At 40.8% G+C, this 57671-nt stretch carries 49 protein-coding genes, 1 tRNA gene, 1 rRNA gene and 1 pseudogene (1 of these 52 running past the window's edge); 30 read left to right on the top strand and 22 right to left on the bottom strand.

Features of this window, described 5'->3' with window-relative positions:
- Positions 1–1065, top strand: the 3' portion of a protein-coding gene (locus IQ244_RS13895) for a TniQ family protein (RefSeq protein ID WP_193894928.1). The gene continues 6 nt to the left of window position 1, outside the view; 1065 of the gene's 1071 nt are visible here — the last part of the coding sequence; the start codon falls outside the window, past its left edge; it ends in the stop codon at positions 1063–1065.
- 206 nt (positions 1066–1271) lie between these two features.
- Here the strand turns inward: IQ244_RS13895 and IQ244_RS13890 are convergent.
- From IQ244_RS13890 to hisF, 3 genes are all read right to left on the bottom strand, one after another.
- Positions 1272–1344, bottom strand: a tRNA-Ala gene (locus IQ244_RS13890).
- 95 nt (positions 1345–1439) lie between these two features.
- Positions 1440–1631, bottom strand: a complete 192-nt coding sequence (locus IQ244_RS13885) for a hypothetical protein (RefSeq protein ID WP_015113328.1) — start codon at positions 1629–1631, stop codon at positions 1440–1442.
- Between the two features lie 104 nt (positions 1632–1735).
- Entirely contained in the window at positions 1736–2509 is a 774-nt protein-coding gene (gene hisF / locus IQ244_RS13880; protein WP_193894926.1) for an imidazole glycerol phosphate synthase subunit HisF, read from the bottom strand.
- Positions 2510–2666: 157 nt separating this feature from the next.
- Between hisF and ruvB the strand changes: the two genes are divergently transcribed.
- Complete coding sequence (gene ruvB / locus IQ244_RS13875) at positions 2667–3767, top strand: Holliday junction branch migration DNA helicase RuvB (RefSeq protein ID WP_193894925.1); 1101 nt, start codon at positions 2667–2669, stop codon at positions 3765–3767.
- Between the two features lie 174 nt (positions 3768–3941).
- On the top strand, positions 3942–4751 hold the full coding sequence (locus IQ244_RS13870; RefSeq protein WP_193894923.1) for a tetratricopeptide repeat protein: 810 nt from the start codon (positions 3942–3944) through the stop codon (positions 4749–4751).
- 216 nt (positions 4752–4967) lie between these two features.
- Here IQ244_RS13870 and IQ244_RS13865 read toward each other — a convergent pair whose 3' ends face one another.
- Positions 4968–5756 (bottom strand): TIGR01548 family HAD-type hydrolase, encoded by a 789-nt coding sequence (locus tag IQ244_RS13865; protein ID WP_193894921.1) that lies wholly within the window; start codon positions 5754–5756, stop codon positions 4968–4970.
- A 209-nt stretch (positions 5757–5965) separates the two neighbouring features.
- Between IQ244_RS13865 and IQ244_RS13860 the strand changes: the two genes are divergently transcribed.
- Both IQ244_RS13860 and IQ244_RS13855 read left to right on the top strand, forming a co-directional pair.
- Entirely contained in the window at positions 5966–6265 is a 300-nt protein-coding gene (locus IQ244_RS13860) for a 30S ribosomal protein PSRP-3 (protein WP_015113334.1), read from the top strand.
- A 397-nt stretch (positions 6266–6662) separates the two neighbouring features.
- A complete protein-coding gene (locus IQ244_RS13855) occupies positions 6663–7451 on the top strand; it encodes a hypothetical protein (RefSeq protein WP_193894919.1) in 789 nt (262 codons plus the stop codon).
- A gap of 142 nt (positions 7452–7593) precedes the next feature.
- On the opposite strand, the gene psb29 is transcribed toward IQ244_RS13855, so the two are convergent.
- On the bottom strand, positions 7594–8301 hold the full coding sequence (gene psb29 / locus IQ244_RS13850; RefSeq protein ID WP_193894917.1) for a photosystem II biogenesis protein Psp29: 708 nt from the start codon (positions 8299–8301) through the stop codon (positions 7594–7596).
- 335 nt (positions 8302–8636) lie between these two features.
- Here psb29 and IQ244_RS13845 point away from each other — a divergent pair, with 335 nt between their 5' ends.
- The gene (locus IQ244_RS13845) at positions 8637–9254 is read left to right on the top strand and encodes a chromophore lyase CpcT/CpeT (protein WP_193894995.1); all 618 of its coding nucleotides are present in this window, start codon (positions 8637–8639) and stop codon (positions 9252–9254) included.
- A gap of 84 nt (positions 9255–9338) precedes the next feature.
- On the opposite strand, the gene IQ244_RS13840 is transcribed toward IQ244_RS13845, so the two are convergent.
- Positions 9339–9707, bottom strand: a complete 369-nt coding sequence (locus IQ244_RS13840) for an STAS domain-containing protein (protein WP_193894915.1) — start codon at positions 9705–9707, stop codon at positions 9339–9341.
- 401 nt (positions 9708–10108) lie between these two features.
- Positions 10109–11152, bottom strand: coding sequence for an oxygen-dependent coproporphyrinogen oxidase (gene hemF, locus IQ244_RS13835; protein WP_193894913.1), 1044 nt, complete (start codon positions 11150–11152; stop codon positions 10109–10111).
- Between the two features lie 440 nt (positions 11153–11592).
- Here hemF and IQ244_RS13830 point away from each other — a divergent pair, with 440 nt between their 5' ends.
- From IQ244_RS13830 to IQ244_RS13795, 8 genes are all read left to right on the top strand, one after another.
- Complete coding sequence (locus tag IQ244_RS13830; RefSeq protein ID WP_193894911.1) at positions 11593–12117, top strand: SRPBCC family protein; 525 nt, start codon at positions 11593–11595, stop codon at positions 12115–12117.
- Between the two features lie 189 nt (positions 12118–12306).
- A complete protein-coding gene (locus tag IQ244_RS13825; protein WP_193894909.1) occupies positions 12307–13380 on the top strand; it encodes an Mrp/NBP35 family ATP-binding protein in 1074 nt (357 codons plus the stop codon).
- A gap of 235 nt (positions 13381–13615) precedes the next feature.
- The gene (rodA, locus tag IQ244_RS13820) at positions 13616–14962 is read left to right on the top strand and encodes a rod shape-determining protein RodA (RefSeq protein WP_193894907.1); all 1347 of its coding nucleotides are present in this window, start codon (positions 13616–13618) and stop codon (positions 14960–14962) included.
- Between the two features lie 120 nt (positions 14963–15082).
- Entirely contained in the window at positions 15083–15280 is a 198-nt protein-coding gene (locus IQ244_RS13815) for an NAD(P)H dehydrogenase subunit NdhS (RefSeq protein WP_190591931.1), read from the top strand.
- Positions 15281–15350: 70 nt separating this feature from the next.
- Complete coding sequence (locus tag IQ244_RS13810) at positions 15351–16007, top strand: HAS-barrel domain-containing protein (protein ID WP_193894906.1); 657 nt, start codon at positions 15351–15353, stop codon at positions 16005–16007.
- 146 nt (positions 16008–16153) lie between these two features.
- Positions 16154–18289: a cation:proton antiporter gene (locus tag IQ244_RS13805; RefSeq protein ID WP_193894904.1), complete on the top strand. Its 2136-nt coding sequence runs from the start codon at positions 16154–16156 to the stop codon at positions 18287–18289.
- A gap of 351 nt (positions 18290–18640) precedes the next feature.
- Positions 18641–19582 (top strand): UDP-glucuronic acid decarboxylase family protein, encoded by a 942-nt coding sequence (locus tag IQ244_RS13800; RefSeq protein ID WP_193894903.1) that lies wholly within the window; start codon positions 18641–18643, stop codon positions 19580–19582.
- Positions 19583–19739: 157 nt separating this feature from the next.
- Positions 19740–21131, top strand: coding sequence for a UDP-glucose dehydrogenase family protein (locus tag IQ244_RS13795; protein ID WP_193894901.1), 1392 nt, complete (start codon positions 19740–19742; stop codon positions 21129–21131).
- A 298-nt stretch (positions 21132–21429) separates the two neighbouring features.
- Here IQ244_RS13795 and IQ244_RS13790 read toward each other — a convergent pair whose 3' ends face one another.
- On the bottom strand, positions 21430–23124 hold the full coding sequence (locus tag IQ244_RS13790) for a fasciclin domain-containing protein (RefSeq protein ID WP_193894899.1): 1695 nt from the start codon (positions 23122–23124) through the stop codon (positions 21430–21432).
- 602 nt (positions 23125–23726) lie between these two features.
- Here IQ244_RS13790 and IQ244_RS13785 point away from each other — a divergent pair.
- From IQ244_RS13785 to IQ244_RS13770, 4 genes are all read left to right on the top strand, one after another.
- A complete protein-coding gene (locus IQ244_RS13785) occupies positions 23727–24500 on the top strand; it encodes an MlaE family ABC transporter permease (protein WP_193894897.1) in 774 nt (257 codons plus the stop codon).
- A 155-nt stretch (positions 24501–24655) separates the two neighbouring features.
- Positions 24656–25387, top strand: coding sequence for a hypothetical protein (locus IQ244_RS13780; RefSeq protein ID WP_193894895.1), 732 nt, complete (start codon positions 24656–24658; stop codon positions 25385–25387).
- Between the two features lie 319 nt (positions 25388–25706).
- The gene (locus tag IQ244_RS13775; protein WP_193894893.1) at positions 25707–26474 is read left to right on the top strand and encodes a DUF1350 family protein; all 768 of its coding nucleotides are present in this window, start codon (positions 25707–25709) and stop codon (positions 26472–26474) included.
- 46 nt (positions 26475–26520) lie between these two features.
- Positions 26521–27657, top strand: a complete 1137-nt coding sequence (locus tag IQ244_RS13770; protein WP_193894891.1) for a PP2C family protein-serine/threonine phosphatase — start codon at positions 26521–26523, stop codon at positions 27655–27657.
- Here IQ244_RS13770 and IQ244_RS13765 read toward each other — a convergent pair whose 3' ends face one another.
- The 4 genes from IQ244_RS13765 to IQ244_RS13750 all read right to left on the bottom strand — a co-directional run bounded on the left by IQ244_RS13765 (position 27658) and on the right by IQ244_RS13750 (position 30090).
- Positions 27658–27984: an STAS domain-containing protein gene (locus tag IQ244_RS13765; protein WP_193894889.1), complete on the bottom strand. Its 327-nt coding sequence runs from the start codon at positions 27982–27984 to the stop codon at positions 27658–27660.
- 506 nt (positions 27985–28490) lie between these two features.
- Complete coding sequence (grpE, locus tag IQ244_RS13760) at positions 28491–29153, bottom strand: nucleotide exchange factor GrpE (protein ID WP_193894887.1); 663 nt, start codon at positions 29151–29153, stop codon at positions 28491–28493.
- Between the two features lie 80 nt (positions 29154–29233).
- Positions 29234–29725: a Dps family protein gene (locus tag IQ244_RS13755; RefSeq protein ID WP_015113357.1), complete on the bottom strand. Its 492-nt coding sequence runs from the start codon at positions 29723–29725 to the stop codon at positions 29234–29236.
- Positions 29726–29826: 101 nt separating this feature from the next.
- Positions 29827–30090 (bottom strand): ParB N-terminal domain-containing protein, encoded by a 264-nt coding sequence (locus IQ244_RS13750; RefSeq protein ID WP_193894885.1) that lies wholly within the window; start codon positions 30088–30090, stop codon positions 29827–29829.
- A gap of 116 nt (positions 30091–30206) precedes the next feature.
- On the opposite strand from IQ244_RS13750, the gene IQ244_RS13745 reads away from it, so the two are divergent.
- Positions 30207–31874: a SpoIID/LytB domain-containing protein gene (locus tag IQ244_RS13745; protein ID WP_193894883.1), complete on the top strand. Its 1668-nt coding sequence runs from the start codon at positions 30207–30209 to the stop codon at positions 31872–31874.
- Positions 31875–32082: 208 nt separating this feature from the next.
- Here IQ244_RS13745 and IQ244_RS13740 read toward each other — a convergent pair whose 3' ends face one another.
- On the bottom strand, positions 32083–32382 hold the full coding sequence (locus tag IQ244_RS13740; RefSeq protein ID WP_193894881.1) for a ferredoxin: 300 nt from the start codon (positions 32380–32382) through the stop codon (positions 32083–32085).
- A gap of 344 nt (positions 32383–32726) precedes the next feature.
- Entirely contained in the window at positions 32727–33026 is a 300-nt protein-coding gene (locus IQ244_RS13735; RefSeq protein ID WP_193894879.1) for a ferredoxin, read from the bottom strand.
- A 294-nt stretch (positions 33027–33320) separates the two neighbouring features.
- Between IQ244_RS13735 and IQ244_RS13730 the strand changes: the two genes are divergently transcribed.
- Positions 33321–34304, top strand: a complete 984-nt coding sequence (locus IQ244_RS13730; RefSeq protein ID WP_193894877.1) for a Gfo/Idh/MocA family protein — start codon at positions 33321–33323, stop codon at positions 34302–34304.
- Complete coding sequence (gene map / locus IQ244_RS13725) at positions 34301–35071, top strand: type I methionyl aminopeptidase (protein ID WP_193894875.1); 771 nt, start codon at positions 34301–34303, stop codon at positions 35069–35071. Before IQ244_RS13730 ends, map begins: the two co-directional genes overlap by 4 nt.
- Positions 35072–35451: 380 nt before the next feature.
- On the opposite strand, the gene IQ244_RS13715 is transcribed toward map, so the two are convergent.
- Positions 35452–36924 (bottom strand): adenylate/guanylate cyclase domain-containing protein, encoded by a 1473-nt coding sequence (locus IQ244_RS13715; RefSeq protein ID WP_193894993.1) that lies wholly within the window; start codon positions 36922–36924, stop codon positions 35452–35454.
- Positions 36921–37928, bottom strand: a complete 1008-nt coding sequence (locus IQ244_RS13710) for a molybdopterin-dependent oxidoreductase (protein ID WP_193894873.1) — start codon at positions 37926–37928, stop codon at positions 36921–36923. Before IQ244_RS13710 ends, IQ244_RS13715 begins: the two co-directional genes overlap by 4 nt.
- A 215-nt stretch (positions 37929–38143) precedes the next feature.
- Here IQ244_RS13710 and pruA point away from each other — a divergent pair, with 215 nt between their 5' ends.
- The 3 genes from pruA (at position 38144) to IQ244_RS13695 (ending at position 45560) form a co-directional block, all read left to right on the top strand.
- Entirely contained in the window at positions 38144–41128 is a 2985-nt protein-coding gene (gene pruA, locus IQ244_RS13705) for an L-glutamate gamma-semialdehyde dehydrogenase (RefSeq protein WP_193894871.1), read from the top strand.
- A 383-nt stretch (positions 41129–41511) separates the two neighbouring features.
- Entirely contained in the window at positions 41512–41961 is a 450-nt protein-coding gene (locus IQ244_RS13700) for a hypothetical protein (RefSeq protein WP_193894869.1), read from the top strand.
- A 32-nt stretch (positions 41962–41993) separates the two neighbouring features.
- Complete coding sequence (locus IQ244_RS13695; protein WP_322746064.1) at positions 41994–45560, top strand: NB-ARC domain-containing protein; 3567 nt, start codon at positions 41994–41996, stop codon at positions 45558–45560.
- Positions 45561–45578: 18 nt separating this feature from the next.
- Here IQ244_RS13695 and IQ244_RS13690 read toward each other — a convergent pair whose 3' ends face one another.
- Entirely contained in the window at positions 45579–45977 is a 399-nt protein-coding gene (locus IQ244_RS13690) for a DUF433 domain-containing protein (protein ID WP_193894867.1), read from the bottom strand.
- A gap of 513 nt (positions 45978–46490) precedes the next feature.
- On the opposite strand from IQ244_RS13690, the gene IQ244_RS13685 reads away from it, so the two are divergent.
- Positions 46491–46880: a hypothetical protein gene (locus IQ244_RS13685; protein WP_193894865.1), complete on the top strand. Its 390-nt coding sequence runs from the start codon at positions 46491–46493 to the stop codon at positions 46878–46880.
- A 231-nt stretch (positions 46881–47111) separates the two neighbouring features.
- Positions 47112–47368 (top strand): annotated as a pseudogene (locus IQ244_RS13680) (IS701 family transposase); the annotation flags it as partial.
- Positions 47369–47547: 179 nt separating this feature from the next.
- On the opposite strand, the gene IQ244_RS13675 reads toward IQ244_RS13680, so the two are convergent.
- On the bottom strand, positions 47548–48330 hold the full coding sequence (locus IQ244_RS13675) for an ABC transporter permease (protein ID WP_193894863.1): 783 nt from the start codon (positions 48328–48330) through the stop codon (positions 47548–47550).
- Positions 48331–48619: 289 nt separating this feature from the next.
- On the opposite strand from IQ244_RS13675, the gene IQ244_RS13670 reads away from it, so the two are divergent.
- Together IQ244_RS13670 and IQ244_RS13665 are read left to right on the top strand one after the other, a co-directional pair.
- Positions 48620–49222, top strand: a complete 603-nt coding sequence (locus IQ244_RS13670; protein ID WP_193894861.1) for a DedA family protein — start codon at positions 48620–48622, stop codon at positions 49220–49222.
- Between the two features lie 1139 nt (positions 49223–50361).
- Positions 50362–51339, top strand: coding sequence for a sucrase ferredoxin (locus IQ244_RS13665; protein WP_193894859.1), 978 nt, complete (start codon positions 50362–50364; stop codon positions 51337–51339).
- A gap of 140 nt (positions 51340–51479) precedes the next feature.
- On the opposite strand, the gene IQ244_RS13660 is transcribed toward IQ244_RS13665, so the two are convergent.
- On the bottom strand, positions 51480–53360 hold the full coding sequence (locus IQ244_RS13660; protein WP_193894857.1) for an ABC transporter ATP-binding protein: 1881 nt from the start codon (positions 53358–53360) through the stop codon (positions 51480–51482).
- An 82-nt stretch (positions 53361–53442) separates the two neighbouring features.
- Between IQ244_RS13660 and IQ244_RS13655 the strand changes: the two genes are divergently transcribed.
- Entirely contained in the window at positions 53443–53931 is a 489-nt protein-coding gene (locus IQ244_RS13655) for a GNAT family N-acetyltransferase (protein WP_193894855.1), read from the top strand.
- 107 nt (positions 53932–54038) lie between these two features.
- Here IQ244_RS13655 and gorA read toward each other — a convergent pair whose 3' ends face one another.
- The 3 genes from gorA to nadC all read right to left on the bottom strand — a co-directional run bounded on the left by gorA (position 54039) and on the right by nadC (position 57246).
- Positions 54039–55391 carry a glutathione-disulfide reductase gene (gene gorA / locus IQ244_RS13650; RefSeq protein ID WP_193894853.1) on the bottom strand — a complete coding sequence of 451 codons (1353 nt, stop codon included), beginning with the start codon at positions 55389–55391 and terminating at the stop codon, positions 54039–54041.
- 94 nt (positions 55392–55485) lie between these two features.
- Positions 55486–56034 (bottom strand): peroxiredoxin, encoded by a 549-nt coding sequence (locus IQ244_RS13645; protein WP_193894851.1) that lies wholly within the window; start codon positions 56032–56034, stop codon positions 55486–55488.
- Between the two features lie 345 nt (positions 56035–56379).
- Positions 56380–57246: a carboxylating nicotinate-nucleotide diphosphorylase gene (gene nadC / locus IQ244_RS13640; RefSeq protein WP_193894849.1), complete on the bottom strand. Its 867-nt coding sequence runs from the start codon at positions 57244–57246 to the stop codon at positions 56380–56382.
- A gap of 299 nt (positions 57247–57545) precedes the next feature.
- On the opposite strand from nadC, the gene IQ244_RS13635 reads away from it, so the two are divergent.
- Positions 57546–57671, top strand: a 16S ribosomal RNA gene (locus IQ244_RS13635); the annotation flags it as partial.

Genomic DNA, 57671 nt, shown 5'->3' with positions numbered 1-57671 from the left:
AAGTTGACTCTTAATAACAATCTTCAGTTTCTAACATTACTAACTTGGTCTGAAGTCTTCCCGTCTATGAATTTGGTTTCTTCTACTCGTGCTTGGTGTCCTTATTGTTATCAGGAGCAGCTTACAAGGAACCACATAGTTTATGAGTCTTTAGCTTGGTCACTTGATATAATAAAAGTTTGTTCATATCACAAGCAGAGGTTACACCATAATTGCCACCATTGCCATCAGACAAATTATGCTTTAGCTTGGCGATCGCGTCCTGGCTACTGTTCAAAATGCTTAAAGTGGCTTGGTTTGCCTTTTGAAGCTCAACCAAGTGAGAGTAAGAGTTCAACTGAGGATGAGTTAAAGTTCGAGATTTGGACTGCTATAACTGTAGGAGACTTGCTTGCTAAATCTCCATATTTAACATTTGAGCCATTCAAAGAAAATATGGCCAAATCGCTGTGTGCTTATGTAAACAAAGTTGCTGATGGAAATATTGCTGCATTTGCTCGACAGCTTCAAATACCAAGAAATACAGTATGGCTTTGGTGCAAAGGACGGAATTTACCTTCAATCAAAGCACTTTTGCACATTTGTTACTGTCTTAAAGTATCACTACTCAATTTTTTAACGCTTGAAGAGGATTTGGTAAATTCGCCTCCAACCTTGCGAATACCTGTACCCCAAATCAAATCCAGCCGTCAAAAATCTATCAAACGCTTTGATGCTGATAAAGTAAAACAAAATATAGAAGCAATACTTGAAAGCGATGAGTATCCTGCACCATCAATGGAAGAGGTAGCTCGGCGTTTGAAATGTGATAGAAGAACGATTTTTAGGTACTTTCCAGATTTATGCCATGCAATCTCGGCTCGATACCTCAAAGGCAGAAAAGCAAGATTTGAGCATAACATAGAGCAGTCTTGTGAGGAAATTCGACAGATTACTCAGAAACTCTGGAATCAAGGAATATATCCTTCGGAAAAACGTGTATCAGAACAAATGACTATGCCAGGAAACTTGAGATATCCAAAAGTTCGTTTGGCATTGCAAGAAGTACAATGCCAATTTAAGTAAGTAGAACGCTAACTTTGTTTAAGTAAAAGTATCTACTTTACTTATAGCTATCTTTGATTCTTATTTCCCTTTTACTAGCTGACCTTTGTGTGCAAAAATTGACAAGCATAAGTTGACCATTGGAAATGACAAGCATAAAGTGACCATTTTGGACAACTAATGGTTGTTGTCGCATTAAAACTTACAATAAATATTTAATGTACAAATGGAGCTAAGCGGGTTCGAACCGCTGACCTCTGCAATGCCATTGCAGCGCTCTACCAACTGAGCTATAACCCCAAAAAGCCATTTTAAATTATGCCGTACTAATTTCTTACTTGTCAAGTTTTCTCTGTGTAATTAATTTAAATACTTAGTTTATTACACAGAACTGTCTATGAAACTTGTAACAAGTAGGTCATACAGTGACCCATGAGAAAGTAAACTACTAACATAGCAGCAGCAGCGAGAGCTACCAATGTCCCTGCCAACATGAGAGAAAATTCTTTGTTCTCGTAGGCCTTTTCCATAAGATGCAGTGACCAAGCCACCAGCGCTACATCAAATAATAAAATAGGGATCAACATATTTCTTAATATTTATTAATACTTGTAAAATAATATTAACATCGTTTTCGATAACTGGGTTCAATTTGGCTGGTAGTCAGGGGGATTTAATAATGTCTTTCGGCTTAAGGATACAAACGTACTGGGATATATCGATCGCGCAAATAATTCTTAATTTCTGAGACGCTTAATTGCCCGTAGTGCAGTAATGATGCTAATAATGCAGCTTCTGCTTTACCTTCAGTTACAGCTTCGTAGATATGTTCACAATTACCTGCACCCCCAGAAGCAATTACGGGGATTTGGACTGATTGGGCGATCGCTTTGGTTAACTCTAAGTCATACCCGGCTTGAGTTCCATCAGCGTCCATACTTGTAACTAACAGTTCTCCTGCTCCTCGTTGTTCAACTTCAGCAGCCCACTTGAGAGCATCTAAACCTGTGTTTTCCCTTCCTCCACGCACGTACACATCCCAGCCAGGATTTTCAGTATCTAATCTGCGTCTGGCATCAATCGCAACAACTATGCACTGATTCCCAAAGCGATCGCTCGCCCGATTTATCAAGTCTGGATCACGTACTGCCGCAGAGTTAATACTAACCTTGTCTGCTCCAGCCCGTAACAAAGCTTTAACATTTTCTAAGGTTTGGATACCACCGCCCACAGTCAACGGAATAAAGACCTGCTCTGCCGTGCGGTAAACCACATCGAGAATTGTATCTCGGTCTTCATGAGTAGCTGTAATATCCAGAAACACTAACTCATCAGCCCCAGCATCGTTGTAAACCTTTGCCAACTCAACCGGATCACCTGCATCTTGGAGATTGACAAAGTTAACTCCTTTTACAACCCGTCCCGCCTTCACATCCAAGCAGGGTAAGATCCTTTTAGATAACATAGTAAATTCTCAACTCCTTCCTTCAATGTCTGGAATTTAAATTTTAAATTGGTAAGTGTATTCCCAAACTAAAATTTTCGCATCTGAGGTTTATTCTCAAATATTGCGATGTCGATGGCGCTCAACCAGTCCTCAAGTCAAAGTTAATAGCTGAATTATGGCGATAATCTCCTCGAAAAAACAGCCTCCAGAACCTAACAAACCACCCAAGGAGCAGCGGGAATCAGTAAAAGCATCTTCCCAAGAAAATATTTTGCAACCTGAAGCCGTTATTGATGAACAAGGAAAGCAAGAAGAGAGTATTCGACCACAGCGATTTGCCGATTACATTGGGCAGAAAGACTTAAAGGATGTGTTAGAAATTGCCATCAAAGCAGCAAAATCACGGGGCGAAGTGCTGGATCACTTGTTGTTATACGGCCCGCCAGGATTGGGGAAAACGACAATGGCAATGATTTTAGCATCAGAAATGGGGGTCAACTATAAGATTACGAGTGCGCCAGCGCTAGAGCGTCCAAGAGATATTGTCGGGCTATTAGTAAACCTGAAGCCCGGAGACATCATATTTATCGACGAAATTCATCGTCTTTCCAGGATGACTGAGGAAATTCTCTATCCAGCTATGGAGGATTATCGCTTAGATATTACCATTGGCAAGGGTACGAGTGCGCGGATTAGAAGTTTGCCACTGGCGAAATTTACCTTAGTGGGCGCAACAACCCGCGTTGGTGCGTTAACTTCACCGTTACGCGATCGCTTTGGCTTAGTGCAGAAGTTACGCTTTTATGAAGTGGATGAACTGAGCCAAATTGTTGTTCGCAGTTCTCAACTCCTGCAAACCAACGTGACAGCCGATGGTGCGACAGAAATCGCCCGTCGTTCACGAGGTACACCAAGAATTGCCAATCGGCTACTTAAACGAGTGCGTGATTTTGCGGAAGTGAAAAAAATAACAGAAATTACTGAAAGCGTAGCGGCTGAAGCACTGCAACTCTTCCAAGTAGACCCCTGTGGCTTAGATTGGACAGACCGCAAAATGCTAAGTGTAATCATTGAGAATTTCAATGGTGGCCCTGTGGGTTTAGAAACCATCGCCGCCGCCACAGGTGAAGATACCCAGACAATTGAAGAAGTATATGAACCTTACTTGATGCAGATTGGCTATTTAAGCCGCACCCCGCGCGGTCGCATTGCCACAAAAGCGGCATATCAGCATTTGGGATTTAAGCCACCTAATGAGCAGTTGTCTATTTTGTAAAGATGCTGCGATCGCAGCATCTCACATCCCCTGAAGTATGCTGCGATCGCCATCATCTGGTTTTAATTTTATTGGCTATGCTGAAAGTCTGGCGGTTCTTGCTTGCTGTATGAGACAGTTTTCGCCATGATAAATTGTGGAATCTCCACCACAGATAGACACAGGTAAACCCAGATGATTAAGTTAATTAGTATTTTTCTCAGTCTGTTACTTGTGTTTGGCTGGGGTCAACCAGTCATGGCACAATCCCAACAACCCAACTTCACGCCAGAGGAAATCCAACAAGGGGATGAATGGGCGAATCAAGCATTTGCAGCGACGAATCAGGGTGACTTTGCCAAGGCTGAAGAATATTGGACAAAAATTATTGAGAAATTCCCTACCAATGCAGGTGCATGGAGTAATCGGGGAAATTCACGGGTTAGCCAGAATAAGCTAAAAGATGCACTAGCAGACTACAACAAAGCTGTAGAATTGGCTCCCAATGTCACAGATCCCTATTTAAATCGGGGTACAGCTTTAGAAGGTTTAGGGAAATGGGATGAGGCGATCGCAGATTATAATCACATCCTAGAATTAGATCCTAAAGATGCAATGGCCTATAACAATCGTGGTAATGCCAAAGCAGGTTTAGGAAAATGGGATGAGGCGATCGCAGATTATCAAAAGTCTACCGAAATTGCCCCAAATTTTGCCTTTGCCCGTGCTAACTATGCGATCGCCTTGTATGAAACTGGTCAAATAGAGCCAGCAATCCGCGAAATGCGAAATATTGCTCGGAAATATCCCAAATTTGCTGATGTCCGCGCTGCTTTAACCGCTGCTTATTGGGTAAATGGACAGAAAGGCGAAGCAGAGAGTAATTGGGTAGCCGCCTACGGGTTAGATCAACGTTACAAAGATATCGACTGGGTGAAAAGTATCCGCCGTTGGCCTCCTAGTATGGTGGCTGCTTTAGATAAGTTTTTGAAACTTCAGTATTAAAAGCCAACAGAGAACGGATAACAGTTCCATACGATGTGACGTAAAAGGGGCTAATTCTTTCTCTATTTCCTGTTCTCGCCCCGAATGGTTTTGTTCACAAGCATTTTTTAGGCAGACAATGTAATTGTCTGCCAATTCTTCCATAGAATTTTGGCTAATTGAAGGTAGAGAAAATATAAAAGCGATCGCTTTCTCAAGCCAGTTAGTATTTCATCACTACAATAGTTCTGCAATCTTGGCAGGATTTAACTCTTCAACATTACGCAAAACTATTGCGGCTCCAGCTTTTTGCAGTGTTTCAATATACGCCTGAGAGCGTGCTGGGGTTTCCTGGACGTGCGGTGGTAGAACCCCAACACCAATCCAAGTCCGGTGCGGCTGCAATTCTCGCGCTTTACCTACTGTATACATATCCGCGACAGTATCGCCTACATAAATGACTGGGGTGTTGCTTTGTTCATTCTCTAACTTGTCAACGGTAGCAAACAATCCTGTAGGATCTGGTTTACCGGGTGCGTCCTCCATCGCAATCAACACTGGAGATTGCAAACCTAAACGTTTTTCTAAGATGTAATTAGCCGAACCGCGAGTAGCACCGCTAAAAAATCCCCAACCAATTTCCGCTTGAGTAAGTTGTTGAAGATAGTCTGAGCTTAACAATAAAGGTTCATCACAAATATATCCCGTGAAATTATTCGGGTTTGGGCCACGGTAACGGGCTTGGAAAAAGGTAACAATGGTGTTGTAATCTAACTTGTTTTGTTCTCGTGGCTGTCCTTGAGACTCAAAGTAACGGTAAATTAATTCTTGGGACGCTTCCCAATCGTTATTCCAAACACCTTCAGACTTGAGTTGATCAATATCTAAGGGTGTGGGACAATATGCGGCGTTAGTAAAGTGTTCTACAGTATCGGCGATCGCGCGGCGATAAGAACCGCTAACATCGCGCACAACACCATCAATATCAAAAACGACGAGCGATCGTACTGAAGCTTGTACAGTCATGGTTGCATAGATAAAGAAAGATTAAGCTTTTCCGATTTTAAATGGGAGAAGTATCCATAATAAATACTTCTTGACCACTACCTACTCCCACATCCCACTCCCTGAAAAACTAATTACTAATCACGGTTTGGTCATTGAGTTAGATATTAAGTTACAATAAGCAATCGCAAACTTAGTAAGTAATGCCCGGATATTTCCCGGAGGTGTGATTGACCAAGTTCATTCTCAAAATTCTTTGGTTAGAAGATAACGTTGCCCTAGCAGTTGACCAAGTTGTAGGTAAAGGTACTAGTCCTTTAACGAAGTACTTTTTCTGGCCCAGAAATGATGCATGGGAAGAGTTAAAAAAGGAACTCGAATCCAAACACTGGATTACTGAGCTAGATCGCGTTGAATTGCTTAACAAAGCAACAGAAGTGATTAACTACTGGCAAGAGGAAGGTAGAAACCGTCCAATGGCAGAAGCTCAGTTGAAGTTTCCAGAAGTTGCTTTCACAGGTAGTGCTTGATACTGCACAATTAGCTCGTTTGTTGTTTACAAATGTTCACAGTTTGCTGCTCTTGTTCCTACTGCCACAATCAACAAATTGTGCAACAAGGTTAACAAATAGCAGCAAGCAATGTTGAGTATATATCCTCCATTTATCCTGCTCTTTCTTCCTGAGTAATTTGGTATTTCTTACTCAATTTGAAAAAAGAATGCGACAGATAGACTATCTGTAGAGATGTGATTAGTCGCTTCTCTACAGGTTATGTATTCTATGGATTAACTGACTACAGGCAATTCTGATTAATTATCCGAAATACAGATGCAGTTATCTAACTCAGCAATTATTTAAAATCACCACTGAATACTAGTAATATTGCATACAATGGGTTGATCATAAATCCAAAAAATAGCCCAGTATGCTGTTGCGTTTATCTTATCAAGCTTTGATTACGCCTTTAGTCGCCTGTTTGAGTGTATTAGGAGTTAGCGCCCTTCAATTCCCCCGACTCCAATCACTGTTAATTAATAAACAAGCAGCTTCGTTAGAAATTTTAGAACAAGAAATCAAAGCCGAACATCTGCGGCTGAGTTTATTGAAAGAGTTACCTAGTTTTGGCTATGACAATTTTATGGCTAATTGGGTGTATTTGAATTTCTTACAGTACTTTGGAGATGACGAAGTTCGAGAAAAAACAGGTTACAGTCTTAGTCCAGAGTATTTTGAGATTATTGTTAAACATGACCCACGATTTTTAGGGGCTTATATAAGCCTTTCTACTAGTACTTCTATGTATGCTGCTATGCCAGAACGCTCAATAAAATTGATTGAGGAAGGTTTGCATTCTATCACCCCCCAAATTCCCGAAAAATCTTATTATGTGTGGCGTTATAAAGGTACTGATGAATTATTATTTTTAGGCAATTCTCAAGCCGCACAACATTCTTTCACGATGGCAGCGAATTGGGCAAATCACTATTCAGATATCGAAAGTAAATACATGGCTGAGAACTCTCATCAGACTGCTTTATTTTTGAGCCGTAATCCTGATAGTCGATACGCTCGAATTGCCACCTGGGCAATTGTCTTAAATAATGGAGTTGATGAAAAAACTCAGAAAAGAGTAGTGAGAGAAATTGAGGCTTTGGGAGGAAAGGTAATTAGCACTCCAGCGGGAAACAAAATTACTTTTCCTCCAAAGGATTAAATAAATTACCTAAGCTAAACACATCTAAATTGCATAACTAGCAATAAAGGTCGTCCTTTGTCATTACCCATTCATATTTAAACAGGACAAAGGACTAATGACGATCTCAATCTGGAAATGTAGGAATTGAGCGTATATCAACTTATTCGTTAGCAGTAGGCGGGGTAACTGGCGTAGTAGCTTGTTGTTGGCGTTGTTCGCGTTTTTTGCGGTCAGCTGATATCATATCTGCCATTACCACCAGTGCTTGCGACATTTTCTCTAGATTAGAGCGATATAAATCTAAATCTTTGTTGAGTTTGTCCTCCGATAAATGCAACCCAGCTGCAATCGTTTTGATTGCATCAGTACGTTGCTTTTCATCTTTAACCAAGTCGGGGTCAGACTCCTCCAATAAGGAGAATAGACCAATAGCAAACAAGCGATTGTATTTAAAGTGAGAATTATTGGCGATCACTTGCAATTGTACTTGCAAATCAGCATCTTGACCTGAATGATTAGTTTGGCCAAGCCAAGCAATTAAATCGTTGGCTGCTAAATTTTTCGCCAAAGTTTGCAACCTTTCAGCATCCTGTCTATAGCGTTGCGCTTCTTGCTCTACAGCCTGACAGATAGCATGAAAAATTGATTCTCTGTCTCGTTCCGGTTGATAGCCTTGCATAAAGCGGTCAAAAGTTGTGACAACGCCCAAGGCATAAATTGGATTGTAACTAAAATCAACATTTACTGATAGCAGATGCATTTCCACCATCAACTCTTCTACTACCCGACGATAGATTGTGTTGATGGGACGGGTATGTAAGGAGTAGAAAGTTCGCTTTGTATCAGAGACAGTACGGACGTTATTCACAAAGAAAATATTAAGAATGTTAAGGGCGAAGTTATTTTATTGTCTCCCTTAAAGGCTACTTTGCCAAGTTCGGGTTTCTCCTCAGAATCTTTGGTCAATTTGGTAGCATAAAGGGGATCAATGATATTTGCTCAACAAACAGCTATAAATAAGAGTTCTAAATCTAGAATTCAGAATACTCTACCTAGAACAGATAGATTTTGAATACGGAATCATGTTGACAATTCGTTTCACACACTCAGATGAAGCTTTTCCCGCAATCTTCATTACCCAGTCGTCAAAATCTTATACTGAATTCTTTTTTATCAAATATTTTGGATGGTGCATCACAATTTATGAGTCTTTCACCTCTTCTGATTACTCTTGGTAAATACATAGCTGGTGAATTTGACAATCGGGAACAGGCTCTAGCAGAACCTGCTTGGTATGTTCACCTACGTATGTGGCAAAGACCAGTTAACTTATTCTCCGAAGACAGCATTACTTTGTTTGCTGAACAAGCCAATATTGTCTATTTAGACCGCCCTTATCGCCAACGAATATTGCGCTTAACGGCCGGGAATAATTTTGCTGCACCTTTGCAAATTCAGTACTATATACCTAAAAACCCAAGTGCCTTAAGTGGCGCAGGCCGTAATCCTGCTTTACTAAAGACACTCACAGTCGAACAATTGGATTTATTACCAGGGTGTATTCTTACGCTTACCCAGCAAGAATTGGCTCCTAAAAACTATAAGTTTGTCGCAACTCAACCAACCGAGACTCATTGCTGCTTTAACTATCAAGGCAACAACGTCCAAGTTTCCTTGGGGTTTGAAGCCACAGCAGAAGAATTTTATAGCTATGACAAAGGTATTGACTCGGAGACAGGAAAAGCAACTTGGGGAGCGATTTTAGGACCCTATCGCTACATTAAACGAGAACAGTACTCAGTTTTAAGTTCTGAGTGCTGAGTATTAACAATATTTACTCACAACGTATGAGAAAATAGCTGAAAGCTGAAAGCTAGTCTTTTTTACTCAGCACTTAGTACTTGATTAACTAGCGATACTCCGAGGAACACCTTCTAAAGCTTCCTCTTCTGTTTCAAAAATTTCAAACACTGTATCCATCATTGTGACTTCAAAAACTAGTTTCGCTTCTGGGTGTACGTTACAGATGCGAAAACTGCCTTTGACTTTATCAGCATCACGCATCCCAGCTACTAAAGACGTGAGACCAGAACTATCAATAAAATTTACCTGACCAAGATTCACCACTACATGGCGACTGAGCTTAGAAATACATTCCTGCAACTTTAAGCGGAATTGCCAAGCTGTGGTGATGTCGAGACGACCAGCTGGTGTTAAAACTATGACGGTATTACCGTCCTGGGTTGTATAGGTTGTTTGTTCTATTTTTATCACTAAAAATCCCCGTGGCACTCATTTTCAAATTAACTATTACTGGATTTAGCCTGAGATTGGTGAGTCAAAGAAGGTACTTATTTGGTAATACTGACTTTCGTTGGCGCGAAAGCTTCCCAGAAACTTGGTAAATTAATTGACTCACCGTTTGAGAAGACTATCCAGTGCTGAGACTTGAGATAAACAAGTTATAGCTAAAATAGTCACCTATTTACTAGGTGCTTACCTTTAGTAGTGTAACTCACTAAAAAAGTGCTGAGTGCTAATGAAAGTGCTGAGTTGAAAGCGCTGAGTGCCAAGTAACGAATATGCAAAATTTTATATTCCTATACAACGCACCCAACACTGAAAATTCTGAACAAATTAACCTAACCTAGGGGGGATTACATTGTATGTGATCGTTAGTGGGTTGTTGTCCAATTTATCCAGTCTTGCGGCTTGAGGAACGTGTCATACAGTTCGGCTTCCGGAGAATTGGGTTCAGGCTGATAACAATATTCCCAACGTACTAAAGGTGGTAAAGACATGAGAATGGATTCGGTACGTCCATTGGTTTGGAGTCCAAAAATTGTGCCTCGGTCGTAAACCAAGTTAAATTCAACGTACCGACCACGACGATAAAGTTGGAAATTTCGTTCGCGATCGCCATATTCTATTTCATGTCGCCGTTGGACAATTGGTACGTAGGCTGGTAAAAAGGCACGACCACCACCTTGGATAAAAGCAAATAAGTCTTCCCATGTGCGTTGTGCAACTACTCCTACTTCGTCGCTGTAACTAGCAGCGGGGCCTTTGGGGTCAGGGCCACGATATAAAGTACCTTGACCATCCTGATAATCAAAGAACAAACCGCCTACGCCGCGAGTCTCATTGCGATGTTTGAGATAAAAATATTCATCGCACCAACGCTTAAATACTGGATAATACTCGGCGTGGTGTTGGTCACAAGCTTGCTTCAGGGTTTTATGGAAATGGGCAGCATCTTCCGCAAAGGGGTAATAAGGTGTCAAGTCAGCCCCGCCTCCAAACCACCATACTGGCCCAGCTTCAAAATAACGGTAATTTAAGTGAACAGTTGGTACATAAGGATTACGCGGATGTAACACCAAGGAAGTGCCTGTGGCATAAAATTGGTGTCCCTCGGCTTCTGGACGTTGCTTTAAAATCGAGGGCGGCAGGTGAGAACCCCAAACTTCAGAAAAATTTACACCTGCTTGTTCAAAGATTTTTCCCTCACGCAGCACACGCGATCGCCCACCACCTCCCTCTGGACGTTCCCAAGCATCTTCTTTAAACTCACCCACACCATCTAATTCGGCTAAAGCTTGGGTAATTTCGTCTTGTAGTTGTTTCATAAACTGACTCACCCTAGCCTTAGCATCCGTTGGTGGTAAGAACTTGGATGATGCTGGTTTTACTGTTGGGGTGTGCGAATTAGTCAACATAGAGATTCCCGAACCTTAATTACAATTGCCAAAAAGCCAGAAATTTTCAGTTAAAAATTTGTAGACAATCCGAACTCATTTTTTAGCTCGATTTGCTCAAACTAATGTTTTTTGTCACGCTTTTACACTATTGATGTGTATGACTAGAGTTATTTTCCCTCAAATGCGTATAGGCTTGTATATTGACTCAGTTTTTTTTGTACTTCTTGATGGGAACATTCTGGTGTTATATCAACTTCTGGCAAGTTAGTATATGCCTTACTGATGATGGTGATGCCCCGCAAGCCTCGGTTTCCAGCCCTAGCAACCTTGTTGCCATTTGTGCCTAATCGTTACTTGCTATGCCACAACCAAATATTGAGAAATGTTAAGTAAAGGCAACTAGGATTGCTCACCAGACCAAAGTTACCAGCAAGTCTGTAGCGAGGAGGATAAGGCAAATGCGAGGTTGGTTATCAACATTCATCCACCGCAAACGTCGTCGGTTTTGTGCGTCTTTAGTACGGACTTACCGAGAGATTAGTGATGTTTCTGTTGATGAATTATGGCAAAAAGTAGTTGACTTAACAGATGTTTCTTGGCATCCCCTGCTCAAAAGTACCAATGTCCCCTACGGATTAGTCCCCAAGCCTGGATTAATTTACCAAGCTGTCACACGCTTTTCACCGTTTCCTATTCATATCTTTGTCGAGCGAGTCAATCCCAGAGAACTTTTGAGTGTGAGAGTTTTGGCTATTCCTGGGGTAGAAGAAAGAATTACTTATCAAGTAGAATCTACTGTTTGTGGTACTTGTTTGTCTTATTCTGTCACCCTGAAAGGCTGGTTATCGCCACTAATTTGGTCATTTTCCCGTCCTTATGCAGATCGGGTTGCACGTTCTTTAGTTGAATCCGTAGAAAATGCCGCAGTGGAAGCGGTATCCAGTAAGAAAAAATCTCTTAATGATAGTTGTTTTGATTTTTAGAGACTAGAGGTTACAGGCTACAAGCTACAGGCTACAAGCTACGGACAAAATAGGTACTGCAAAAATTATTTTTTAGTCTCTAGCCTCTAGCCTATAGCCCCTAGTTTGCTATTCCCAAGAAAGTTAAGATTCTATTAGGTAAGAATAAAAATTTCTTAAATTTTTTACGGCGGTAATGCTGAAAACACTATGTACGATGTCCTTGATTCCCGTTCTGTCTTAGAAGTATTGCGGCCTGTGCAAGACCCAGAACTCCGTAAGAGTCTGGTAGAACTGAATATGATTCGCAACGTTAATATTGACGGTGGCAAGGTGAGCTTCACTTTAGTTTTGACCACACCCGCCTGTCCCTTACGTGAATTTATTGTCGAAGATTGTGAAAAAGCTGTGAAAAAACTACCTGGGGTGACACAAGTCAACGTAGAAGTCACAGCCGAAACACCACAGCAAAAAAATGTACCTGAACGTAATGGTGTTCCTGGGATAAAAAATATTTTGGCGGTTTCCAGTGGTAAAGGTGGTGTCGGTAAAAGCACGGTAGCTGTGAATGTGGCTGTCGCCCTCGCGCAAACAGGAGCAAAAGTCGGTTTGCTAGATGCCGATATTTACGGGCCAAACGATCCCACCATGCTGGGACTAGGTGATGCTAAAATTACAGTCCGTTCCACAGACAAAGGTGAAGTTTTAGAACCGGCATTTAATCATGGTGTCAAATTAGTATCAATGGGCTTTTTGATTGATAAAGATCAGCCTGTGATTTGGCGCGGGCCGATGCTGAATGGTGTAATTCGCCAGTTTCTTTATCAGGTGGAATGGGGCGAATTAGACTATTTAATTGTCGATATGCCGCCAGGAACTGGCGATGCCCAGTTAACTTTAACCCAAGCAGTGCCAATGGCTGGGGCCGTAATTGTGACTACACCACAAACGGTCGCTTTATTAGATGCTCGCAAAGGATTACGGATGTTCCAACAAATGAACGTCCCTGTTTTGGGAATAGTAGAAAACATGAGCTACTTTATTCCCCCGGATATGCCAGATAAACAGTACGATATTTTTGGTTCTGGTGGTGGTTCTAAAACCGCTACAGAGTTGGGAGTTCCTTTATTAGGTTGCGTACCCTTAGAGATTTCCACGAGAGTTGGTGGTGATAGTGGTGTGCCGATTGTTGTGGCTGAACCAGATTCGGCTTCTGCCAAAGCATTAAAAGCGATCGCCTTCACTATTGCTGGTAAAGTATCAGTCGCGGCACTGACGGCATAAATTTGAATTTTTGTCTGATTCCTGGGCAGTTACCTGGGAATACAGATTATAAATCGAGAATTTAGAAGTTAGAATTCAGAAGTCAGAATTTTTCATAATTTAATTGAAGTTGGATCGTAGAAAACTTGTTTGTTTTGAAAAATAAATTCCTAGGTTTGTGAAATTCTGACTTCTGTTTCCTAAATGCTTTTTACTCAGTAAATTTAACTCTTCAAATTAAAGTCTAAATCGCACAATGTTGTTAAAACGTTCGCTCCCCAAAGTTCGCTGGAAATCTTGGGTCAAGCCTTGGCAGCAAGTAGATTGGTTATTATTTTGTTTACCTGTTGCTGTCAGCATCTTTGGCGGCATCATGATTCTGAGTACAGAACTCAAACAGCCAGTCACAGATTGGTGGTGGCACTGGTTAGTCGCTGGGATTGGTGTTTTCATAGCGTTGTTTTTATCTCGGATTCGCTACGAAAATTTACTTCAGTGGCATTGGGTGACTTATGGTCTGACTAACTTCAGCTTAATTGCAGTGATGTTAGCAGGTACGAGTGCCAAAGGCGCACAGCGGTGGATTAGTGTCGCGGGTTTTAATGTTCAACCGTCGGAATTTGCCAAAATTGGCATAATTATCACTTTAGCCGCCTTATTACACAAGCGAACAGCATCTTCCCTAGATAATGTATTTCGCGCCTTGGCAATTACTGCCATTCCCTGGGGACTAGTATTTTTGCAACCAGATTTGGCGACATCTTTGGTATTTGGGGCGATCGTTTTAGGGATGCTGTATTGGGCTAATGCCAATCCTGGCTGGCTGATACTATTTATTTCTCCAGTAATTTCCGCCATTTTGTTTAGTATTTCCTGGCCTTTAGCAGAGCCAATCGATTTATTTAAACTCATAGCTGTTAATCCGCTCGGATTACTAAAAGAAATAGCTGTTAGTCCTTTAGGATTAATCTGGTCATTGGCGATGGGAATTGTTGGTTGGCTAACACTCCCTTGGCGGCGATTTGGTTTTGCTGCAATCAGTGCCTTAAGTCTCAATATTCTGGGTGGTGAACTGGGAGTTTTTGCTTGGAATCACATCTTGAAAGAGTATCAAAAAGACCGCCTCACAGTATTTATTGACCCCGATCATGATCCCCTCGGCGCTGGCTATCACCTGATTCAATCGCGGATTGCCATTGGTGCAGGTGAAATTTGGGGATGGGGTTTGTTTAAAGGGCCAATGACCCAACTTAATTTCGTTCCCGAACAGCATACAGATTTTATTTTCTCGGCTGTGGGTGAGGAATTTGGTTTTGTGGGTTGTTTAGTAGTGTTGTTTGTCTTTTGCTTGATTTGCTTTCGTCTACTGCACGTAGCCCAAACAGCCAAAGATAACTTTGGTTCGTTATTGGCGATTGGTGTTTTGTCGATGATTGTGTTTCAGTTAATTGTGAATGTGGGGATGACGGTTGGTTTAGCACCTGTCGCCGGAATTCCCCTACCGTGGATGAGTTACGGACGTTCGGCTATGCTAACTAACTTCATCGCTTTAGGAATAGTAGAATCGGTGGCAAACTTCCGACAAAAGCAGAAGTATTATTAATGAGTCAATGGTCAATTAGGATAAAAACTATGGACTATGAACTCTCAACTATTGACTTTAGACTTTGGACTCTAGACTATTGACTATTGACGAGTATGTAAAGCAGCAAGGGTAAAAACTATGATTCTGCCTGGAGCAACTGTTCGTGTCAAGAATCCCGCGGATACCTACTATCGCTACGAAGGACTCGTACAACGGGTAAGTGATGGCAAGGTAGCTGTATTGTTTGAAGGTGGCAATTGGGATAAATTAATTACCTTCCGCCTGTCAGAGTTGGAACCTGTAGACACCACAGCAGGACGTAAAAAAGCAAAATAGGCTTTTAGTCAACGGTCAATAGTCAATAGTCCATTGCTTTTTGACTATTGACTCTTAACTCAGCAATATCATGCGTCTTCCTCTACCACAATTTGCAACAAGCGATCGCCACCCCAATCATATTGCGGAGGTGATTGAGACTAACACGACCGAATTTTTAGCCCAGTGTTTGGAACCAGAAGACTTGAGTTTTCCAGCTATGCCACCTTTTGGTAGTTGGGTTTGTGCTATGGATGAAGAGTCTGGTAATCAAGTGTATGCTGTGGTGTCTTATGCCACAACTATGCCGATAGATTCTATACATCGGGCTGTGGCACTGGGGTTATCATTGCAGGATTTACGAGAGGAACAACCCCAGATATTTGCCATGCTCAAGACTGAATTTCGGGCGGCGATTGTAGGTTTTGCGCCGCCTTCCCCAAATTCGCCGGAAAACCCCAGGATATATCAGTATCTACCACCGCGCCCGCCGCAAATTCATCAAGCTGTTTATCGGTGCAAAGCGGAAGCAATTATTAAATTTACAGAAGAATTAGATTTTTTACGGACATTATTATCTGTAAACGGTGCGCCAGTTGAGTCTTTAGCCGCAGCAGCCATTCGAGATGTTTACCAGTTACGCAAAGCTGATAGAGAATGGCTGGTCAAAGCGGGACGGATGCTGAGTGTGCTGTTGAAAGATGACTACGATCGCTTACGGTTTATTTTAAGTCAAATCCATCCATAGGTAGTTATTTTCTCAACAATTACCTAAGTAGTTTAAGATAAACTGTTTTTTTACTTGTCAGGGTGGCTTTTATAATTATTTATTTTAATTGAGCGATCGCCTGTTAGGCGATCGTCGCTTCACCGTCGCCCCTTTAAGTCCTACCTATGGAACCGGTATTACAAGTTCTTGCTCTAGAACCAACTTCCCAAGTTCTCGGTCAGGAACCAATCGTTCCCTTGGCAATTTTGTTGCTGGTAATTTTAGTTCTCCCCATCTTGTTTGAGCGTCTCAGACTACCAGAGTTAATTGGTTTGGTCGGTTCTGGAGTTGTATTGGGGCCATCAGGTTGGAATCTATTTCAGAATGATTTATCAATCATTAACTTACTATCAGATATTGGCTTAATTTATTTGATGTTTTTAGTAGGTTTAGAACAGAACTTTCAACAATTACACCAGAGTCAACAACGCTTTTGGGGGTTTGCTGGTTTTACCTTTTTCATCCCTTTGTTGATGGGAATATTACTAGGGAGGATTTTTGGCTTCGCGGGCAATACATCTATATTAATAGGCAGCTTATTTACTTCCTATACCCTTTTGACATATCCAATTCTGAGCCGCTTAGGAGTTGTGAATAATCCAGCTGTTAACGCTACTATTGATGCGACAATAGTTACTGATATTGGTGCTGTTTTCATCTTATCTGTTTGTTTATCTAGCCTCCAAACAGATGTATTCAGTTTGCCTCAAATCCTCACCTTGGTAGGGCGGTTAATTATTTACGCAACAATTATTGTGGTGGGTTGTGATTGGGCTGGGCAAGAGTTTTTCCGCCGTTCGGGAGACGATGAAGGAAATAAATTTTTATTTGTGTTGCTATCAGTATTCATCGCCCTGATGAGCGCTCAATTTCTAGGGATTGAAAAAATTGTTGGCGGATTTTTTGCCGGTTTGGCAGTTAATACGGTAGTAGGTGCAGGCCCAACCAAGGACAAAGTTGCATTTATTGGTAGTGTGTTATTTATTCCCGTCTTTTTTGTTAACCTTGGTTTGCTGATTGATGTTCCTGCTTGGAGTGGCAGTATCACAACTTTCAGGTTAACGCTGTTAGTTGTTGTTGGTGTAATTGTTAGCAAATTTTTAGCCGCATTGTTAACAAAACTCTGTTATCGCTACAACTGGCTAGAAATGTTAACTATATGGTCTATATCACTGCCTCAAGTCAGTACGACCTTAGCTGCTACTTTTTTAGGATATCGTGCTGGCTTGCTCTCAACGGAAGTATTACATAGTATGGTGGCGTTGATGCTGATTACATCAACTGTCGGGACGTTACTCACCAATCCTCTCGCTGTAGCTTTAACACCTACGCCTCTGGCAGAACCACTAATAGTAAATTTACCTGAAAAACTAATCGCCGAAAAACCCATCAATTTTACTATAGTTGTACCTATATATAATCCTCATACGCAGCAGTACTTAATTGAAATGGCGGCATTATTAGCCCATCCAGAAAAGAGCAAAATTATTCCGTTAAATATTGCCACTGCTGCGGCTCGGATGGATGCACCACAGTTAGAAGCATCTCTGAAAAAAAGTGAGTTATTACTAGCAAAAGCTACAGAACAGAGCCGTAGCTTGGGAATAGAGACAGTACCCCTGCTACGGATTGATCATGGTTTTGCATCGGGAATTAGTCGGGCAGCACGGGAGCAAAAAGCTAGTTTAATTGTGATGGGTTGGGGTAAACGGACTGGTTTGCGATCGCGTTTATTTGGTAATGTAATTGATAGTGTACTATGGGCTTCCCACTGTTCTGTGGCAGTGACGCGTCTGGTAGAATCACCTCAGAAAATTCAACGCATTCTTGTACCATTAGAAAATTTAACTTCGCCTGTATTACCGCCGCTCAAGTTTGCCCAAATGTTGGCAGACACAAATCAAGCCCAAGTTACAGTTTTAAATGTGTGCGATCGGCGCATTAGTTCTAGTAAAATCGCTGCTAGGCGATCGCAAATTTCCGTTTTAGTCTCGCAATTAGATCTGCCAAATCCCCCAGACATTCAAATTATTACTCATGAGAATGTTGCCCACGCAATTTTACAGGCAGCGCGATTGTATGACTTGGTAGTGTTACCATTCGTACGTAATTATACTATCCCTGGTGGTTTAGTTATGAGTGATCTCACCACTCAGATAGCTAGGCAACTGACTTGCTCTATAGTCATCCTCAGAGAAGCACAAAACACTCAAATCAGTTCCATCCCAATCAGTGTTGCTAATACTACTTCTCCTGTTTAAGATATTTGCGAAATTCACAACTACCTGTGAGATAGGCAGTTTTACAACTTCACGGAGATAAAAATTTATCTCTGATTATAATTAGGGTTTTACAGGAAACTTGATTTTGTTGAAGATTTCATGAATTCTAGGGCCAAAATGCTCAACCCTTAAGTAATGTTTGCTATTTTGCTAGATGAATTGTCCAGCAACTAAGTGTTAATGTAACAAAATTGCATACATAACGAAGTAGTCAATCCTAGAATATATTACCAATTTAGATTTGTTCGCCCTGCATTTTTGGATCTCGGCTGGGTACTCTAAATACAAGCTAAATAGCCATTACTAGTATCTGTAAATATCAGGAAAACTATGAGAATTTTGGTGACGGGCGGCGCTGGGTTTATTGGTTCCCATCTCATCGACCGATTAATACCTCAAGGGCATGAAGTAATTTGCTTAGATAATTTTTATACGGGTACTAAACGTAATATTTTCAAATGGATGGGGAACCCCAACTTTGAGTTGATCCGCCACGACATTACTGAGCCAATTCGTTTAGAAGTTGATCAGATTTACCATTTAGCTTGTCCAGCGTCTCCAGTACATTATCAGTACAACCCAGTGAAAACCGTTAAGACTAACGTCATGGGAACACTGAATATGTTGGGGTTAGCGAAGCGTGTAAAAGCAAGATTTTTGTTAGCTTCGACTAGTGAAGTTTACGGTGATCCAGAAGTTCATCCCCAAACAGAAGACTACAGAGGTAACGTTAATCCTATTGGGCTGCGTTCATGCTACGACGAAGGCAAAAGAATTGCTGAAACTTTGGCATTTGACTACTACAGACAAAACAAAGTTGAAATTCGGGTGGCGCGGATATTTAATACCTACGGGCCACGGATGTTAGAAAACGATGGTCGGGTAGTGAGTAACTTGGTTGTTCAAGCATTACGGGGTATTCCCTTAACTGTATACGGAGAAGGTACACAAACACGTAGTTTTTGCTACGTATCAGACCTGGTGGAAGGACTGATGCGGTTGATGAATTGTGAATTTACTGGGCCGATCAATTTAGGAAATCCAGACGAATACACAATCTTAGAATTGGCTCAGGCTGTGCAGAATTTGGTGAATCCTGATGCCGAAATTAAATTTGAACCTCTACCTTCAGATGATCCTCGCCGCCGTCGCCCTGATATTACAAGAGCAAAAACTTGGTTAAATTGGGAACCTACCATTCCTCTGCAAGAAGGGTTAAAACTGACAATAGAGGATTTCCGCGATCGCATAAACAGCGATACCAAGGATTAAGCTTCACAGCAGTGCATAAAACTGCTCTGAACTAGAGTACAGGCTAACTTAGATTCGTAGCCCGTACTTGCCTACTTAGTTGATCGACGATGTATAGATGTCGTATTGACAACTTTATTTTTGCAGAATAACCCCAAGAAAGCGAGGAGATAAGAAAATGCGTGTTTGCGTAATTGGTACTGGGTACGTTGGTTTAGTTACAGGTGCTTGCTTGGCTCACATTGGGCATGATGTAGTTTGCATAGACAACAATGAAGAAAAAGTCAAACTCATGAAGTCTGGGCAGTCGCCGATTTTCGAGCCGGGCTTGTCGGAAATTATGCAGGCTGCTATTCAATCTGGCAATATTCAGTTTTCCTCAGACCTCGCTGGCGGTGTGGCTCACGGTGAAATTCTCTTTATTGCTGTAGGTACGCCACCTCTACCCAACGGTGAAAGCGATACCCGTTATGTTGAAGCTGTTGCCCGTGGTATCGGCGCTAACCTCAACGGCGGCTATAAAGTCATCGTTAACAAATCTACAGTACCCATTGGTTCTGGCGACTGGGTGCGAATGATTGTTTTAGATGGAATTGCGGAACGCCAAAAAGCACTTGTACCAGCAGGTGGAGTGCCTAGTGATGACAAATTACCAGAACTGGCGGCACATTTTGATGTGGTCAGCAACCCAGAGTTTTTGCGCGAGGGTTCAGCCGTATACGATACCTTTAACCCCGATCGCATCGTCCTAGGCGGTAATAGCCCGAAAGCGATCGCCATGATGCAAGAACTTTATGCCCCAATTGTTGAGCGCAAGTTTGCCAATGACCAATCTTTACCACCTGTATCTGTGCTCGTTACAGACCTCAGTTCGGCAGAGATGATCAAATACGCTGCTAATGCTTTCTTGGCGACCAAGATTAGTTTTATTAACGAAGTTGCTAACATTTGCGATCGCGTTGGTGCTGATGTCACGCAAGTAGCCAAAGGCATTGGTTTAGATTCGCGCATCGGTAACAAATTCTTGCAAGCAGGTATCGGTTGGGGTGGTTCCTGCTTCCCCAAAGACGTTTCCGCCTTAATTCACACCGCTGACGACTATGGTTATGAAGCTCAATTACTCAAATCAGCCGTGAGTGTTAACGAACGTCAGCGTTTGATTGCTTTGGAAAAACTTCAGCAAGTCCTCAAAATCCTTAAAGGTAAAACAGTCGGCTTGCTTGGTTTAACCTTCAAGCCAGATACCGACGACTTGCGCGATGCACCTGCACTCAACTTAATTGAGCAACTTAATCGCTTAGGCGCTAGAGTTAAAGCTTACGACCCAATTATTTCTCAAACCGGAATGCGTCATGGTCTTTCTGGTGTTCTCGTAGAAACTGATGCCGAAAGACTAGCTGATGGTTGTGATGCTTTAGTACTTGTGACCGAATGGCAACAATTCAGCCAATTGGACTACGCCAAAATGGCACAACTGATGAACAACCCAGTAATTATCGATGGTCGTAACTTCCTCGACCCTGAAACAATGGTGAGAGCAGGTTTCCAATATGTTGGTATCGGTAGATAGATTTTCATCTGAATAGAATTCAGTAATTAGTAGGGAGTTAATTTGATTCTCAATTTTTATCAACCTTGATTTTTTAAAAAACAGACGCAAGTTATCGCGTCTGTTTTTTTGGGATTAGGGGAATTAAAGCAGATTTCCAGCGAGAGAAGTACAAAATTTATAGCTGTAGCCAAGGTAGTTAGGACATCGGTAAGCGATAAAACTTAGACAATAAAAGACTTTTAATCTGTTACCTGTCACCTACTATAGCTTTCAACCCTAGGCAGAGAGACTCTTCTAATTCTGAATGCTGCTGTAATTAAAAGTTGTAACCAATGCCGAAGAGTAAACCAACATCAGTCTGATCCAAAAAAGCTGCATTGACAGTACCATTCAGTGTAAAGCGATCGCCTAAAGGTACATCCACACCACCAGTTAACAACAGTCCAACATCAGCATCATTGCTGGTTTCGATGGCTACACCCACGCCAACAAAAGGAGATACTGGGAAGCGCTGCTCACCGGTGGGATTAACTGAACGAGGTAGAAAATCAAAAGTTACGGGTACTAAAACTACCGTGTCGTCGCCAAACACTGCGGAAGGACGTACAGAAATATAGTTAGTTAAACCAACCTTGGTAATTACAGCAATATTTCCTTCGCTTAAAGCGGAGTCTCCACCCAAACCGATGTTACCAGCAACTCCAATATAGCTAGAGCCACCACGAGTAGATCTACCAGGAGTAACATCAGTAGTCGTAGTTCCGCCAGGAGTAGTTTGATTGTTACCTCCAGGTTGTTGGCTAACATTCAAGTTAGGTGGAATGAGAACTTCGTTAATAACGTGAATCACACCATTACTAGCTTGAACATTCGGTTGGATAACTGTGGCATTATTGACAGCGATTTGATTATTAGCGCTATCTACCTTGATATTCACAGATTCATCCTCAGCCGTTCTCAGTTCACCAGCCTTAAGTTGACTAGCAGTTAATGAGCCAGGAACCACATGATATCTGAGAATTTTCAACAACAGTTCTCTGTTTTCTGGCTGCTGTAATTGTTGTACAGTCCCAGCAGGTAAGGCTGCAAACGCCTGATCTGTAGGCGCAAACACTGTATAAGGGCCTGGTTGTTGCAGAGTATCAGCTAAACCTGCCGATCGCAATAAAGTAGTTAAGGTAGTAAAAGAATTATTAGATGCAGCGATGGAAACGATATCATTACCAGTTTGAGTATTACCACCAGTATTGCCGGCAACTATATAGTTAGCAGCCGTCACATTACTAGCTAGAGGTTGCGCCTGTCCTTGTCTAACTAAGGCTTGATACAACAAACCTGCGGCTTCAGCACGAGTTAAGGGAACTTGGGGGTTGAGTTGTTTGACATCTGGGTAGTTGACAACAATATTAGCTTGGGTTGCCGCAGCTACATTGTTGACAGCATAATCAGGAATGGCGGAAGCATCTGTGTAGTAAGTGTTGAGAACATCTGATGCAGTACCGCTAGTATTTAAATTTAAACCACTAGACAAAGCTGCGATCGCCTGAACTTTGGGAATTTGCAAGTTCGGCTGAAACACATTGCCAGGATATCCCGTCATAAATCCTGTTTCGTAGGCTTCTTGAATCGCCGCAGCTGCCCAATAGTTAGCAGGTACATCGGTAAATCCACCTGAACTAATTTGCCGAACTGGATTTTGATTAAAAGCTTTTTGAATCATCGTCGCAAATTCGGCACGAGTTACAGCTTGGTTAGGTTTAAATGAACCATCGGGAAATCCCGAAATGACATTTCTGGTTGCTAATGCCTGAATAAATGGGGTTGCCCAGTAATCTGAACTAACATCAGAAAAGTTACTAGCAGCAGTTGGGGATGGTGTAACAGATGGCGCAGGTGTAACAGATGGATCTGTAGTTTGTGCCGAAACTACTATTGGGTTAAACGTAGCGGTTGCTACTCCTAAAACCAACAAAGTTGTATGTGCTAATGACCAACTAAATAAATTACCCATGAAAATTTCCTCCAGAAAAAAGTAGAACTATGGCAAATCTCAATATTTCCCGACGTGGCAATTTCATCTCCTACAAAAAACTACGTATTCATCAGAGCAGTACAGCGGCTTTTAGTAGTAGGCATCTTATGTCAGTCTCTGATCTAATAACGATACTTTTTTTAAGTAATTCTGTAATCTTCCTGTTGCATGATATTTAGTAATATTTAGAATTTGATAATCGATAGTATATCTATAGTTAATATTTCAAAAATTACTACATTTCAACAACTAGCTAAAAGGTTACATTTTTTCAATAAATTCTCTTACTTTAGATAGTTGTGTATTTGTCATAATTTGCAAATCTTTTAGCCTAATTCAGCAATTCATCTGCCTAATTAGAGTATAATCAGCATCAGACTGCCAGCTTTTCAAGATTTAGTGCAGAGGGAAAAATGCTTTTTTGGTTTGTTTTGCTAAATCCCAAAACAAATAAAAAATCCAGTTGATGGGGATATTAGTTCAAAAGTACTCACAAGTACTTGGCTATCAACAAAGTGCATCCGTATGTATTTTATTCCCGATTATTCGGTGCAAGAAATTCAGTCTTCAGGAGGGTAAAATTGCCCCCAAAACAAAATCTAGAGCAATTATGGATTGTACGTTGTGGCGCTGCTGTGTTGCTATTTGGTCAGGTATTACTCCATTTATTCCAGGGAAAAGCTTACTATCGCAAAATTTTGGAACACATGGTGACAGCTGGTCCTGGTTCTATCTATCCAGTTCTACTTGTGAGTGGTTTTGCCGGCATGATTTTTACAATTCAAACAGCGAGAGAATTAGTCCAATTTGGCGCTGTTAGTGCTGTGGGTGGCGCTTTTGCTTTAGCTTTTTGCCGAGAATTAGCGCCAATTTTGACAGCTAGTATTCTTGCTGGACAAGTTGGTTCTGCTTTTGCCGCAGAATTAGGTGCAATGCGCGTTACAGAACAAATTGATGCACTTTATATGCTCAGAACAGATCCGATAGATTATTTAGTACTCCCTAGAGTCATCGCCTGCTGCTTAATGATGCCTGTGATGATGATTTTTGCTTTGATGATAGGCATTACTGGTGGTGTATTTGCCGCATGGCAGTTTTATCAGATTGTTCCAGAAGTATTTTTAGAATCAGTCAGAACTTTTTTAGAACCTTCAGATATACTAATTATTTTGTTGAAAGGATTCATTTTTGGGACGCTAGTTGCTGTTAATGGTTGTAGTTGGGGACTAACTACGAAAGGCGGAGCTAAAGAAGTAGGAGAATCCGCAACAACAGCAGTTGTTACTACGTGGGTATCAATTTTTATGATGGATTTTTTCCTGACTGTGCTGCTATTTGGACAGCCAAATTTTTAATGATTACTAATTGTGTTTTTCCGTATTTATGCGGTAGTATCACAAAGCTTTTTATACAAATTTTACTTCGTAAAATATTCTTGCCAAAATGCCATTTGATTCAGCCATCTCTAAATTTGATTGTTATATTGTATTAAATAACTATGTAGCTGATTATGGGGAAAGCTGTGCGTGATGATTTACATGGTTTAGAAATTAGTCAAAAAGAATTACAACAACTGACTAATTTGCCTGTCAAATATCAACTAGTTTTAATTACTAATCCTCTCAAAGAATTTAGTAAACAACTTATATATAAAATGAAAGGCTCAGAAGGAGCTACAGTAGTTTTTATCAGCTTTTCTATATTTGTTTTTAGTTATCTAATTTTTGATATTATTATTAAGTTATTTGCTAACTGGTTAACCCTTCCCTCTTGGATACTATTATTATTAGTATGTTTTTTCAGTAGCGCTATAATGCAGTTAACTTTTTATTTGCTGTGGCGCAACATTCGAAAAATATTAAAAGAGAATATGACAAACTCCCTAGAAATTCTCTTAGAGGATGTTGACCGATATAATGCAGTAATTAAAGCCATAGATATTAATGATCAAATAGAAGCGGCTGGTAATCCTGAAGTTAGTATTCAGAAAAGAGAAAAAGTAATTGCCGCATTGCAACTGACTAGATCAGATTTAGTTAGGGCATTGAAGACAGAAAGAATTTTGCGAGAAAATAAGAATTTTATTCTGGGTAATACAGAGTTATTTGCCAATAATTTAGCAACTTTAACCACAATGCAAGTTACAGAAAAAGCTACGGAGCATGGCAAGTTATTAAATGAAGCCTTGCAGATTGCTTTAGATGTGCAGTATGAAATGAAAAAATTACAAAGCCAAGGCTGAAACTTGTAGATATAGCCAAGGTAGTTAGGATATGTAGGAACTTGTGTAGATAGGGAACAGGAAAAGAAGTAACAGAGGTATACTGAGTTTTTTCTCCAAATCAAATATGATTCCTATGGGAAGGAAATGACTTAAACTGAGATAGTAAATCTGCGATCGCTGACTCTTTCTCTTTTGATTAGCCTGGAAAACTCAGTAATTCAATATTACCAATCATAATCTTTGCCTTAGACACTGACGTTAACTAACTGAGATTACCCCAGTGTTGCAATTCCCAGTCTAATATAAAGAAGTGTAAATTAAGCGATCGCCTACAGGCATGGACTGGAAAGAAATTAGAGGTAACTGGGTACTCATCCCTAAAAATCCTATAGGTATTATCCATTTCTTAGGGGGTGCATTTGTGGCGACTGCACCGCACCTGACTTACCGTTGGCTACTCGAACAGTTAGCCAGTAAGGGATATGTTGTCATCGCTACTCCCTTTGTGAATAGTTTAGATCATATAGCGATCGCCCAATCTGTTTTATTAAACTTTGACCGCACTCTCGAACGCTTACACGACTCGGCTTTATTGCGTAAGCTTTATCTTCCGACATACGGTCTTGGCCACAGTATGGGTTGTAAACTCCATTTACTCATCGGTAGCTTATACCCTGTAGAAAGAGCCGGTAATGTCTTAATATCCTTTAACAACTATGCGGCTAGAGATGCTATTCCCTTAGTTGAGCAATTAAATTCTACTTTGGCAATTGAGTTTACCCCCTCGCCCTTAGAAACCAATAAAATTATTCAAGAAGGCTATAAAGTCCGGCGGAATTTATTAATCAGATTCAATAATGATAATCTTGACCAATCAGCAGCTTTAACCAAAATTTTACAAAAGCGCTTTCCAGAAATGGTAACAGCACAAACTCTACCGGGAACTCATACAACCCCACTAGGACAAGATATCAAATGGCAAACAGGAGCTTCATTCACTCCTTTTGATGCTTTGGGACAATGGTTTAAGCAAGAAGTATACCGCGATTTAAACCAACTCAGGCGTGCTATCCTCTTATGGATTAATCCTTTATCACCACCATAATTTTTGATTTTTATGCTATCAAATAATTATTAAATATTTCATTTTTATGTTCCAAATATTAGTAATTGACGATGATTTAACAATACAAATATTTCTGAAAAGACTGTTAGAAAAACAAGGATATGAGGTAATTACTGCAAGTGATGGAGACGAAGGAATTACCAAAGCGATCGCCACTCATCCTGCTCTAATTATTTGTGACTGGATTATGCCCGGATTAAATGGGCTGGAAGTATGTAATTACATTAAAACAGAGCCAAATTTATCTACCAGTTTTTTTATTTTATTAACATCTTTAGACTCTGTTGCCGATCGCGTCAAGGGATTAGATGCTGGGGCGGATGATTTTATTACCAAACCTATAGAGCAGAATGAATTAAAAGCTAGGGTAAGAGCCGGATTACGACTGCATCAATTGAGCCGGGATTTACAGATTCAAAAGCATCTTTTAGAAACAGAATTAGCACAAGCCGCTGAGTATGTGCGCTCACTTTTACCTTTACCAACAACTGAACCATTAAAGATTAATTCCTGTTTTATTCCTTCACAACAACTCGGTGGTGATTGTTTTGATTATTATTGGTTAGATGATGATTATTTGGCAGTTTACTTATTAGATACAGCCGGACATGGACTCAAAGCTGCTCTTCCTTCTATTTCTGTCTTAAATTTACTGCGATCACGGGCGCTGAAAAGTTTAAATTACTATCAACCGAGTGATGTACTCAAAGGTTTAAATGAAACCTTTCAGATGAATTACCAAAATGATAAATACTTTACTATTTGGTACGGAGTTTATCATCGAGTTACCCAGCAGTTAATTTATGCTAGTGCTGGTCATCCACCAGCAGTATTAATATCTGGTAAATCACCTAAAAGCACAGAAGTTCAACTATTGAGAACTCCTGGGATGCCAGTTGGGATGTTTCCCGAAGCAAAATATGTTGATGCTTGTTGCCAAATTGAAAATTTTAGTAATCTCTATATTTTTAGTGATGGGGCTTACGAAATTACCAAAGCAGATGGAACTCTTTGGAGTTTAGATGGTTTAATTCAGATATTAGTAAGCTTACAATATACCCTTGATTGCCCACTGGAACAAGTATTAAATTACCTGATTGCCTTAAACTCCAAAGAAGCTTTTGAAGATGACTTATCAATCTTACAAATTAAATTTGATTAATTAATTTTTGGAAAGCACAACTTGGTGAAAATCATCTTGGCTTGGAAAGATTTCAAAAACTTTATCCATACCAGTCAATTCAAATAAAATTCTAACTTGTTCATTAATAGAACAAAGAACTAGTTTTGTACCTGTAGCCCTTAATGTTTTGAAGGCTAACACTAAAGCGCCTAGGGCTGAACTATCCATAAATGTTACGTCTTGACAATCAACTAGCACAATTTTTGCCCCACTTTCTTGAAGATAAGTAATATTATCTCTAAGATCTTGTGAATTATTTGTGTTGATAATACCGTTGAGTTTAACAACTTGTACTTGGTTATCCATAATATTTTTCCCCATCGTTGTATGAAAAGATGCTGATTTTGTTAGTATTATATACTAATAGCCATTTTCAGCAAAAAACCAGCAAAATAAAAGTCATTAATTACTAGCGATCGCTAGATTTCTGGCAATATTTTCCAGATGTGATTGTTGATAATACATCATCAAGTCAAATTAAGAAGTATCCATAATTTCATTTGCTAAAGTTGATAAATAGACAAAAATTGTTTAATTCATCTCGCCGTAATGTAAATTACAAAATTTAATTTTGGCAATTAAGTTTTTTCAAAATTGTGATGCCAGTGGTAGATATATGAACATAACTGAGAACCAAAAGTAATTTTTGTATCAATGACACCAGAATATAGTTAGCAAGCGGATTAATCCATAAATAAATTTACTGAGTTTTTTTAAGGCGATCGACTCGACCTTATTATTATTCCCAATATCTATAATTCTTTTCACAAAAATTAGTCCCGTGCAAAACTAAAAATTTCCAGATAATTTCTTCAAGCTGGCTCAATTAAACTGACTTTCGCTCGATAGAGCAGTTTATCGCCTTGCAAGTAGCCACTGTAGCGGACTTTGACTAATTCGCCAGGCTGTACCATTCCTGTCATTAATTGATGTATTTGGGGATCGTAGGGAACTTCTGCACCTACAGGAGCGATCGCTTCTATTCCCCACGCCTGGAGCAGTTTTTTCAGGGGGTTCTCAACTAATGGAAGTATCTTCACTGCTTCTAACTGGGGGTTTTCCCGCGCTTTCTGAGCGGCAGCCGGAAATTGCAATAACAAAGATTCCAGCAGTTGTAAACTCGACTGCTGGAATTCTTGGAGTAGTAACTCTCGTTGTTGTGCTATTTGTAATTGCGATCGCTGATATTCTGTTTTTAAATCTGCAATCTCTTGTAACATCTGCTGAGTCGGTACTTCTTCAGCTTGACTCAACTCTAGTGATGCAAAAGTTGTGACTAATTCATTCAATGAGATCTGTAGAACTGAAGCCAACTTTAACAACACTTCCATTCGTATTTGCTCTACCTCTCCCCGCCGTAACCGCAATATTTGCCTCTCTGAGATTCCCGCAGTTTTACTCAAGGCTTTAAAACTGGTAATACCCACTTTTTGGGTTAAATCTTGCAGTTTTTGAGTGAAATCAAGATTTGGCATCGCTCAAGAAAGAATAAAGGCTTCAGGATGAAGTATGAAACTCATACTTAAAATACTTCACACTCCATCCTTCATATTCCTTATTCTTCCAGCAAACTTCTCAACATCCAAGCTGTCTTTTCATGGACTTGCATCCGCTGAGTTAATAAATCGGCGGTGGGTTCGTCGTTCACTGCATCTACTACAGGAAAAATCGACCGAGCAGTTCTCACTACAGCTTCTTGTCCTTCAACCAGTAACTGAATCATCTCTTTAGCTTTAGGAACTCCGGGAGTTTCGGGTATGGAACTGAGTTTGGCATATTCGCTATAAGTTCCGGGTGCTGGATAACCCAAGGCTCTAATTCGTTCCGCAATTAAATCTACGGCTAAAGCTAGTTCTGTATACTGGGTCTCAAACATCAGGTGCAATGTTTGGAACATCGGCCCAGTAACATTCCAGTGGAAGTTATGAGTTTTTAGATACAGTGTATAAGTGTCAGCCAACAGGCGAGACAATCCTTCGGCAATTTTTGTTCTATTTTCTTCGTCGATGCCAATATTTACATTTTTTACTGTTGCTTGAGATGACATAATTTTCTCCTAAACTTATTATTTGAGCATTAGTGCTAGAAAGGATGAAGTTTAATCAAGGATGAAATTTGATCCTTCATACTTCTAACTTCATACTTTTTCTACGCTAAGTGCATCTTGAGAACGCTACGAGGAGCTTTACGGACTCTGGCTAATATGGTTTCTTGCCCTAAACGTTGGCAAGCTTCATAACGATGGCAGCCAGAAAAGCCATAATACTGGCCGTCTACTTCTAAAACATCGATGGGTTCTTGCTGTCCAATTTCCGCAATAGATTCCATTAAGGTTTTGACCTTGTTGGGATCGTTGATACGGGGCAACGGACGTTTAATTTGATTTAATGGAATTTCTTGGACTTTGGCCATAAGGAGTAGATCCAACTAATTCTGTTTTGTCCCTCTAGATAAATCATAGTCGTTATGACTTTGGTTTGCAAGTAATTTTAGGTAGCTAAATTGGGAATGGTACTATTGGAGCGTTCATGCGACAAAACCACTACGCTACAAAGCAAATGGTAACTCTGCCCCAGCGCAAGACGAAAAGGCAGAATCAAGTCACGATCGAATTTTCGTTTTGGCGTTTGTCTTACACAGTCGTAACGACATTTTGCTTATTGGGACTAACAGCCGCATCAGGGCCTGTAAGCAATAGCACAGATGTAGAAATCAGAGTAGGTATTGTACAGAGATTTGGCGAGAAAGCCACGGCCAAGCTGCAACTAGAACCAACAAAAGGCGAGCGCTTGCGGTTAAGATTTCCAGTAGGTAACAAGCAACAAACCATCGTCACCGACAAGCCTGTAAAACTAGAAACAGTGATGCAAGCGTTGCCAAAACCTGTAGTTGAGGAAGTGGTGGTTTTAGGGACATATCGTACCTTTGAAACAGCAGAAGATAGTGCCAACAAGTGGCGTTCTCAAGGGATAGAAGTAGAAATTTCCCAGCCAGAACGCTGGCAAGTTTGGGCCAAACGGGATGTTTACAGTACGCCTTTATTGCGGCGATTGCTTTTTCAGAACTTGCAAGAATCTGGCGCAAAAATGGCATATCTCAATACCAAGATTCAGAAAGAAGTGCCACGGGTGAGTTGGGTAGTCAATGGTAAACGTTACAGCCCAGTGAATTTAGCCATCAGTGCCGATAAAAACTTAATTCGCCTCAACAAAGGTGAAAAATCGGGGGCTGGTCGTTTGTATGCTGGGCGAATGACATTGCAGCCCAACGCCTATGGTACATATACCTTAGTTAATGAAGTAGCATTAGAAACTTATTTACGTGGTGTTGTTCCCAACGAAATTGGATCAGATGCGCCCAAAGCCGCTTTAGAAGCGCAAGCAATTTTAGCCCGGACTTACGCTTTAAGGAACTTGCGGAGATTTGCTGTTGATAACTACCAATTATGTGCTGATACCCACTGCCAAGTTTATTATGGACTGAGTGGGGCAACCAGCAAAACAGACCAAGCGATCGCCGCCACCAGAGGTATGGTAGTAACTTATAACAACCAGCTAATTGATGCCTTGTACTCTTCCACAACTGGTGGTGTCACCGCCTTCTTTAGTGATGTCTGGAATGGCGAAGACCGTCCTTATTTAAAGCCAGTGATAGATGCGCCGATTAATTTTTGGAACTTATCGCAGCAAAATTTGGCGGATGAAGATAACTTCCGCAAATTTATCAACATGAAGCAAGGCTTTAACGAAAGTAACTGGGATGTATTTCGTTGGAATAAAGAAACGTCCATTGAAGATATAGCCAAAGATTTGCAAAAATTCTTGCGTGTCAAAAACAGCCCATATTCTAAATTTAAAACAATTGAAGCGATCGCAGTTACCAAGCGTAGCCAAAGTGGACGTATCCTCGACCTAGCGGTGAAAACAGATATTGGCTTATTTACTCTACACAAAGATGAAGTACGGAGTGCTTTTGCTGCGCCTGTGAGTACATTGTTTTACTTACAACCTTTAAATAAAGGTAAAGCCGAATTGTGGGGATACGCCTTTATCGGTGGTGGACTGGGACACGGTGTCGGCTTGAGTCAGACTGGCGCACAAAATTTAGCCAAATTGGGCTGGGAAACACCAAAAATTCTCCAGTTTTACTATCCTGGTACGAAAATTCAAATCTTTAACGACAAAATCCAACTCTGATGAGTGCTGAGTCCTAATCCCCATAATAAAACTGGAACACAAAAATCATTTGTGTTCCAATTTTATGTGAAAATACTCAATTAAACTTTTTGTCAACTTAAGTTGAAAAGCACATAGAGGAAGGGAAAAACTTTTCTTAGATGTGCTGCTTTAACTTTTTCAACTTTAATCACTCTTACAAGAGATTTTTGATTAAGACACCTAAGCCTTAATAGAGGTCTTCTTCTTTGTGAGTTTCGATTGTAACGTCAGAGCTTGGATAAGCTACACAAGTTAGCACATATCCAGCTTCGATTTGATCATCATCTAAAAAGGATTGATCAGACTGGTCAACGGTACCAGAGATGAGTTTTCCAGCACAGGTGGAGCAAGCACCAGCACGGCAGGAGTAAGGCAGATCCAGACCAGCTTCTTCCGCCGCGTCTAGAATATATTCATCGTCTGGAACATCTATGGTTGTGTCTAAATTTTCAGATGCGTTGATTAATCTAACTTTGTAAGTTGGCATTTCAGGATTCCTCTCTTTTGTAAACGACAGTATAAGTTATGCTAAAGCAATACTTACGGCTTAACTTATAAGATTAGCCGGGCATGAAAATTGACTTCAATTCTGATACTACGGGAAAACCTAAATCATGTAACTCGAAATCGACCGCGATTAGTAATGAAATTTAGTTACATGAAAACAATAAGTTTAATTTATACTTCGAGACGGGAATTGTAGAGGGGAAAATCAGAAGCCCCGAATAAATTATTAGGATTTATACCCTTTTAAATTTTGGATTTTGAATCTTCAATCCAAAATCCAAAATTTAAAATCTAAAATTTGCTAAGAACTACTAGAGCAAACGCTTAGTAGAGGTCTTCTTCCTTGTGAGTTTCGATTTTACAGTCGGCGGTTGGATAAGCAACACAAGTTAGCACATACCCCTTTTCGATTTGATCATCATCTAAAAAGGATTGGTCAGACTGGTCAACGGTACCAGAGATGAGTTTTCCTGCACAAGTGGAACAAGCACCAGCACGGCAGGAGTAAGGCAGATCCAAACCTTGGTCTTCAGCGATGTCTAGAATATATTCATCTTCTGGAACATCAATTGTGGTCTCTGTACCTTCTTGGTCTACCAGTGTAACTTTGTAAATAGTTGCCATTTCCGTATTCCTCTCTTTATGTAATCGGCAGTATAAGTTATGCTAAAGCAATACTTACGGCTTAACTTATAGTATTAGCCGGGCATGAAAATTGACTTCAATTCTGATACTACGGGAAAAACTAAATCATGTAACTCGAAATCGACCACGATTAGTAATGAAATTTAGTTACATGGAAATAATAAGTTTAAATTATACTTCGAGGCGATAAAATCGGGCAGTAGGAGAATAAATAATAAATAATCACCATTGACGATCATGTATAATTCAGAGGCAGTTTGAGGACAAGCATAAGTGCGCGTCGGCTTGGTAGGTACTGGGTATGCAGCAAAACTCAGGGCAGAAGCACTGCTGCAAGATGAGCGATCGCATCTCGCCGCAGTTGTTGGTCATACCCCAGAAACAACAGAAATTTTCGCTAAAGAATACCAAACTTCATCTGTAAATTCTTGGCAAGAGTTAGTAGAACGGGAAGATGTGGATCTGGTAGTAATTTCCACAGTGAATCGAGATCATGGAGCGATCGCCCATGCTGCTCTTACCCAGGGCAAACATGTAGTTGTAGAATATCCCTTGGCTGTGGATGTCACAGAAGCAGAAGAATTGATTGCTTTAGCCAAAACCCAAAATAAATTGCTCCATGTCGAACATATAGAACTTTTGGGTGGGTTGCATCAAGCTTTAAAACAAAACTTAGCCAAAGTTGGGGATGTTTTTTACGTCCGCTACAGCACCATCAATCCCCAAAATCCCGCACCCCGGAAATGGACTTATAATCATGAATTATTTGGCTTCCCTTTGATTGGGGCGATTTCTCGCTTGCATCGTCTGGTTGATTTGTTTGGGAAAGTCTTTACAGTTAACTGTCATCAGCGATATTGGGCAGTAGAATCGGAGTATTACCAAACCTGTTTGTGTACAAGTCAACTATGCTTTAGTAGTGGGCTATTAGCACAAGTAATTTACGGCAAAGGCGAAACAGTTTGGCAGCCAGAGCGAAAATTTGAAGTTCACGGCGAAAAAGGCGCTTTGATTTTTGATGGTAATACTGGATACTTGATCCAATCAGGGGAAAGTACACCCATAGATGTGGGAACACGTCGGGGTTTGTTTGCTAAAGACACAACTATGGTGTTAGACCATCTTTTTGATGGAACTTCTTTGTATGTCACCTCAGAAGAAAGTTTATACACCCTCAAGGTGGCTGATGCTGCCCAAAGAGCAGCTAAAACAGGATTAACTATATTTTTAAATGATGCTGTAGATAAACGTTCATGAAAACCGAACTAATCGTTATTTTATCTTCACGAGAAATCGACAAAATGCGTCGGGCTGGACGCTTGGCTGCTAAACTGCTGGAGCATCTTGAACCATTCGTGAAACCAGGGGTCAGTACGCTGGAACTCAATGATGAGGCGGAACGTTGGACACAGGCTCACGGTGCAAAAAGCGCCCCTCTTGGTTATAAAGGTTTCCCTAAGTCAATCTGTACCAGTGTGAATGAGGTGATTTGTCATGGCATCCCCAATGCTAAACAAATCCTCAAAGAAGGTGACATTATTAATATTGATGTTACGCCGATTGTTGATGGCTACCACGGTGATACATCGAAAACATTTATTGTGGGTGAGCCTTCAGAGAAGGCGAAAAAACTGGTAGAAGTAACTCAAGAGTGCCTGTATAGGGGCATTGCTGAGGTTAAACCAGGGGCGAAGATGGGTGATATTGGCGCAGCAATTCAAGAATATGCTGAGTCTGAAGGTTTTTCTGTAGTGCGAGATTTTGTCGGACACGGGATCAGTAATATTTTCCACACAGCCCCCGATGTACCACACTATGGTACTCGTGGTAAAGGTAAGCGCCTCAGACCGGGAATGGTATTTACCATTGAGCCGATGATTAATGAAGGTACTTGGGAAGTAGAAATGCTGGGGGATGGTTGGACAGCGGTGACACGCGATCGCAAGTTGTCGGCGCAATTTGAGCATACACTAGCAGTTACAGAAGATGGAGTGGAAATTTTGACTCTGCCTGAAGCTGAGTAAAGGCTCTAGACCACTGGGGCGTTTGCTAGTTAATTATGAAGTAAAAACCTGATGAGGTCTATGACTCTAGCAATTGCCCTTGAACCTACGCCTATAGAGACTGACCATGATGGAGTTGTCAGAGTCGCCAAAATTCGCGTCACTCTAGACACTGTTGTGACAGCTTTTTGAGAGGGATGTACGCCAGAGGAAATAGGATAACAGTATCCGTTGCTTCAATTACCGGATATATATCTGCTTATTGGTTACTATCTTAGACACCGAGATGAGGTTAATACCTATCTTGCAGAACGCCAGCATTAGGCAAATATGATTCAGCAGGGAGTTGAACAGCGCTTAAGTCGCGTTGGTATACGCGATCGCTTGTTTGCTAGGCGACATCAATCTATCGACGCAAGCAAAAGAAGTTCATAGACGGCGATCGCTTCATCTTTGCCTTTTAACTTTACGGCTTGATCTACTAATTTCCATGAGAATAATTCTGGTTGAGATAAGCTGTTAATTACTGATTCTGTGATCAAAGTTGGACAGCCATATTGCTTTGTTAATCCTTCAATACGAGAAGCAACATTCACTGCATCACCAATGACTGTAGAATCAATGCGGCTAGTAAATCCGACTGTACCCATGACTACTTCACCGCGATGAATACCAATGCCAATGCTAATTCTGGGTAAGTTTTGAGCAATGCGTTCTTGATTAAACTTTTCTAGGGATTGGTGCATTAAAATTGCGGCTTTGAGTGCGCCATCGGTGTTTTCATCATCAAACAGCGCCATGACTGCATCACCGATATATTTATCAATAAAACCACCTGCTTGATCAATTACTTCCCCAATACAAGATAGGTAGTCATTGAGAAAAGTAAATATTTCTCGTGGTGTCATCATTTCTGACATGGAGGTGTAGCCGCGAATGTCACAAAATAAAATTGTGATGTGGCGCGTGACTGCGATACCCACCTCAATATTTTCAATTCCTTGGGGTGCGATCGCTAAAATAAATTTATTCGGTACGAATAATTCAAAAGATGCTAACGTCTGCTGTAATTTACTAAATGAAGTTTGCAATGCAGCAGACATCTCATTAAAGGAAGTTGCTAATGCACCAATTTCATCTGCATTGGTAATTTCCGCACGGTGTTGCAAATCTCCCGCCGCAATTTGAGCCGCACTGGTTTGTAAGCGGCGAATGGGGTTACTCAATCGTCTAGCCAGAAGATATGCACAAATCAAACTAATAACAATTCCCATAGCGCCAACTATTAACGCTTGATTGACTGCATTGGCTACAGCACGGTTAACTTGTCGCAGAGAAACACCTAAGCGCAAAGTGCCGAGTTTTTCCCCTGATAACCGTTGAATAGTTGAAGCTACTTCAATAATCTTTTCGCCACGTTTCGCTCTGATATGATTGCCAAAGTGGATATCTGCTAAGGCAAAGGTTTCCAGAGAATTAGACTTGGGCGAGGCTGTTTGTGCGGCATCACTCACTTTTACTGGCACAATATCGGGAATGTATTGTCCTTGCAAATATTCCGGGGAAGCGGCAATAATTTGATTTTCTAACCGCGCATCTGAGATTAAAACATAGACAAAATCTTCGTTTTCTCGCAGCATCACATTTACGTTGAGGCGGATTTGACTCCAGTTGCGTTCTTCCAAGTGATTCGCAAAAGAAGAAGTTCCCAACACCCTAGATAAGAACTTGGCTTCATTAAGTTTCTGCTGGCGATAAAGTGTATTTTCTGTTTTTGCCCATACCAACACAATAGAACCCACTAACGCCACACTTAATAGTGTCGTTGCAGTCATGATTCGGGTACGAATCGAACGAAAACTCAATAATTTCATGGCGTTGGCGTTAATTCTTCTACAAATGTTACCCAGCGTAATTGGCTGATTTTGGCAGGACATTGAGAACTAAAGGCTAAAGTTACCGGGCCTCCCATCTTGGCGGGAATTAATTCGCGGCTTTCACCCCAGCGAGTCACGAGTAAAATATCGCACTCAGCTAAATCTTTAGTAGACAAGCGCACGGGAGAATCATCATAAAATGGTGCTTTACCACGAATTATTACCCCTCCCTGTTGAGGTAATGGTTCTTTGAGGGTGGAGAAAACATCACGCAGCCTCACCCCAAAGAGTTTGACTTTACCGCTAGGCCAAGAAATTCTATAGCCAACATTTTGCTCTAAGGTAACTTGAGGTAATTGATCTAAGGTAGCTAAGTTAACTTGATGTTTACCAATACGCAAGTTAACTGATTCAGTCCCGACTATGATGTGACTGACATAAAACGCCCAATTAGTTGTGTCATATTTTTGCTTGAGTTGGGGATATTGGGTATAGGGAAAGACTAAATACAATGGACCACCTTGAGCGCGGGCGATTGGTTTGTTATCTTTAGTGATCGCTAATGTAATAGGATACGTTAGTAAATCTTGGATGTTCAGCGTCGTTTGGTAAGAGTCGAAGGAAACAAAAGTAACATCCGTCACATCGTTAACAGGCGCAAACTGTTGTAACAATACCGACACAGGCACACCGCGAAAATCAAAAATCTCGTTAGAATGCAAGATGTCCAGAGGATCAACTGTTTTGAGATGATTGGTTGCTAAAGCCTGTAACTGCTGCCAGTTTAACTTGAGAGATTTGCCAACTGCTGTTTCACCTTGAATAACTAAATTCCACTGACTTTGCTGTGCTTTTTTGGCGTTATCTGCCACAATTTTCGCATTGCGAGCGACCGCTTCTGTACGCCATACTTCCAGTTGTTCATCTGTTGGCTGGTTTGTGCAACCACCCAGACAGATAATTGCGATCGTTAAAGGTGTTAAAGCTAAGTTTTTCCACATTATTTAAGTGCTGAGTGCTGAGAATTACCCCCAGCGATTAGATATCGCCCAGTGCAAGATATAAACGAGGTAATACAGTTTTACTCTGTGTGCCAAAATGTGCAGGGAAAACTTAACTATCCTAAGAATCTGGTAGCAGCAAAATTCAAGAGTCACAATAGAAGACGCGGACTGTACATAAACAGTTATGCACTAAATTAAGGAGATTATTATCTGTGGTGTTACAAGTACAAACAAGCATCTACGAACCGAAAACCCAGGAAATTGCTAAACAACTTTTAAGTGCTACCCAAGAAAATCGCTCGTTTTTAGCTTCCTTGCGTGACCAAATGCGCTGGGATGATAAATTACTAGCTTGGGCAATGAGTAATCCGGGTTTACGGGTGCAGCTTTTTCGCTTTATTGATACTCTCCCGGCGTTACGCAGTAAGCCAGAAATTGCTGCTCATTTACAAGAATATTTAGGCGATGAAACTGTAGAATTACCAGCCGCCCTCAAGGGGATGCTCAATTTTGCTAACCCTGATTCTATGCCGGGACAGGTAGCAGCAACAACTGTCTCGACGGCGGTGGAGACATTAGCGCATAAATATATTTCTGGTGAAAATATTAAACAAGTCATCAAAACAGTTGAACGCCTGCGGAAAGAAAAGATGGCTTTCACCATTGATTTACTTGGTGAAGCTGTCATTACAGAAGTAGAAGCCCAGTCTTATCTAGAACGTTATCAAGAATTAATTGCTCAATTAGTCGAAGCATCGAAGAATTGGACGACTGTTGCGGCGATTGATCAAGCAGATGGTGAACAGTTAGCCAAAGTCCAAGTTTCTGTAAAATTAACGGCGTTTTATTCGCAATTTGACCCTTTAGATGCTGAAGGTAGTGAGGACAGAGTTAGCGATCGCATTCGTAATTTATTACGTTATGCCAAAGAGTTAGGTGCAGCTATCCATTTTGATATGGAACAGTATGCGTATAAAGACTTGACTCTGAATATTTTGCAAAAGTTATTGTTAGAAGATGAGTTTCGCCAACGTACAGATATCGGGATGACAATCCAAGCATACTTGCGTGAAAGTGAGCAAGATGCCAGAAATGTGATTGCATGGTTAAAACAGCGCGGATATCCTTTGACAGTTCGCTTGGTGAAGGGTGCGTATTGGGATCAGGAAACTATCAAAGCAGCGCAAAAGCATTGGCCGCAACCTGTTTACAATGACAAGGTGGCGACAGACGCGAATTTTGAAACGATAACTCAGTTGTTGTTAGAAAATCATCAATATGTTTATGCTGCCATTGGTAGCCATAATGTGCGATCGCAAGCCCGCGCAATTGCCATAGCAGAAAGTTTAAAGGTTCCCCGCCGTTGCTTTGAAATGCAGGTGTTGTATGGGATGGGGGATAAGTTAGCGAAGGCTTTGGTGGATCAGGGTTATCGGGTGAGGGTTTATTGTCCTTACGGGGAATTGTTACCGGGGATGGCTTACTTGATTCGGCGGTTGTTGGAGAATACTGCTAATAGTTCGTTTTTGCGGCAGAATTTGGAGAATCGGCCGATTGAGGAACTACTAGCGCCACCGGTTTTGAATTCTCACGCAGAGACGCAGAGACGCGGAGAGGAAGAGAATGGAAGGTTTGTTGGGGCGGCGGATACTGATTATGCGGAGGAGGAGAGACGGAGGAAGGCGGCGCAGGCTTTTGAGGGTGTGCGTCGGGAGTTTGGGAAGACGTATCTACCTTTGATTAATGGGGAGTATGTGAATACTCTTGAGGTGATTGATTCTGTGAATCCTTCTAATTACAGTCAGGTGATTGGTAAGGTTGGCTTGATTAGTGTGGAACAGGCGGAACAGGCGATGCAGGCGGCGAAGGCGGCGTTTCCTGGGTGGAAGAAAACGCCTGTGAAGCAACGGGCTGATATTTTACGCAAGGCGGGGGATTTGTTGGAAGAACGCCGGGCGGAGTTGTCGGCTTTGATAGTGTTAGAGGTGGGTAAGCCTGTTAAGGAAGCAGACGCAGAGGTTTCGGAGGCGATAGATTTTTGTCGCTACTACGCTGATGAGATGGAACGGCTATATCAAGGTGTTAATTATGACGTACCTGGAGAAACTAATCGTTATATCTACCAGCCGCGAGGAATTGCGGTGGTGATTTCGCCTTGGAATTTCCCGTTGGCGATCGCCTGTGGAATGACTGTGGCTGCTTTGGTTACGGGTAACTGTACACTGCTCAAACCTGCGGAAACCTCTTCGATTATTACTGCTAAACTCACAGAAATTTTGGTTGAGGCGGGGATTCCTAAAGGTGTTTTTCAATACGTCCCTGGTAAGGGTTCCCAAGTCGGGGCGTATTTGGTAAGTCACCCTGATACTCATGTAATTGCTTTTACTGGTTCTCAGGAAGTGGGCTGTCGGATTTACGCAGAGGCGGCAACTTTGAAGCCTTTACAAAGGCACATGAAACGAGTAATTGCCGAGATGGGCGGCAAGAATGCGATCATTGTTGATGAAAGTGCTGATTTAGACCAAGCAGTTGTCGGGGTTGTGCAGTCAGCCTTTGGTTACAGTGGGCAAAAATGCTCGGCTTGTTCGCGGGTGGTGGTTGTTGAATCAATCTACGATGCTTTTGTTGGGCGGTTAGTTGAGGCGACAAAATCCTTAAATATTGGCGAGGCTGACTTACCCAGTACCCAAGTAGGGCCAGTGATTGATGCTAACGCCCGCGATCGCATCCGCGAGTATATTGAAAAGGGTAAGGCAGAAGCAAAACTAGCCCTAGAGTTACCATCGCCAGCCCAAGGCTATTTTATCGGCCCAGTTATCTTCAGTGAAGTCCCACCCGATGGCATCATTGCTCAACAAGAAATCTTCGGCCCTGTGTTAGCTGTAATTAAAGTCAAGGATTTCGCCGCAGCGTTGAAGGTTGCAAATGACACAAACTACGCCTTAACTGGCGGGTTATATTCGCGCACACCTTCCCATATTCAACAAGCCCAAGAAGAATTTGAAGTCGGCAACTTGTACATTAATAGAAATATTACGGGAGCGATCGTCGCTCGGCAACCCTTCGGCGGCTTCAAACTTTCTGGTGTCGGTTCTAAAGCAGGTGGCCCTGATTACTTGCTACAGTTCCTCGAACCACGGACAATTACAGAAAATATTCAACGTCAAGGCTTTGCACCCATCGAAGGCGCAGAGTAATCTTTTAACAACTCTCCGCACCTTTGCTTACTGAGCGAAGTCGAAGTATGCACCTGGAGCGTGAGCTAATCATAAAGGCATAATAGTTTAAAAATCAGGTGGGTAATGCTTACCTGATTTTTTTATTAAAACTCTTACCTAAAAAGCCTCTCACGCTCTTATTCTTCAATGTTCTCGGTGTCTGTTTGCGTCGTCTGTATCTTCTGGGGTTCGTTGTTGTGGAAGCTGCAAAGACTAACCAGCACTCAAATGTGTCAGTCTAGTAGTTAAAATTCGCTAATAGTCAATTGCCATAAGAAATTATTACATTAAGCGATAGGTCGGAGTTTTTCCCCTTATGATTTGTGGCTAGTATTTTACCTATTCAAAATCAGGGTGAGCAAATGGATATAGTAAGTTTGACTACTTTTCTGACCCCATTTTTACCTTACTTGCTGAAGGCAGGAGAGAAAGCAACGGAAGAAGCTGGTAAAAAATTCGGTGAAGGGTTTGGTGCTAATGCCTGGGAAAAAGCCAAAGCTTTGTGGAATAAGCTGCAACCAAAAGTAGAGACAAAGCCAATGGCGAAATGTGCAGCAGAGGAGTTGGCTAACTCTCCTAATGATGAAGATGCAAAAGAAACACTCCAGAAGCAACTGAAGAAATTATTTGATGAAGATAAAAATTTAGCCGCCGAGATTGCCCGTTTAATGCAAGAAGATTCTGAAGCAATCTCTAAAGTTGTTAATACCTTTAATCAAACAATATCTGGCAATGACAATGTAGTGCAAAATGCTGTGGGTGATGCTAATAAGTTTATTGGCAAAGTGGGAGGCAATGCAACTATCAATTAGTTAAAAAGCCATAAGCTTAGGAAGTAAAAACAGTGGCAAAGAGAAGCCTGAGAAAGTTATGGCAGGGGATAAGACGATTTTTGTCTCGATTAGCTGGCTTGTTGAGAGGAAATCGTCTTAGTTCCAAGGGTAGACGACATCTACAAACAGAAGAAGTTCATCCGACTAATTTAGACAGTAATATTCAGTCTCAAGTCCACCAAACAATTTCTGGCGAGGGAAATGTTGTTCAAAACCCTATTGGCGATAACACCACTAGTATAGGTGTGGTAGAAGGAAACCTAATTATTAATTATCGTCGCCCAATTGACAGACCTTTTCAAGCACCAAGTTTACCTGCCAATTTTGTCGATCGCCCACAAGTTACTCTAGACATTAAAGCTCGTTTACTAGCAAATACATTTTCTGATGGTACTTTACTCATCAGTGCCATTCACGGTTTAGGTGGTATTGGTAAGACAACTTTAGTTACTGCCCTTGCCCATGACGAAAATATCCAAAAACGTTTCTCTGGTGGTGTGCTTTGGGCAACTTTGGGACAACAACCGGATATTTTGGCATGGCTGAGTAGCTGGGTACAAGCCTTGGGAGACTACGAATTTCGTGCCGTTAATAATGTAGAAGCAACCTCAGCCCATCTCCGGAGTTTACTACATGATAAGGCAGTTTTGCTGGTAGTTGATGATGCTTGGGAACCAGATCATGTTAAACCTTTTTTGGTAGCAAGTTCCCAATCCCAGCTATTAATCACTTCGCGGCGTGCTAATGTGGCTGATGCTGTGGGTGCTTCTTTGCAACAATTAAATGTAATGACACCAGAAGAGTCTCTGGTATTACTTTCTCAGTCTTTAGAAAGAAAAATAGATACTGTAGAGAAACAAGAGGCGTTAAGAGTAGCTGAGACTGTAGGATACTTACCAATTGCTCTAAATCTGGTAGCAGCCAGAGTTAAACGAGGAATAACATGGGTGCAGTTGGAAACAGCTTTAAAACAAGAGGTAGCAAATTTAAAAGTCTTATACGGGCCACGTCAAGAAAACACCTTAGAAGCAACCTTTAATTTAAGCCTGAAAGCTTTGCAAGACTACGACCAAAAAGCTTGGGAAAATTTTATTTGGTTAGGAGTTTTGCCAGAGGATGTAACAGTAACTGCACTAATGGCAGTGACATTATGGAATATGGAATCTCAGGATGAAGCTAATGAGCGTTTAGAGCTACTTTGGAATGATGCCTTACTTCAGTCTGATTCGCCTGTATTTGTAGGGGGTGTTGAGTGGAAAGGCTACAGGCTCCATGACTTATTGCATGATGTAGCTCGTAGTCGATTAATACAATCTCCGCCTACGGGAATGGGTTTTAGTTTACTCGATGCTCACAGCCAACTGCTAGAACGGTATAGCAAAAAGACACAAAAAAACCTTTGGCATACCTTACCTAATGATGGTTATATTTATCAACATTTGGTTTGGCATTTAGAGAAGGCTGGACAAATAGAAAAAATTCACCAGTTATTAAAAGAGGAGTCTGCAACTGGGAACAATGGTTGGTTTGAAGTGCGAGAAAAATGGGGGCAAACAGAGGGTTACGTTACAGATATTTCTCGTGCTTGGGAATTAGCAGAGGGGAATTGGAATGAATCCAATTTACCTCAAGTTGTAGGCTTACAGTGTCGCTATGCTTTGATGATGGCTTCCGTTAATAGTTTGGCGGATATTTTACCAGTAGAACTTCTAGTTGCATTGGTAAAAAACAATTTCTGGAATCCTCAACAAGGACTAGCTTACGCTCTGCAAAGCCCAAAACCAGAAAATAAGGCTCGTTCGCTGACAGAACTAGCCAACTACTTACCACTAAATCTTAAAGAAATAGCATTGCAAAAAGCGTTGGAGGTTGCCAAGGCAATTCAGTATGAGCCAAATCGCACGAATGCGCTTTGTGCCTTAGCTAACAAGTGGCCAGAGATATTACCTGAAGCATTGGCAGCAGCCAGAGCGTTATCAGATAAGTATGCTTGCTTCCATGCCTTTTTTGCTCTAGCCAATAAATTCCCAAAAGTACTAGCTGAAGCGCGATCTGTTGCCAGAAGTATTCAAAATGAACTTTACCAAGCTTTTGCCCTTTGTGCCTTAGCCGACAAAATGCCAGAAATACTACCAGAGGCGCTGGCTGTTGCTAGGAATATCCAAGATGAACCTCATCGTACCAATGTCCTTTGTACCTTAGCCAACAGTCTGCCAGAAATACTGCCAGAAGCACTAGCAGCAGTTAGTTCTATTCAAGATGAGGCTCATCGTGCCGAGGCACTTTCTATCCTAGCCAACAAACTGCCACTAGAATTTTTGCCTGAAGTTCTGGCTGTTGCCAGAAATATACAGAATGAGTCTAATAGAGCTTTTGCTCTTTGTGCTTTAGCCGATAAACTGCCGCCAGAGTTATTGCCTGAAATTCTGACTGATGCCAAAGCTATTCCGAATCAGTTTTACCGAGTCACTGCACTTTCTACCTTAACCAAAAAATTGCCACCAGAGTTATTACCAGAAGTGCTAACTGCGGCTAAAGCTGTTCCCGACATATTAAATCGTGCTATTCTTCTTTCTGTTTTAGCCGACAAACTACCGCCAGATTTACTACCAGAAGTATTAGCTGCTGGTAGGAGTATCCAAGATGACGCTCAACGTGCCTTGACTTTAAGATCCTTTGCTTATAAAATTCCAGACATATTGCCACAAGCTTTGGCTGCTGCAAGAGATATTCAGGATGAACATGAACGTGCCTTGAGACTACGAGACTTAGCTGACAAAGTGCCAGAGTTATGGACAGAAATACTAGCAGCAGCTAGAAAAATTCAGGATGAGTTTCATCGCATATCTTTTCTGGCTACTCTAAGCAATAAACTGCCACCAGATTTATTAGATGAAGTGCTGACTGCTGCCAAAGCTATTCCGGACGCATCAAATCGCGCCTCTATATTGGCTAATTTGGCTAATGAACTACCAAAGGTATTTCCAGAGGCACTGGCCGCTGCTAAAGCAATCCCAGACGAATTAAATCGTGCCTCAGCACTTTCGGTTTTAGCCAACAAAATGTCGGCAGATTTATTACCAGAAGTACTAATTGCTGCCAGAACAATTCAGGATGAATATCATCGCGTCTCTATTTTGACTACCTTAGTTGATAAACTACCAGAGGTATTTCCAGAAGCATTGGCGACTGCCAGGAAAATAGCGGATGAATCTCATCGTGTTTCTGCTCTTAAAAACTTAGCCAACAAGCAACCAAATTTATTCCCAGAAGTACTGGCTAACGCCCCAGCAACAGATCAGCCATATCCTATCCATGCCTTAAATGTCATAGCTGATACACTATCTAATGAGTTGAAATATATCTTTGCTCTGAACGCCTTAACCAACAATTTGTCATCAGCAGTCGAGATTTTCCCAATTTGGTGCAATATGATTCATGAGCTATCTCTTAGTACTCGGTTTCGCTTATTACAAAATATGGCATTATTAATCCTGGTTAATTTTGGAGCTGATGGCAAAGCAGCAATGAAAGAAGTTGTCTGCGCGATCCAGGATGTGGCGCGGTGGTGGCGGTGATTTAACTGGGATCAGTTATCAGTTTGTTACTTCAATTTCTTTGGTGTCAATTGGTGGTTGATCTCTAGTAGTCATAAAATCATCACAGAAATTGTCTAAACTCTCAATGAGCGATCGCCAAGGGTGATCATGTTTTTGAGCTTTGTGTAATGTCTCTAATCTCTCAGCCTCGGCTGATTCTGCCGCAATATCAGCATCAATTTCATCGCGGTTAGCATGATAATAAGCTAAAGCTGCATAAACCTGCGCTAAAGTTAGGTGACTAATCTCATCGGCAATTTTTTCTGCACTGTAACCTTGTTTATACCAGATAGCTATACGCCGGACTGTTACCCCTGTACCAGCAATAATTGGGCAACCTCCGTGTATTTCAGAATTATGATTAATGAGTGCGCCAATATCGCTAATGGTTGCCAAGGCTGATGCTCCTAAGTGTCTCCTAGTAAATATTAGTATCTATCAATTTTATATTGTCACAATAATCTATTGACTAACCTTTTAAATTGCGATCGCCTACACCGCTAGTTTTCGCGTAATCAAATTTCATCGATTTACTGATGTGCGATCGCCACATCAATTTTCATCCCCAATGCTACCTAATCCATAGAGAACCCTAACTCATTTACCACCAACGACGTAAGGTTTCTTATTAACCCTACCTCATCCATAGAGAACCTTAACTCATTTGCCACCAACGACGTAAGGTTTCTTATTAACCTTACCTCATCCATAAAGAACCTTAACTCGTTTGCCACTAACGACGTAAGGTTTCTTATTAACCCTACCTCATTCATTAATAAAGTCTACATAATTAGATAATATTACTTAAACTGATTGTTCTCTAAAACACTAATTTTTGTGATTTTTCCTGAGCCAGATTATAGCTAATTTGAGACAAGCTAACACTATCATCGTTACAGGAATACATTTATGCCGCGTGCAAAACGTACATCTCGCATACTTGCAAAAGCTCAACTTCGAGCCTCTGGACTCAAAGCAATTGATCCAAATATTGATTTTGGTGATAATAATAGCTTAGAAAATATGCAGCAACAAATTGCTCAGTTAACTGCCAAAATTGATACTCATAACACGGCTTTGGCAGTGCTGGATGCTTCCAGAACTGATATTGAACAACTAGAAAAAAACTTAAGCACCCTATGTGAAAAAATGCTGCTGGGAGTTGCATTTAAATACGGTAACGACAGCAGCGAATACGAAATGGCTGGTGGTGTACGAAAAAGCGATCGCATCCGCAAAAGCACAGTTACTCGGTTAAAATCTACTTCACAAGAAACTGTCAGCACTGGTAAATCTTAAGTAATAGGGAACAGAAAACAGCGAACAGTTAAAACAAAAGGTTGGATTTTGCTGTAGCTTTCTCCAACCTCCACCTATCCCTCTTCTGTCACTTTCCGAGTATTCTGAATAAAAGAATCATACAGAGGAAACTCTGAAAGTTAGGTAGGGCAATGGATGTAGAATTACAAATCCTGAAACATTTAGCTTTCTTATGCTCAACCTACAGTTGCGATCGTAGATAAATTTCGTTTAAAATTTCCAGTTTTCTTAGCCTTAAATCTATCTCTTCAAATTGAAACTGAGGTGACAGGTACTAGTTATGCTAGTTATGTAGATTTTTCTCATCATCAACAATGGAATCAGGATGCTAGATGGAAGAATACTCTTAATAATCTTCGTTTAATTGTCCAACCTCTTTTACTATTTTGGCTGATTTATCCTTGGCTCAACATTTCCCCTCTGATTTATTGCGAGGATTTAATCATCTAATTTATGCTATGAACTAATTTAAAACTTTTTTGATTCTGGATAATTTCACTTATTTACTACTTGCTTATCTCGAAACGTGACAGAACAGGGTTATATACATCGAATTAGAAAATAAAACCACAAACTTAATCCCCGTCAGAGATTTAAAAGTTGCCTTCAATTTTTTTGTTTTCGGAGAGTGACACAAAAGGGGTATCTAACTCGAAGCACTAGTATAAAAACGCAAAGCAAACCGCCAAAACTTAGTAGAAAGCCAAAATAAAGCAATTGCTAACACCATCGCACCTATCAACCAACTAAACTGAACTCGACCCAGCATTACTTCTGCTGGGACTGTCGTTAAAAATGTGACTGGTACAACAAAGGTAAAGAAAAAGCGGTAAGTAGCAGGGTAAGCAACTATTGGATATCTACCAGCTTCCAACAAACCCCGCAGCACTTCCGTCACGTTGTAAATTTTTACAAACCAAATGCTAGTGGCTCCCAGCATAAACCACAAGCTATAAAGAATGACTAAACCAAATAATAACGGTATACAACTCAGCAGATAGTTGTGAATTCCTAAACCGAGGCGCTTACCTGCATAGCCAATGATCGTACTACCAAAAATTATGTCCGGTAATCCCCAAGGCGAAAGAGTATGAGTAGATAGCCAAAATTGGCTGCGGATAGGTTTGAGTAGTACAAAATCTAAAGTACCTATCTGCACATGACTCACGATTTTGTTTAAGTTAGGAGCCAAAAATGTCGCCGAAAAGCCTTGCAGTATAGTAAAAATCCCCAATACAATCAGCGCTGCTTCCCACGACCAGCCAGCAAAGGTGTAACCAGTACGATAAAACAAGAACAAGCCAAAAATACTTCCGCCTAAATTACCCAAGCTGCTGAGGGTAGCGACAACAAAGTTGAGCCGATACTCCATCTCTGCTGCTATAGATGTAGACCAAAATAGTCGGATTAATTTCCAATATTTGCTCATCTTTGCCTTAAAATCCATTACATCAACAATTTATCAACTTACCCAAACTTCCTAATATTCATCATGCAACAATTTAGCTGAACGCTAAGAGGATGTTTGAAAAATCGATAAGAACACTAAAAACCCCTCTCCAAACCTCTCCCCGACGCGGAGAGAGGCTTTGAACCCCCCATTCCCTAGTAGGGAAGGAGGTAGGCGGATTAGGTTTTTAAGATTTTGATGTTAACAACGATACTTTTTAAACAACCTCTAAGATATTGAATGCTTATTCTTGACAAAGTGAGATTTTATGCATTTTGACTTACCAGAATTAATTAAATCAATTGGCTATTTCGGAGTATGGGCAATAATTTTTGCTGAATCAGGATTACTCATCGGGTTTTTTCTCCCAGGTGATAGTTTACTGTTTACAGCAGGATTTGTTGCCTCTCAGCATTTGCTAAATATTTGGATTCTAATTATTGGCGCATTTATTTGTGCGGTTTTAGGGGACAATATCGGCTATATTACTGGGCATAAATTTGGTAGAAGATTATTCCAAAAAGAAGACTCGTTATTTTTCCATAAAAAACACGTAGTTAAAACGCAAAAATTTTATCAAAAACATGGCAAGAAAACTATTGTTTTAGCTCGGTTTGTTCCAATAGTGCGAACTTTTGCACCAATTGTAGCTGGGTTAGGTGCTATGCATTATCAGACTTTTATGTTTTACAACCTCATCGGCGGTTTCGTTTGGACTGTAGGGATGACGATGTTAGGTTTCTTTTTAGGAAAAACTTTACCTGCTGAACAAATAGATAAATATTTATTGCCAATTATTGGCGGGATTATTGTTATTTCTTTAGTACCTTCTGTTGTACATTTAATCCAAGAGAACAGAACTAAAAATTGAAGTTGAATAAAGAATTAGTTCAGACTATATAAATTTGGCGTTGCATAAATGCGGGATGAAATCATAAAATTCTAATTTTCAAACTCTTGTTCTTTGCGCCTTTGCGGCTTTGCGTGAGACAAAAATCATCCCCTCAATCAGCAACGCCTAAAATTGAATTGGCGATCGCAGATTTCGGCGTTTTGTTGACCTCCTGTAATCAAGCCCACTACAATATGCTTGAAACATCCATTCTTGACAAAATAGCCAGGAACAGCAACTCGAAATAAGTAGTTTATTTCCACTTTACTGTAGTAAAACAGACAAGATACTCTTTTTTTGCCTTACCGTACACACCTCTGGTTGATTGAAAGCCTTAGTACAGGTGGTGCGCCACCTGCTCAGAATTAAACAATCTTCTACAAACCTGTTCTAGAAAGCATAGACACATCATAACTACCCAGACTATTTCTCTGGGCAGAAACTTTAGTATATATGACTATTGACAGTTGAAAGAATTTATCAACTAGATTTAAGATCTTGATGGTTGCGCTGCCAAGTCTTTCAGCACGAGTTTCACTTCCTGTCATAAACTGATAAATGGAGGTAAACGTCATCAATAATCTCAAAACCTTGCATTCCTTCTTAGCTTCATTGTAGAGTCAAGATATACTCCTGAATACTAGATTATGCTCCTCAAATTATACCCTGAGGTAAAAACAGTATAAATTTTTACGGTTAGGAATTTTTTTTACTCTTTTTTTAATCCATTATTGATAATTATTTTCAATATGTTTAGCGAGAGTGATAGCCGACAAGGCAGTAATTTCAAAAAACTGTTTCACATACCCACAGAAGCGATATCTAGCGACAAACCGCTATGTCTCTACACCAGTCATAGCCATAATTTAATCAAAAATTTAAAATTTTTCCTCAAAAGCACAGCAATAACTTGTTGGAAGTTGGCTGACAATATTGTGGAGATTTTATTAATTAGACAGTTTTTGTCTAGAAATGATGTTATAACTTGGCAGTTTGCTTTTAAGGCATAAATGCAAATGATTTCTGTTTATCTTTTGAAGATACAGGAATTGTAGTCAAAAACACAATTGTTATTCACGCCTCTTTTATCTGTAAAGCCAACAAATGAGATAAGTTCGATGAGTACCTTTTTTTGTTCTGATTATGCGAGACAAGTAGGAGAAGACTTGATTGGTAGTGCTACCAATTATGAAACATATATTTTAGTTGAGTGTCCGCCACCTTGGACTACAGAAGCTTTTAATTCCCGATGGGTTCCGAAAAATTTACAACTTTTGGAAGCAGAAATCACCCGTGCAAAACTCCCAATTAGATTTCTTTTAATTGCTAATGATGTATCACATAAAGCAGACCAGACAACGCTGTTAATTTATCACAAAAAACAGGGTTTAAGTCAGGGATACTCCAAGTATGAATTTCATTTACCAAATATTGAGCAAGTAGCAGGCGTTGTCAAAAAATGGTTAGCCAATAAAACTGCTGATTATCCAGTATACACAGACGCAACAAGAGATATTTTAGTGTGTACTCATGGTAGTCATGATCAATGCTGTGCTAAGTATGGCAATCCTTTTTACTTCTATGCTGCTAATACTATTGCTGACTTGAACTTAGATAATGTTAGGCTTTGGAAGTCCAGTCATTTCGGTGGACATCGTTTTGCACCCACAGCCATAGATTTACCAGAAGGAAGATATTATGGTGTGCTTGACCAAGAAGCATTGAAAGCTATATTGACACGCACTGGCGATATTCAATACTTGGAAAAAGTTTATCGAGGTTGGGGAATTTTACCCAGTCAGTTACAAGTTTTAGAAAGGGAACTAATTTTCCATTATGGTTGGGATTGGTTTAATTACAAAATTGTTGGCAAAATCGTGGAGCAAAGTTTAGATAATCAGACATTTCTTGGTGAAATCAGTTGTGAAAGTCCTGATGGTTCTTTATATACTTATCAGGCTAGACTTATCAAGGATAATACTAAGTCTGTTAAACTTAAAAGTGCTTGCAACGCTCATCAAGAGTCAGTGTTAGTTAAATATACTGTAGCTAATGTCTGCCTGACATCAACAAAGATGGTAACTTTGAGTAAATAGTAATTTCAGGGCTAATCATCTACCAATATTTCTGTTGATTGATAAAATTATTCATAGTTATAATTCAGTGAGTTTCACACAAATATACTGCCGTAGGGTGGGCAGTCAATACCCACCTTAAACGCAATAGACGTAATCAATTAAGTCCCTAACATTTGTAAGTTGTGTAAGGTTGCATACATTCCCCCTTGTTGCAAAAGTTCTTCATGATTACCCTGTTCGATAAGTTCACCTCGCTTGAGAACAAATATGCGATCGACATTGCGAATTGTCGATAGGCGGTGAGCAATAATAATGGCAGTACGTCTGATTAATAGTTGATTGAGTGCTTCCTGAACTAAAGCTTCTGTATTCACATCTAAACTTGCAGTCGCTTCATCTAATATGAGAATTTGGGGGTTACGAATAGCCGCGCGAGCAAAGGCTAACAGTTGTTTTTGACCACTAGAAAGATTTGTGCCACGCTCTCGCAATTGAGTATTGTAGCCTTGGGGCAATTCTTCAATAAACTGAGCAATATTGGTATTTTGTGCAGCTAACTCAATTTCGTCAAATGTGTATCTGTCTCCGAGAGTAATATTACTTTTAACATCCCCAGCAAACAAAAAGCCTTCTTGTAAAATTACCGCCATGTAGCGGCGCAAGTCGGCTTGGGGGACTTCTCGAATATCGACACCATCAATTAAAATTCGTCCTTGGGTGGGTTCATAAAGGCGACACAAAAGCCGAATGATGGAACTTTTACCTGCACCTGTAGGGCCTACTAATGCGACTTTTTCGCCAGGACGAATCACAAAGTCTAAATCTTTGATGACAAAATCATCGTCTTTATATGCAAACCAGACGTGTTCAAAGCGAATTTCGCCTAATTCTGGTGTGGAATTGAAATTTTGTGATTCCATCTCAGCAATGATTTCATCTATGTAACCAAAAGTATGATCAAAAACTGAGAAGCGTTGATTGTTGCGATCGCGGATTTCTATTGGTTCGTCTAAAATATCGTTAATTCGTTCAATAGCAGTAAAGCCAGCTTGAATAACAGTAAATTTTTCAGCAAAATCTCGTAATGGGTCAAATAATCGCTGGGCATACAGAACAAATGCAGATAATATCCCAAATGTCAAGTCCTGCTTGAAAAGTAACCAACCACCCATCCACAATACACCAGCGATCGCTACTAAGCCAATCCACTCCAAGGTAGCTGACACCGCAGAATCATAGAAAATGGTTTTATCCATGTGGTCAATGTAGCGGTTGTTGACGGTGCGGAACAACTCTGCATTAATTTTTTCCCGCCTAAACAACTGCACGACGTTAATACCAACAATATTTTCTTGTAGCTGGGAATTTAATAGAGACAGTTCTTCCCGCGCCTTGTAATTAGCCTTGCGGTACTGTTGTTGAAAGTAAATAATCAACCAAGTAATTGGTAACAAGATTAACAGCAGCAAACAAGCAAGTTGCCACTGAATAGACAGCATAATCCCAATAATCACCACCATCGAAAATATATCGGAGACTATGCCAATTGCCCCAGTAGAAAAGACATCGCCCAAAATTTCTACATCACTGGTGAGTCTGGTGATTAATTTACCTACAGGTGTGCGGTCAAAAAAACGGACTGCCAAAGATGTAACATGCTTAAACAAATCTTGGCGGATTGCGGCTGTGATATTTTGCCCTAACTTCTGTAGTAGATAACCCTGAACACTAGTGAAGAACATTCGGGTAACAATTGCCACCAAGATGAATCCTTCCAGGAGATTTACCCCTTGCCCTAAAGGAAGATTCCTGAGAAACTCATAAGTACTTGGTTCATTACGAATGAGAGAAATAGCCTGTCCGATCAATAATGGTTGTATGGCATTAGAGAGAGCGATCGGTACAAGCAATAGCATTGCCAAAGTCAGCAATTTGAGATGACGACGCGCATAGGGAACTAAACGCAAAAATAATCGCCAGTCATTGTTATGCCAACGGTTTCTTCTGGAGAATTTTTTAAGGGATTGGTAGATGCTCATAATGGGAGCATGATTTTAATTTTATTTTGCACTGGGAAAACACGCTTATCTAATGTAGCATTCACACCTGTTATCTAATGACATGCCAGAAATAGAAACTCCAAGACTACGATTAAGAAACTTCCTTCCCGATGACTTTGATGATTTGTTCCGCATCTACAGTGATGCAGAGGTAATGAAATATCTCTCGCCCAGAAACAAGGAACAGACACAAGCCAGCTTACACAAACATATCCAGCATTGGCAAGAATATAATTTCGGGATGTGGGCAGTAGTTCACAAAGAAAGCGGTAGACTGATTGGGCGTTGTGGTTTAGGTTTTTTGGACAATACCTTAGAAGTTGAACTGGGTTACGTGTTGGAAAAATCTTACTGGAATATGGGAATTGGCACGGAAGCCGCCACCGCAACAATAAAATATGGGTTTGTAGAAGCGGAATTAAATCGTATAGTAGCTATTGCTCATCCAGAAAACATCGCCTCAGTGCGTGTAATTCAAAAAATCGGTATGAAATACGAAAAAAATGCCCGCTACTACAACGTAGATGTGGTTTACTACGCAATAAATTGAGAAGTATCGCTAGAAAACAATTAGAGATGTTGCATTGCAACATCTCTAATTATGAAGCGTATTCGCTAAAGCAGCCTTTATTCGTGGACATCAGCCGTTTCTAGAAACTAGCGCATTGTCACAAATTCTTCTGCTGAAGTTGGATGAATACCGACTGTGGCATCAAAATCAGCCTTGGTAGCACCCATCTTAACAGCGATCGCTACCCCTTGAATAATCTCGGCGGCACTATTTCCGACCATGTGCGCCCCTAAAACCTTATCAGTATTACTATCAACGATGAGTTTCATCAAGGTTTTTTCATCTTTACCAGCTAGAGTGTAATACATTGGGCGGAAGCGCGATCGATAGATTTTTACAGCATCACCATATTTTTCCCTGGCTTCTGCTTCAGTCAAACCAACAGTTGCAGCTTCTGGTGTAGTAAAGATAGCTGTCGGCACATTTGCATAACTCATCATCCGGGACTTACCACCAAATACCGTATCTGCTAATGCCCGACCTTCATTAATCGCAACTGGAGTCAAATTAATTTTATCTGTACAATCTCCCACCGCATAGATATTTTCTTCATGGGTGCGACTGTACTCATCTACAAGAATTGCCCCATCTCGATGCTGAACTTTGGTATTTTCTAACCCAAGATGTTGCGTATTGGGTTTGCGACCAACAGCCGCTAAACTCACAGCATCAGCAACTACTGTTTCTTCACTATCACCACTGCCTTTAACTGTGACTTTCACACCTTCTGAAGTTTTATCAATAGCAATTAATTCAATGTTATTGAGAATACGAATGCTGTGGTTGATTATAGACTGCTGAATTTCCGTGCGGATATCTTCATCGAACCCACGCAAAATTTTGTCCCCCCGAATCACCTGGGTAACTTCACTACCCATCCCATTTAGAATACACGCAAATTCGCAACCAATGTAACCTCCACCTAAAATGACGATGCGCTTGGGTTGTTCTTTTAGATGGAAAATATCATCAGAAGTGAGGGCGTGTTCAATTCCTAAGATGTTTGGTCGGACAGGTTTTCCACCAACAGCAATCAGTATTTTGTCTGCGGTGACTTGTTTATCGCCAACAATAACAGTATGTGAGTCGACAAATTTACCATATCCCTGCAATACCTCAACCTTGGAGTTATCCAACATCCGCTGGTAAATTCCATTCAGGCGACTCACCTCGTTGTTCACTGCCGTAATCATTTTTTCCCAATTGAAAGTACTCTCAACTGGACTCCAGCCATATCCTTGAGATTCTGCAAATATGTCAGGAAAATGAGAAGCATAAACCATCAATTTTTTGGGAACACAACCACGATTGACGCAGGTTCCACCTAGTCTATCAAACTCGGCAATTCCCACCTTGGCACCATATTCTGCTGCCCTTCTAGCAGTAGCAATTCCTCCAGAACCTGCACCAATTACTAATAAGTCAAAATCGTGCTTCATGTCTCCCCCATGAATAATTACTAATGCGTAATTCGTAATACGTAATTAAATTAACCATTACGTACTACGAATTATTAAGTCCGAATTATTGTATTTAGGCAGTTACAGGTGTTTTAGCTTCTTTGAGGTAAGCCAGCATTGTATCTGCATCTGAAACTTCAAAAGGATCAGTGGGACAGTTATCTAAAAAGCCTGGTTCAATGAAAATCTTTTCAATTTTGCCATCGTCAACTACCATCGAGTAGCGCCAAGAGCGCATCCCAAAGCCCAAGTTAGACTTATCTACTAACATACCCATTTTGCGAGTAAACTCGCCATTACCATCAGGAAGTAAAAATACGTTATTTGCGCCTTGTTGCTTGCCCCATTGGAACATCACAAAGGCATCATTTACAGATATACAAATTATTTCATTAACGCCTAAAGCTTTGAATTGATCATATAGTTCTTCATAGCGTGGCAGATGGGAGGTGGAACAAGTAGGAGTAAACGCCCCAGGTAAAGAGAAAACTACAACACGCTTGCCACCGAAAATATCTTGGGTGGTGCGATCTTGCCAACGAAAAGGATTTGTCCCTGGGATAGACTCATCACGCACACGAGTTTTGAAGACAACATCAGGAACTCTGTCAATAATAGCCATATTTACCTCTCTAGCAGTTTATGTATGGGCGGTTAATGCAATACCGCCGATGTAAGTCAGAATAATTCTGATTTAAGAAATATGCAATAGTTATAAATACTTAAAAATAAAAATCTACGCGCATCATCAGTGGCGTTAATCACCCGCAATGAATTAATAAATGTAAGGCTTCATAGACTCTACGATTTCTTGGCGTTATTGGAGTCTTAAAACTGCCGAGAGGATACTAATTTAAAGAGTAAATCGATGATTATTGTGGCAACAAAACCCGACACAACCCTAGATACGCAGAACTTACGCAAGTGTCGCACGTTGCCATCACTTGTGATACTTGCGTGAGTCCTGTTATCCAACAATCTTCATACTTAAATCCAACCACTTCGACTGAGTGATCGGCGCACTACTAGAAATATAATCAACGCCTGTTGCCGCTAAATCATAAATATTGTCTAAAGTTACATTCCCTGAAGCTTCAATTTTCACTAGAGTATTGTGCTGACGAATGATGTGTACTGCTTCATGAATCATATTCAGAGACATATTATCTAACATGATTATGTCAGCTTGATGCTGTAAAGCTTCTTTTACCTGTTCGATACTTTCTGTTTCTACTTCTATCGTCAAGGGATAAGGTATTTGAGAACGAATACGAGTAATTGCTTCTCCAATTCCCCCAGCAGCAGCAATATGGTTGTCTTTAATCATCACTGCATCGTCTAACCCCATACGGTGATTTGTTGCACCTCCCACCGCAGTTGCATACTTTTCTAAAAGTCGTAACCCTGGTGTCGTTTTGCGTGTATCCACTAACTGAGCCGGGAAATCAGCAATTTTCTCTATATATTTATGAGTTAATGTGGCAATCCCACTTAACCGCATAGCTAAGTTCAGTGCTACCCGTTCCCCCATCAGCAGTGCATCTAATGAACCATGAATTTCTGCTACGACTTGCCCCGGCTCACAGAATGCACCTTCTGTGACAATAGTCGTAAAGCTAATTTTTTCATTCAAAAGTTGAAATACTCTTCCTGCAACTGGTAAGCCTGCAACTATTCCTGGTGCTTTCGCTATCCATTTTGCTGTTCCTAGAGCCAAATTTGAGGTAAGGAGGGGATTCGTTGTGCGATCGCCCCGACCAATATCTTCCAACAACCAGCCATGCAATAGTGGATCTAACACTAGCCAAGGCGGTAAGACACCAACTTTATTCACAACTTAATAATTACTTCTTTCTCTACTTCTAGAAATAATATATCCCAAAACCCTTACTATCCAAGGGTTATAAGCAAGGAAAAAATAATTTTGAGAGAATAGTTGACAGAGAAGGGAGAGTGAGATAGATTAGATAAGTGCCTGAGAGAAGCGCTGCGAAGCGAAGCTCGGAAAGGAACCGAACCATGAAAAGATTATAGTTTGAAAGCAATAATAACACAAGTAGCCTGCGTCAAGAAAATAAAGAAACCAGGCTGAGGTTATAAAAGAGCAGCCAATGAGCTAAAAACAAACAATTCAAAACGGAGAGTTTGATCCTGGCTCAGGATGAACGCTGGCGGTATGCTTAACACATGCAAGTCGAACGGTCTCTTCGGAGATAGTGGCGGACGGGTGAGTAACGCGTGAGAATCTAGCTTCAGGTC

Origin of the sequence: Nostoc sp. LEGE 06077 (assembly GCF_015207705.1) — a bacterium.
GTDB lineage: Bacteria > Cyanobacteriota > Cyanobacteriia > Cyanobacteriales > Nostocaceae > Nostoc_B.
This window is presented reverse-complemented; position numbering and strand designations above follow the sequence as displayed.

What these genes read in the sequence shown, in the direction of transcription:
- IQ244_RS13885 (WP_015113328.1), bottom strand. Translation starts at nt 1,631, where the DNA reads ATGTTGATCCCTATTTTATTATTTGATGTAGCGCTGGTGGCTTGGTCA.
- hisF (WP_193894926.1), bottom strand. Translation starts at nt 2,509, where the DNA reads ATGTTATCTAAAAGGATCTTACCCTGCTTGGATGTGAAGGCGGGACGG.
- ruvB (WP_193894925.1), top strand. Translation starts at nt 2,667, where the DNA reads ATGGCGATAATCTCCTCGAAAAAACAGCCTCCAGAACCTAACAAACCA.
- IQ244_RS13870 (WP_193894923.1), top strand. Translation starts at nt 3,942, where the DNA reads ATGATTAAGTTAATTAGTATTTTTCTCAGTCTGTTACTTGTGTTTGGC.
- IQ244_RS13865 (WP_193894921.1), bottom strand. Translation starts at nt 5,756, where the DNA reads ATGACTGTACAAGCTTCAGTACGATCGCTCGTCGTTTTTGATATTGAT.
- IQ244_RS13855 (WP_193894919.1), top strand. Translation starts at nt 6,663, where the DNA reads ATGCTGTTGCGTTTATCTTATCAAGCTTTGATTACGCCTTTAGTCGCC.
- IQ244_RS13845 (WP_193894995.1), top strand. Translation starts at nt 8,637, where the DNA reads ATGAGTCTTTCACCTCTTCTGATTACTCTTGGTAAATACATAGCTGGT.
- hemF (WP_193894913.1), bottom strand. Translation starts at nt 11,152, where the DNA reads ATGTTGACTAATTCGCACACCCCAACAGTAAAACCAGCATCATCCAAG.
- IQ244_RS13830 (WP_193894911.1), top strand. Translation starts at nt 11,593, where the DNA reads ATGCGAGGTTGGTTATCAACATTCATCCACCGCAAACGTCGTCGGTTT.
- IQ244_RS13825 (WP_193894909.1), top strand. Translation starts at nt 12,307, where the DNA reads ATGTACGATGTCCTTGATTCCCGTTCTGTCTTAGAAGTATTGCGGCCT.
- rodA (WP_193894907.1), top strand. Translation starts at nt 13,616, where the DNA reads ATGTTGTTAAAACGTTCGCTCCCCAAAGTTCGCTGGAAATCTTGGGTC.
- IQ244_RS13815 (WP_190591931.1), top strand. Translation starts at nt 15,083, where the DNA reads ATGATTCTGCCTGGAGCAACTGTTCGTGTCAAGAATCCCGCGGATACC.
- IQ244_RS13810 (WP_193894906.1), top strand. Translation starts at nt 15,351, where the DNA reads ATGCGTCTTCCTCTACCACAATTTGCAACAAGCGATCGCCACCCCAAT.
- IQ244_RS13805 (WP_193894904.1), top strand. Translation starts at nt 16,154, where the DNA reads ATGGAACCGGTATTACAAGTTCTTGCTCTAGAACCAACTTCCCAAGTT.
- IQ244_RS13800 (WP_193894903.1), top strand. Translation starts at nt 18,641, where the DNA reads ATGAGAATTTTGGTGACGGGCGGCGCTGGGTTTATTGGTTCCCATCTC.
- IQ244_RS13795 (WP_193894901.1), top strand. Translation starts at nt 19,740, where the DNA reads ATGCGTGTTTGCGTAATTGGTACTGGGTACGTTGGTTTAGTTACAGGT.
- IQ244_RS13790 (WP_193894899.1), bottom strand. Translation starts at nt 23,124, where the DNA reads ATGGGTAATTTATTTAGTTGGTCATTAGCACATACAACTTTGTTGGTT.
- IQ244_RS13780 (WP_193894895.1), top strand. Translation starts at nt 24,656, where the DNA reads ATGGGGAAAGCTGTGCGTGATGATTTACATGGTTTAGAAATTAGTCAA.
- IQ244_RS13775 (WP_193894893.1), top strand. Translation starts at nt 25,707, where the DNA reads ATGGACTGGAAAGAAATTAGAGGTAACTGGGTACTCATCCCTAAAAAT.
- IQ244_RS13770 (WP_193894891.1), top strand. Translation starts at nt 26,521, where the DNA reads ATGTTCCAAATATTAGTAATTGACGATGATTTAACAATACAAATATTT.
- IQ244_RS13765 (WP_193894889.1), bottom strand. Translation starts at nt 27,984, where the DNA reads ATGGATAACCAAGTACAAGTTGTTAAACTCAACGGTATTATCAACACA.
- grpE (WP_193894887.1), bottom strand. Translation starts at nt 29,153, where the DNA reads ATGCCAAATCTTGATTTCACTCAAAAACTGCAAGATTTAACCCAAAAA.
- IQ244_RS13755 (WP_015113357.1), bottom strand. Translation starts at nt 29,725, where the DNA reads ATGTCATCTCAAGCAACAGTAAAAAATGTAAATATTGGCATCGACGAA.
- IQ244_RS13750 (WP_193894885.1), bottom strand. Translation starts at nt 30,090, where the DNA reads ATGGCCAAAGTCCAAGAAATTCCATTAAATCAAATTAAACGTCCGTTG.
- IQ244_RS13745 (WP_193894883.1), top strand. Translation starts at nt 30,207, where the DNA reads ATGCGACAAAACCACTACGCTACAAAGCAAATGGTAACTCTGCCCCAG.
- IQ244_RS13740 (WP_193894881.1), bottom strand. Translation starts at nt 32,382, where the DNA reads ATGCCAACTTACAAAGTTAGATTAATCAACGCATCTGAAAATTTAGAC.
- IQ244_RS13735 (WP_193894879.1), bottom strand. Translation starts at nt 33,026, where the DNA reads ATGGCAACTATTTACAAAGTTACACTGGTAGACCAAGAAGGTACAGAG.
- map (WP_193894875.1), top strand. Translation starts at nt 34,301, where the DNA reads ATGAAAACCGAACTAATCGTTATTTTATCTTCACGAGAAATCGACAAA.
- IQ244_RS13715 (WP_193894993.1), bottom strand. Translation starts at nt 36,924, where the DNA reads ATGAAATTATTGAGTTTTCGTTCGATTCGTACCCGAATCATGACTGCA.
- IQ244_RS13710 (WP_193894873.1), bottom strand. Translation starts at nt 37,928, where the DNA reads ATGTGGAAAAACTTAGCTTTAACACCTTTAACGATCGCAATTATCTGT.
- IQ244_RS13700 (WP_193894869.1), top strand. Translation starts at nt 41,512, where the DNA reads ATGGATATAGTAAGTTTGACTACTTTTCTGACCCCATTTTTACCTTAC.
- IQ244_RS13685 (WP_193894865.1), top strand. Translation starts at nt 46,491, where the DNA reads ATGCCGCGTGCAAAACGTACATCTCGCATACTTGCAAAAGCTCAACTT.
- IQ244_RS13675 (WP_193894863.1), bottom strand. Translation starts at nt 48,330, where the DNA reads ATGAGCAAATATTGGAAATTAATCCGACTATTTTGGTCTACATCTATA.
- IQ244_RS13670 (WP_193894861.1), top strand. Translation starts at nt 48,620, where the DNA reads ATGCATTTTGACTTACCAGAATTAATTAAATCAATTGGCTATTTCGGA.
- IQ244_RS13665 (WP_193894859.1), top strand. Translation starts at nt 50,362, where the DNA reads ATGAGTACCTTTTTTTGTTCTGATTATGCGAGACAAGTAGGAGAAGAC.
- IQ244_RS13660 (WP_193894857.1), bottom strand. Translation starts at nt 53,360, where the DNA reads ATGAGCATCTACCAATCCCTTAAAAAATTCTCCAGAAGAAACCGTTGG.
- IQ244_RS13655 (WP_193894855.1), top strand. Translation starts at nt 53,443, where the DNA reads ATGCCAGAAATAGAAACTCCAAGACTACGATTAAGAAACTTCCTTCCC.
- gorA (WP_193894853.1), bottom strand. Translation starts at nt 55,391, where the DNA reads ATGAAGCACGATTTTGACTTATTAGTAATTGGTGCAGGTTCTGGAGGA.
- IQ244_RS13645 (WP_193894851.1), bottom strand. Translation starts at nt 56,034, where the DNA reads ATGGCTATTATTGACAGAGTTCCTGATGTTGTCTTCAAAACTCGTGTG.